Annotated in this window: 50 protein-coding genes and 1 pseudogene (1 of these 51 cut by a window edge); 32 read left to right on the top strand and 19 right to left on the bottom strand. The window is 72.5% G+C overall.

The annotated features are described in order from the left end of the window. Positions 1-533, top strand: partial view of an alpha/beta hydrolase gene (locus tag ACH4ZA_RS31445; RefSeq protein ID WP_398432653.1) — the 3' end only. It extends 595 nt beyond the left edge of the window; only the last 533 of its 1128 coding nucleotides appear in the window; the start codon falls outside the window, past its left edge; the stop codon is at positions 531-533. A gap of 308 nt (positions 534-841) precedes the next feature. After that, positions 842-2368 (top strand): hypothetical protein, encoded by a 1527-nt coding sequence (locus tag ACH4ZA_RS31440; protein WP_398432652.1) that lies wholly within the window; start codon positions 842-844, stop codon positions 2366-2368. Positions 2369-2422: 54 nt separating this feature from the next. Here ACH4ZA_RS31440 and ACH4ZA_RS31435 read toward each other — a convergent pair whose 3' ends face one another. Both ACH4ZA_RS31435 and ACH4ZA_RS31430 read right to left on the bottom strand, forming a co-directional pair. Then, a complete protein-coding gene (locus tag ACH4ZA_RS31435) occupies positions 2423-3796 on the bottom strand; it encodes a PH domain-containing protein (protein ID WP_398432651.1) in 1374 nt (457 codons plus the stop codon). Then, on the bottom strand, positions 3793-4215 hold the full coding sequence (locus ACH4ZA_RS31430; RefSeq protein WP_398432671.1) for a PH domain-containing protein: 423 nt from the start codon (positions 4213-4215) through the stop codon (positions 3793-3795). The genes ACH4ZA_RS31435 and ACH4ZA_RS31430 overlap by 4 nt, the downstream gene beginning before the upstream one ends. Before the next feature lie 202 nt (positions 4216-4417). Here ACH4ZA_RS31430 and ACH4ZA_RS31425 point away from each other — a divergent pair, with 202 nt between their 5' ends. After that, positions 4418-5569, top strand: coding sequence for an NADH-quinone oxidoreductase subunit D (locus ACH4ZA_RS31425; protein ID WP_319275424.1), 1152 nt, complete (start codon positions 4418-4420; stop codon positions 5567-5569). Positions 5570-5625: 56 nt separating this feature from the next. Here ACH4ZA_RS31425 and ACH4ZA_RS31420 read toward each other — a convergent pair whose 3' ends face one another. Beyond that, on the bottom strand, positions 5626-6984 hold the full coding sequence (locus tag ACH4ZA_RS31420) for an SAM-dependent methyltransferase (RefSeq protein WP_398432650.1): 1359 nt from the start codon (positions 6982-6984) through the stop codon (positions 5626-5628). Between the two features lie 145 nt (positions 6985-7129). Between ACH4ZA_RS31420 and ACH4ZA_RS31415 the strand changes: the two genes are divergently transcribed. The 3 genes from ACH4ZA_RS31415 (at position 7130) to ACH4ZA_RS31405 (ending at position 9829) form a co-directional block, all read left to right on the top strand. Continuing rightward, positions 7130-8335, top strand: a complete 1206-nt coding sequence (locus ACH4ZA_RS31415; protein ID WP_398432649.1) for a sensor histidine kinase — start codon at positions 7130-7132, stop codon at positions 8333-8335. 105 nt (positions 8336-8440) lie between these two features. Next, positions 8441-9109, top strand: coding sequence for a response regulator transcription factor (locus tag ACH4ZA_RS31410; protein WP_319275420.1), 669 nt, complete (start codon positions 8441-8443; stop codon positions 9107-9109). Between the two features lie 87 nt (positions 9110-9196). Next, positions 9197-9829: an AAA family ATPase gene (locus tag ACH4ZA_RS31405; RefSeq protein ID WP_319275418.1), complete on the top strand. Its 633-nt coding sequence runs from the start codon at positions 9197-9199 to the stop codon at positions 9827-9829. 15 nt (positions 9830-9844) lie between these two features. Here the strand turns inward: ACH4ZA_RS31405 and ACH4ZA_RS31400 are convergent, their stop codons facing one another. Both ACH4ZA_RS31400 and ACH4ZA_RS31395 read right to left on the bottom strand, forming a co-directional pair. Then, complete coding sequence (locus ACH4ZA_RS31400) at positions 9845-10951, bottom strand: DUF5937 family protein (protein ID WP_398432648.1); 1107 nt, start codon at positions 10949-10951, stop codon at positions 9845-9847. 176 nt (positions 10952-11127) lie between these two features. Further along, positions 11128-12324, bottom strand: coding sequence for a threonine aldolase family protein (locus ACH4ZA_RS31395; protein ID WP_398432647.1), 1197 nt, complete (start codon positions 12322-12324; stop codon positions 11128-11130). Positions 12325-12648: 324 nt separating this feature from the next. Here ACH4ZA_RS31395 and ACH4ZA_RS31390 point away from each other — a divergent pair, with 324 nt between their 5' ends. From ACH4ZA_RS31390 to ACH4ZA_RS31345, 10 genes are all read left to right on the top strand, one after another. After that, complete coding sequence (locus tag ACH4ZA_RS31390) at positions 12649-13614, top strand: DUF2520 domain-containing protein (RefSeq protein ID WP_319281010.1); 966 nt, start codon at positions 12649-12651, stop codon at positions 13612-13614. Continuing rightward, the gene (gene panC / locus ACH4ZA_RS31385; protein ID WP_319281012.1) at positions 13611-14603 is read left to right on the top strand and encodes a pantoate--beta-alanine ligase; all 993 of its coding nucleotides are present in this window, start codon (positions 13611-13613) and stop codon (positions 14601-14603) included. Before ACH4ZA_RS31390 ends, panC begins: the two co-directional genes overlap by 4 nt. Beyond that, on the top strand, positions 14600-16315 hold the full coding sequence (locus ACH4ZA_RS31380) for an L-aspartate oxidase (RefSeq protein ID WP_319281014.1): 1716 nt from the start codon (positions 14600-14602) through the stop codon (positions 16313-16315). Before panC ends, ACH4ZA_RS31380 begins: the two co-directional genes overlap by 4 nt. Positions 16316-16320: 5 nt before the next feature. Then, entirely contained in the window at positions 16321-17322 is a 1002-nt protein-coding gene (gene nadC / locus ACH4ZA_RS31375) for a carboxylating nicotinate-nucleotide diphosphorylase (RefSeq protein WP_319281016.1), read from the top strand. A 16-nt stretch (positions 17323-17338) separates the two neighbouring features. Next, positions 17339-18136, top strand: coding sequence for a type III pantothenate kinase (locus tag ACH4ZA_RS31370; RefSeq protein WP_266724744.1), 798 nt, complete (start codon positions 17339-17341; stop codon positions 18134-18136). A 253-nt stretch (positions 18137-18389) separates the two neighbouring features. Beyond that, positions 18390-19091 (top strand): hypothetical protein, encoded by a 702-nt coding sequence (locus ACH4ZA_RS31365; RefSeq protein WP_319281064.1) that lies wholly within the window; start codon positions 18390-18392, stop codon positions 19089-19091. Between the two features lie 71 nt (positions 19092-19162). Then, positions 19163-19342 (top strand): hypothetical protein, encoded by a 180-nt coding sequence (locus tag ACH4ZA_RS31360; RefSeq protein ID WP_351671504.1) that lies wholly within the window; start codon positions 19163-19165, stop codon positions 19340-19342. A 171-nt stretch (positions 19343-19513) separates the two neighbouring features. Continuing rightward, positions 19514-19957: a BlaI/MecI/CopY family transcriptional regulator gene (locus tag ACH4ZA_RS31355; RefSeq protein ID WP_398432670.1), complete on the top strand. Its 444-nt coding sequence runs from the start codon at positions 19514-19516 to the stop codon at positions 19955-19957. A 9-nt stretch (positions 19958-19966) separates the two neighbouring features. Then, positions 19967-20515, top strand: coding sequence for an amino-acid N-acetyltransferase (locus ACH4ZA_RS31350; RefSeq protein WP_306949956.1), 549 nt, complete (start codon positions 19967-19969; stop codon positions 20513-20515). A 225-nt stretch (positions 20516-20740) separates the two neighbouring features. Next, positions 20741-21076: an Lsr2 family protein gene (locus tag ACH4ZA_RS31345; RefSeq protein WP_319281024.1), complete on the top strand. Its 336-nt coding sequence runs from the start codon at positions 20741-20743 to the stop codon at positions 21074-21076. On the opposite strand, the gene ACH4ZA_RS31340 is transcribed toward ACH4ZA_RS31345, so the two are convergent. Continuing rightward, the gene (locus ACH4ZA_RS31340; RefSeq protein ID WP_398432646.1) at positions 21055-21693 is read right to left on the bottom strand and encodes an SCO3374 family protein; all 639 of its coding nucleotides are present in this window, start codon (positions 21691-21693) and stop codon (positions 21055-21057) included. The genes ACH4ZA_RS31345 and ACH4ZA_RS31340 overlap by 22 nt on opposite strands. A gap of 431 nt (positions 21694-22124) precedes the next feature. On the opposite strand from ACH4ZA_RS31340, the gene ACH4ZA_RS31335 reads away from it, so the two are divergent. After that, the gene (locus ACH4ZA_RS31335) at positions 22125-24653 is read left to right on the top strand and encodes an ATP-dependent Clp protease ATP-binding subunit (protein WP_107442612.1); all 2529 of its coding nucleotides are present in this window, start codon (positions 22125-22127) and stop codon (positions 24651-24653) included. Between the two features lie 67 nt (positions 24654-24720). Here the strand turns inward: ACH4ZA_RS31335 and ACH4ZA_RS31330 are convergent, their stop codons facing one another. Further along, the gene (locus ACH4ZA_RS31330) at positions 24721-25365 is read right to left on the bottom strand and encodes an HAD family acid phosphatase (protein WP_319281027.1); all 645 of its coding nucleotides are present in this window, start codon (positions 25363-25365) and stop codon (positions 24721-24723) included. Positions 25366-25898: 533 nt separating this feature from the next. Here ACH4ZA_RS31330 and ACH4ZA_RS31325 point away from each other — a divergent pair. Next, positions 25899-26480 carry a M23 family metallopeptidase gene (locus ACH4ZA_RS31325; protein WP_319281029.1) on the top strand — a complete coding sequence of 194 codons (582 nt, stop codon included), beginning with the start codon at positions 25899-25901 and terminating at the stop codon, positions 26478-26480. An 11-nt stretch (positions 26481-26491) separates the two neighbouring features. On the opposite strand, the gene ACH4ZA_RS31320 is transcribed toward ACH4ZA_RS31325, so the two are convergent. Continuing rightward, on the bottom strand, positions 26492-27079 hold the full coding sequence (locus ACH4ZA_RS31320; protein WP_398432645.1) for a TetR/AcrR family transcriptional regulator: 588 nt from the start codon (positions 27077-27079) through the stop codon (positions 26492-26494). Positions 27080-27251: 172 nt separating this feature from the next. On the opposite strand from ACH4ZA_RS31320, the gene ACH4ZA_RS31315 reads away from it, so the two are divergent. After that, on the top strand, positions 27252-28832 hold the full coding sequence (locus tag ACH4ZA_RS31315; protein WP_319281034.1) for an MDR family MFS transporter: 1581 nt from the start codon (positions 27252-27254) through the stop codon (positions 28830-28832). A 79-nt stretch (positions 28833-28911) separates the two neighbouring features. On the opposite strand, the gene cseC is transcribed toward ACH4ZA_RS31315, so the two are convergent. The 5 genes from cseC to ACH4ZA_RS31290 all read right to left on the bottom strand — a co-directional run bounded on the left by cseC (position 28912) and on the right by ACH4ZA_RS31290 (position 33743). Beyond that, positions 28912-30255, bottom strand: a complete 1344-nt coding sequence (cseC, locus tag ACH4ZA_RS31310; RefSeq protein ID WP_398432644.1) for a two-component system sensor histidine kinase CseC — start codon at positions 30253-30255, stop codon at positions 28912-28914. A 19-nt stretch (positions 30256-30274) separates the two neighbouring features. After that, positions 30275-30976, bottom strand: a complete 702-nt coding sequence (gene cseB, locus ACH4ZA_RS31305; RefSeq protein WP_319281038.1) for a two-component system response regulator CseB — start codon at positions 30974-30976, stop codon at positions 30275-30277. A gap of 199 nt (positions 30977-31175) precedes the next feature. Further along, complete coding sequence (locus ACH4ZA_RS31300) at positions 31176-31826, bottom strand: hypothetical protein (protein ID WP_319281039.1); 651 nt, start codon at positions 31824-31826, stop codon at positions 31176-31178. 74 nt (positions 31827-31900) lie between these two features. After that, complete coding sequence (locus tag ACH4ZA_RS31295) at positions 31901-32443, bottom strand: SigE family RNA polymerase sigma factor (RefSeq protein WP_057577696.1); 543 nt, start codon at positions 32441-32443, stop codon at positions 31901-31903. Between the two features lie 367 nt (positions 32444-32810). Beyond that, entirely contained in the window at positions 32811-33743 is a 933-nt protein-coding gene (locus ACH4ZA_RS31290) for an A/G-specific adenine glycosylase (protein ID WP_319281043.1), read from the bottom strand. A gap of 255 nt (positions 33744-33998) precedes the next feature. Between ACH4ZA_RS31290 and ACH4ZA_RS31285 the strand changes: the two genes are divergently transcribed. Then, complete coding sequence (locus ACH4ZA_RS31285; protein ID WP_319281045.1) at positions 33999-34850, top strand: hypothetical protein; 852 nt, start codon at positions 33999-34001, stop codon at positions 34848-34850. Between the two features lie 39 nt (positions 34851-34889). Here ACH4ZA_RS31285 and disA read toward each other — a convergent pair whose 3' ends face one another. Continuing rightward, the gene (disA, locus tag ACH4ZA_RS31280; protein WP_319281047.1) at positions 34890-36014 is read right to left on the bottom strand and encodes a DNA integrity scanning diadenylate cyclase DisA; all 1125 of its coding nucleotides are present in this window, start codon (positions 36012-36014) and stop codon (positions 34890-34892) included. An 81-nt stretch (positions 36015-36095) separates the two neighbouring features. Further along, the gene (gene radA / locus ACH4ZA_RS31275; RefSeq protein WP_319281049.1) at positions 36096-37505 is read right to left on the bottom strand and encodes a DNA repair protein RadA; all 1410 of its coding nucleotides are present in this window, start codon (positions 37503-37505) and stop codon (positions 36096-36098) included. Between the two features lie 219 nt (positions 37506-37724). Here radA and ACH4ZA_RS31270 point away from each other — a divergent pair, with 219 nt between their 5' ends. After that, on the top strand, positions 37725-39530 hold the full coding sequence (locus ACH4ZA_RS31270) for an RNA polymerase sigma factor (protein WP_398432642.1): 1806 nt from the start codon (positions 37725-37727) through the stop codon (positions 39528-39530). Between the two features lie 168 nt (positions 39531-39698). Here the strand turns inward: ACH4ZA_RS31270 and ACH4ZA_RS31265 are convergent, their stop codons facing one another. After that, a complete protein-coding gene (locus tag ACH4ZA_RS31265; RefSeq protein ID WP_398432641.1) occupies positions 39699-40577 on the bottom strand; it encodes a hypothetical protein in 879 nt (292 codons plus the stop codon). A 71-nt stretch (positions 40578-40648) separates the two neighbouring features. Here ACH4ZA_RS31265 and ACH4ZA_RS31260 point away from each other — a divergent pair, with 71 nt between their 5' ends. From ACH4ZA_RS31260 to ilvD, 4 genes are all read left to right on the top strand, one after another. Beyond that, positions 40649-41581 carry a Ppx/GppA phosphatase family protein gene (locus tag ACH4ZA_RS31260; RefSeq protein ID WP_319281052.1) on the top strand — a complete coding sequence of 311 codons (933 nt, stop codon included), beginning with the start codon at positions 40649-40651 and terminating at the stop codon, positions 41579-41581. A gap of 192 nt (positions 41582-41773) precedes the next feature. Further along, positions 41774-42838 (top strand): sugar phosphate isomerase/epimerase family protein, encoded by a 1065-nt coding sequence (locus tag ACH4ZA_RS31255; RefSeq protein ID WP_398432640.1) that lies wholly within the window; start codon positions 41774-41776, stop codon positions 42836-42838. Continuing rightward, positions 42835-43440 carry a TetR family transcriptional regulator gene (locus tag ACH4ZA_RS31250; RefSeq protein WP_319281056.1) on the top strand — a complete coding sequence of 202 codons (606 nt, stop codon included), beginning with the start codon at positions 42835-42837 and terminating at the stop codon, positions 43438-43440. Before ACH4ZA_RS31255 ends, ACH4ZA_RS31250 begins: the two co-directional genes overlap by 4 nt. Before the next feature lie 125 nt (positions 43441-43565). Beyond that, positions 43566-45419: a dihydroxy-acid dehydratase gene (gene ilvD / locus ACH4ZA_RS31245; protein ID WP_398432639.1), complete on the top strand. Its 1854-nt coding sequence runs from the start codon at positions 43566-43568 to the stop codon at positions 45417-45419. Positions 45420-45540: 121 nt separating this feature from the next. Here ilvD and ACH4ZA_RS31240 read toward each other — a convergent pair whose 3' ends face one another. Continuing rightward, positions 45541-47760, bottom strand: a complete 2220-nt coding sequence (locus ACH4ZA_RS31240; protein ID WP_398432638.1) for a PQQ-binding-like beta-propeller repeat protein — start codon at positions 47758-47760, stop codon at positions 45541-45543. 189 nt (positions 47761-47949) lie between these two features. Here ACH4ZA_RS31240 and ACH4ZA_RS31235 point away from each other — a divergent pair, with 189 nt between their 5' ends. The 6 genes from ACH4ZA_RS31235 to proC all read left to right on the top strand — a co-directional run bounded on the left by ACH4ZA_RS31235 (position 47950) and on the right by proC (position 52949). Then, a complete protein-coding gene (locus ACH4ZA_RS31235) occupies positions 47950-48273 on the top strand; it encodes an SH3 domain-containing protein (RefSeq protein WP_319282356.1) in 324 nt (107 codons plus the stop codon). 381 nt (positions 48274-48654) lie between these two features. After that, a complete protein-coding gene (locus ACH4ZA_RS31230; protein WP_319282353.1) occupies positions 48655-49227 on the top strand; it encodes an EamA/RhaT family transporter in 573 nt (190 codons plus the stop codon). Positions 49228-49290: 63 nt separating this feature from the next. Then, complete coding sequence (locus ACH4ZA_RS31225; protein WP_319282350.1) at positions 49291-50067, top strand: class I SAM-dependent methyltransferase; 777 nt, start codon at positions 49291-49293, stop codon at positions 50065-50067. 218 nt (positions 50068-50285) lie between these two features. Continuing rightward, positions 50286-51086 carry an ABC transporter ATP-binding protein gene (locus ACH4ZA_RS31220; RefSeq protein WP_398432637.1) on the top strand — a complete coding sequence of 267 codons (801 nt, stop codon included), beginning with the start codon at positions 50286-50288 and terminating at the stop codon, positions 51084-51086. Then, on the top strand, positions 51083-51901 hold the full coding sequence (locus ACH4ZA_RS31215) for an ABC transporter permease (RefSeq protein WP_319282346.1): 819 nt from the start codon (positions 51083-51085) through the stop codon (positions 51899-51901). The genes ACH4ZA_RS31220 and ACH4ZA_RS31215 overlap by 4 nt, the downstream gene beginning before the upstream one ends. A gap of 235 nt (positions 51902-52136) precedes the next feature. After that, positions 52137-52949 carry a pyrroline-5-carboxylate reductase gene (gene proC / locus ACH4ZA_RS31210; protein ID WP_319282345.1) on the top strand — a complete coding sequence of 271 codons (813 nt, stop codon included), beginning with the start codon at positions 52137-52139 and terminating at the stop codon, positions 52947-52949. Positions 52950-52998: 49 nt separating this feature from the next. On the opposite strand, the gene ACH4ZA_RS31205 is transcribed toward proC, so the two are convergent. Next, positions 52999-53586 (bottom strand): cysteine hydrolase family protein, encoded by a 588-nt coding sequence (locus tag ACH4ZA_RS31205; protein WP_319282343.1) that lies wholly within the window; start codon positions 53584-53586, stop codon positions 52999-53001. A 75-nt stretch (positions 53587-53661) separates the two neighbouring features. Here ACH4ZA_RS31205 and ACH4ZA_RS31200 point away from each other — a divergent pair. Beyond that, positions 53662-54648 (top strand): annotated as a pseudogene (locus ACH4ZA_RS31200) (GlxA family transcriptional regulator); the annotation flags it as partial. Here the strand turns inward: ACH4ZA_RS31200 and trpS are convergent. Beyond that, a complete protein-coding gene (gene trpS / locus ACH4ZA_RS31195) occupies positions 54603-55688 on the bottom strand; it encodes a tryptophan--tRNA ligase (protein WP_398432636.1) in 1086 nt (361 codons plus the stop codon). The pseudogene ACH4ZA_RS31200 and the gene trpS overlap by 46 nt on opposite strands. Positions 55689-56275 lie beyond the last annotated feature (587 nt).

Here is a 56275-nt window from a genome sequence, read left to right as displayed (position 1 = left end):
TGGCGCCCCCGCGGGACACGGAGTGCGTGGACATCCCGACGGGCCCGCAGACCGAGTCGTTCTTCGCCAAGGATCTGCCGGAGGCCGTGACGGCCCACTACCGGGTGAACAAGAAGCCCGGCGGCTGGGGCATCATCGGCGACTCCACGGGCGGGTACTGCGCGCTCAAGCTGGCGATGCACCACCCGGAGGTCTACGGGGCGGGCGCGGGCCTGTCGGCCTACTACAAGGCGCCGAGCGACCCGACCACGGGCGACCTCTTCCACGGGAACAAGAAGCTCCGCAATGAAGCCGATCTGCACTGGTTCCTGAAGAACCGTTCCGCTCCGGCCACCTCGCTGCTCGTCACCAGCAGCCGGACCGGCGAGTCCAACTACAAGCCGACGATGAAGTTCATAGAGCTGGCGAAGGCCACCCACAGGACCAGGATCTCGTCGATCATCCTGGACAGCGGCGGGCACAACTTCAACACCTGGCGCCGGGAGATCCCGCCGACCCTGGAGTGGATCAGCGCGCGCCTCACCGCGCGATGAGGGGCGACCGGCGGGGGCTGCGGTGTGACGCGTGCGGGGCGCGACGTGCGGTGTGAGGCGTGCGAGGCGTGCGGTGGCGGGTGACGGGAGTGTGGGGCCGGGCGGGCGTCCGGCCGGGCGCGGGCGGGCGCCGGTGAGGCCGCGGGAATCGGGTGAGGAGAAGCGGGAGCCCCGGACCGGAAATGATCTTGCCGTTTGTCGAATTCGGTGGCAGCCGGGATTCGTGATGTTCTGTGAAGGCTTCGGTATGGCTGAGTTTTTGTGGGGCGGGGCACCAACATTCGCCTACGCGCGGTAAGTTTCTGGCCATGCCACGTGGACGTCACCGTCATTCCCCGCCTCTGCACAGGCTGCTGCCCCCCTCGGTGATCGCAGGCGTCTCCCTTGTCTGCGCTCTCGGCCCCTGGGTGTTCACGCAGCAGGCGACTCTCCGCGGCCTGGCGGCGGCGGCCGCGATCACGGCGATCGTCGGCGCGGTCGTGATGCGCCGCTGGGACATGCAGGCCGGCAAGCACGTCGCCGACCTCACGCGCGCGCGTGCCAGTGACGAGTGGCGTTACGAGGAACGTGTCGCCGAACTGGAGAGCGACCTCGACGAGTCGCGTGAGCTGCGGGTCAAGCTGGAGCAGCGGCTGCGGGCCAAGCGCGCCGAACTCGCCGGCCTGCGCAACGAGCACGCGGCGCTGCTGCGCCGCTACGCCACCGCGGAGACCGAGCGGGCCAGCGCCCTGGAGGGCCGCCGGCTGCTCGAGATAGAGGCGGTGCCCGCGCTGCCCGGCGCGCCCGCGAGCGACGCCGGCGCTGACGCCGTCGACGCCGCGGACGCCGTCGAGGCTGGGGACGCCGTAGAAGGCGCGGAGGCGGCCGGGTCGGCGGCGGACCGGACGGACGAGGCGGCCGGGCCGGGCGAGCCCCGCGACGACGTGCCGCAGTTCTCGGCCGCCTTCTCGCCCGAGGGTTCGAAGCTGTTCCTGCGGGCGCAGGCCGCGCTGGCGCGGTTGGACACCGACGGCGTCGAGTCCACGAAGGGCCAGGACCTCGCCGGGGACCTCGCCGCGAACCCCTCCGGCCGGGAGCCCGCGCAGGCGGTCTCCGCGGAGGCCGAAGCCGTCGACGGCGACGCGAACGCCGCCCAGGAGGACGAGGCGCAGGGGAAGCCCGAGGCGGTCGACGAGCACGCGCGCGCGACCGCCCCCCACCCGGCAGCCGACGAGACCTCACAGGCCGAGGCGACTCCGGCGGGCGACGAGACCCCGCGGGCCGACGGGACTGCGAACGACGCGGCCCCGGGGCCCGTCGTCCCCGGGAACGAGCACCCGGTCGCCCTGTCCGACGCGCCGGAGGCCGTCGGGCCCCGTGCGCAGTCGGACGACGCGCGGACCGCGCAGCCCGAGCCGCCCCTGGACCCGGAGCCCGGCGCGGCCCCGGCGCCCGACGCCCACGCCGCCTTCGAGGCCGGCGTGTCGGACACGGCCGGCGCGCTCGTGCCGCGTCCCGCCGCTCCCGTGCGGTCGCCCTCCGGTCACTTCGCCGTGCCGACCGCCGTGGCCGTCGTCCCGGCCGCCCAGCCCGTGCGGCGCCCGACGGCCGAAGGCGGGTTCGACTTCTTCGGCACCAAGAGCGAGTCGGCGCCGGACGCCCTCGAAGCCGTCCAGAACGAGGACCTCGCGGACGTCGTCGGCCAGGAGGCCCTCGCGCTGCACAAGGCCGAGTCCGAGGCGGAGTTCAAGCCGGCGGACGAGGCGTCGCGCGGAGTGGGACAGGTGATCGACCTGACCGCCCACGACGAGACCGAGCAGATCGACCTCCAGCAGCTGCGCAGCGCGGTCTCCTGACGTCGTCGCCGCGCCGCCGCCCGGTCCGCACGGCGCGCGGCCGAGACGGCCGGGTCACGCCATCCACCGGTCGGGCCGGGCGTCACGGCGCCCGGTCCGCGACCGTTCGGCCTGACCGCCGAGCAGTCGCGCGGCCTCCTCCGCGTCCCGCAGCCGGGCTGTGACGGTTTTGCCGGCCCCCGTATCCACATGCACGTCCGCGAGGCCCCAGAGGCGCTGCCAGGGCCCCTGCGTCAACCGCACGCTCTGGACCTTGGCGTGCGGCACCAGCGAAAGACGGCGGCGCAGCAGCCCGTGGCGGGCGGCGAACACGGTGTCCGTGACCGTGATGCCGTAGCCCCGCCACCACACCGGCACACAGCGTCCGGCCCGGCGCGGCGGGCGCCGCAGCGACGCTTCGGCCGGCACGGCCGCCCCGGGCAGCACGCGCGCGACGACGATCGCCGCGGCCGCGTACGGGGCGACCGGCACGAGCACGGAGTTGGCGGAACCGGCCACGTCCAGCTCGACGCGCACCCAGCGGCGCCGCCGCCACAGCAGCGGCTGGACGATCCGCACGGTCTGCACCCGCCCGGGCGGCACCGTCTCGTGCGTGCGGTCCAGCAGGCCGTGGTCGATCCGCAGCCCGTCCGGCGACTCGCCCACCGTCCAGTCGAACTCGCCGACGAACCGCCCCACGCTGCTCGCTCCGGCCGCCCCGAGCAGCGGCACCCCGGCCGCCAGGACCGTCCACACGCTGTGGGTGGCCAGCCACAGCACGGGCGGTACGACGAGCGCGGCGGCCGGCGCACCCCAGGTGGCGCCCGTCAGCGCCAGCGCGATCGCGAGCTCGCGCGCCGGCACGCGCAGCACCTCGCGCGCGGGCGCCTCGCCCACCTCGCGCGCCGCCTCCGGGGCGAAGCCGGCCGCGTGCGCGAGGAGTTCGGCCCGCAGCGCACGGGCGTCCTCCTCGCCGAGGAAGGCGAGTTCGTCCTTCTTCTCGGCTCCGACGACGTCCAGCCGGAGTTTCGCCACGCCCGCGACGCGGGCCGGCAGCGGCCGACTGACGTCGATCGCCTGGATGCGTTCCAGCCGGATGTGCGCGGTGCGCCGGAACAGCAGCCCGGTCCGGATGCGCAGTTCGCCGTCGGTCACCGCGAAGTGGGTGAACCACCAGGTCAGAAAGCCGTAGAGGGAGGCCGCGGAGACGAGCACGGCGAGCGCGACGAGCAGGGTCGTCGTGGTCAGCCGGGTGAGCTGCTCCTGCGCCTGGTTCGGGTCGTGGACCGCCCAGCCGACGAGGACGGCGACGGGCGCCCACGCCCGCCGGAACGGCGTCACGGGATGCAGCCGGCGTTCGACGGCGAGCGGCGCAGGGCCGGCCCCGGACCCGCCGGGCGCCTGCGGCAGGCCGTCCTCGACGCCCTCCTCCGCGCCCGGTGCCGTCACAGCCCCGCCGATCGGGCTTCGCCGAGTTCGGTGAGCCGGTCGCGCAGCCGCTCCGCCTCGGCGGGGTCGAGACCCGGGATGACGGCGTCGGTCGCGGCGGCCGCGGTGTGCAGCTGGACGCCGGCCAGCCCGAAGCGGCGGCCCACGGGGCCGGAGGTGACCTCGACGAGCTGCATGCGCCCGTACGGCACGACCGTCTCCTCGTGCCACAGCACGCCCCGGCTGATCAGCAGGTCGTCGGCCCGCTCCGCGTATCGCCAGGAGCGCCAGTTGCGGCCGAGCAGCACCCAGCCCCAGCCGATGCCGGCCAGCGGCAGCAACGCGAACGCGGCCCACGCGGGGCCGACGAGAAGCCCGAGCAGCAGCCCGGTGCCGACGGCGGCCGGCGCCAGCCACACCACCAGCAGCAGCCGCCGCATCCGCAGCAGTCCGGACGGCAGCCCGGTCCACTCCGGTCCTGCCTCCGTCGTCCCTGCCTCCGTCGTCCCTGCCTCCGTCGTCCCTGCCTCCGTCGTCCCTGCCTCCGTCGTCCCTGCCTCCGTCGTCCCCGCGTCCGTCGTCGCCGCGTCCCCCGGGCTCCCCGTCTCCATGGCCCCAGCGTACGTAGGGGAGACTGGTGCCATGACTCCCACGACGGAGACCACGGTCGGGATCGGCGGCGCCGCGGAAAGCACCGACATGGTGCTCAACATCGGCCCTCAGCACCCCTCCACGCACGGTGTGCTGCGGCTGCGGCTCGTGCTGGACGGCGAGCGCATCCAGCACGCGGAGCCGGTGATCGGCTACATGCACCGCGGCGCGGAGAAGCTGTTCGAGGCCCGCGACTACCGGCAGATCGTTATGCTGGCCAACCGTCACGACTGGCTGTCGGCGTTCTCCAACGAGCTGGGCGTGGTCCTCGCGGTGGAGCGGATGCTCGGCATGGAGGTCCCCGAGCGCGCGGTGTGGACCCGCACGCTGCTCGCCGAGCTGAACCGGGTGCTCAACCACCTGATGTTCCTCGGGTCCTACCCGCTGGAGCTGGGCGGCATCACGCCGGTGTTCTACGCGTTCCGCGAGCGCGAGGTGCTGCAGAGCGTGATGGAGGAGGTCTCCGGCGGGCGCATGCATTACATGTTCAACCGCGTCGGCGGCCTCAAGGAGGACGTGCCGGCCGGCTGGACCTCCCGCGCGCGTGAAGCGGTCGCCGCCGTGCGCTCGCGTATGGACGTCTTCGACGACCTCGTGCTCGGCAACGAGATCTTCCGCGGGCGCACGCGGGACGTCGGCGTCCTCGCGCCGGAGCATGTGCACGCCTACGGCGTGAGCGGCCCGATCGCACGCGGCTCGGGCGTCGACTTCGACCTACGCAGGGACGAGCCCTATCTCGCCTACGGGGAGCTGCAGGACACGCTGAAGGTGGTCACCCGCACCGAGGGCGACTGCCTCGCGCGCTTCGAGTGCCTCCTGGAGCAGACGCACAACGCGCTCGCTCTCGCGGACGCCTGCCTGGACCGTCTCGCCGACCTGCCGCCCGGCCCGATCAACCAGCGGCTGCCGAAGGTCCTCAAGGCGCCCGAGGGGCACACGTACGCGTGGACCGAGAATCCCCTCGGCATCAACGGCTACTACCTCGTCAGCAAGGGTGAGAAGACGCCGTACCGGCTGAAGCTGCGCTCGGCGTCGTACAACAACATCCAGGCGCTCACCGAGCTGCTGCCGGGCACACTGGTCGCCGACATGGTGGCCATCCTCGGATCGATGTTCTTCGTGGTGGGAGACATCGACAAGTAGGTCCGCCGCGGGGTCGGCGGGCCGGCCGGTCGCCCGGGGGCAGCTCCGGGAGACGGTCAGCCGGCTCCGGGCGGCCCGCCTCCCCCCGGGGCCCAGCCTCCCTCCGGGGCCCAGTCGCCCTTCGGGTCCCGGCCGCTCGCCGCGTGCAGGCCTCCCTCCGGGGCTCGTACGGCGTTCGGGTCGCGTGTGGCGTCCGGGTCCCGTGCCGTCTCCGTGCCCGGCTGCGCGACCAGCGGGTCCGGGATGCCGACCGGCTGGACCAGCCAGCCGAAGCCGCCCAGTCCGCCCGGCGCGGTGAGCTCGCCGGCCGCTCCGGCGCTGACGAGGGCGCGCACATATGCGGCGGGGTCCGTGGAGGCGAGTGCGAGCGGGGGGCGTGCACCGGTGAGGCCCAGGGAGTGCAGTGCGGCGCGCTGGGTGAGCAGGCGTGCGCCGGGGCGCGTGTCAGGAACCGCAGCCGCATGGGAGCCGGGGTGCGCGCCGGTGGCGGGGCGCGCGGGCAAGCCGGAGGGCGGGTGCGGAGCGTGCGTCCGGGCCGCGCTTCTCGCTCCCGCCTCCGCGCATGAGTCCAGCGCCACGTGGGCCGTGATGTCGCAGGACCCGTCCGGGACGGGCGCCGTCTCCCGGCCGTCCCGGAACCCGGTCAGAGTCCCGTACGGGGGGCGCGCGTCCGCGCTGTGCGCGTAGTCCACCGCCACCGCGAGCCCCCGTCGGACGCATGCCACGGCCGACGCCCACGCCAGGTCCCTGGGCAGCCCGATCTCGGCCCGCAGCCCCTCCTGGCCCCCCGGCGGCCACCAGCGCGCCAGCCAGTCCGCCTCCGCTCCCGACACCGGTCCCCCGAGCCGCTCGGACCCGTCCTCCCGGACGAGGACCAGCCGCGCCACCCCCGCGGAGTCGACCTCGACGACCTCGACCGGGACGTTGTCCAGCCACTCGTTGGCGAACAGCAGCCCGGTGAGGGCCGACGGCGGCTCGCGGAGCCACTCGATCCGGTGAGCGAGGCCTTCGGGGCGGTCGGCGATCTCCACGGCGTACGCGCGGGTGCGGGAGAGCACATCGGCGGGGAGCGCCGTCAGCACGGCGGCGACCAGTTCGCCCCGGCCGGCGGCCATGTCGACGAAGTCGAGAGATTCGGGCCGGCCCAGCGCCTCGTCCACCCGGCACAGGAGCCGGGCCACGGCCTCGGCGAAGAGCGGCGAGGCGTGCACCGACGTGCGGAAGTGCCCGGCGGGACCCTCGGGCCGCCGGTAGAAGCCCTCTGTGGAGCCGCCCGGGCCCGGCGAGTCCGTCCCGTCAGGCGGGCCCGTCACGCCGGGTGCGGCCGGCGCGCCCTCTCCGTCGGTGCCGTACAGCGCGGCCTGCGTCGCCGCGCGCCAGCCGCGCCACTCGCCCGAGCCGGTCACCTCGTCCACCAGACCTCGTCCACCCGGACAGACTAGGCGGACGGAGTAGACGTACAGGTGATCACGGCATCCACCTTGCGGAGTACACGCGCCCGCACCGGATCGATCCTCCGGTTGACCCCGGCACGCATCGGGCTTCCCTACGCTGGGTTACGTGCAGCGCCTCTATGACTTCCTCCGCAGAAACCCGACCGGGGTCGACGGCTTCTGGGCCCTCGTCCTGTTCGGGATCTCTGTCGTGGCCGGAAACGCCGACCGCAACCAGCGCGGAGGCGCCGACTCCATGGCGCTGTACGTGCCCGTGGTGCTTCTGCTCTGCCTGGTCATCGCGCTGCGCAGGCAGCTGCCCGAGAAGATGCTGCTGCTGGCCGCCGCCCTGGGGCTGGGGCAGCTGGTGCTGGACGTCTCGACGACGGTCGCCGACTTCGCTCTGCTGGTGATCGTCTACACGGTCGCCGCGTACGGCGCCCGCTGGGCGTCCCGGCTGGCGCTCGTGATGGGCCTGAGCGCGGCCACCGTCGCCCAGCTGCGCTGGCCGAACGACCACTCGAGCGTGCCGGGCGACGTCGCGACCGTGGTGTTCCTGACGGTGCCGTTCGCGTTGGCCTGGGTGCTCGGCGACTCCATGCGCACCCGCCGCGCGTACTTCGCCCAGCTGGAGGAGCGCGCGGCCCGTCTGGAGAAGGAGCGCGAGGCGCAGGCGAAGGTCGCCGTGGCCGCCGAACGCGCACGCATCGCCCGCGAGCTGCACGACGTCGTCGCGCACAACGTGTCGGTGATGGTGGTGCAGGCCGACGGCGCCGCCTACGTCCTGGACGCCGCGCCCGACCAGGCGAAGGCAGCCCTGGAGACGATCTCCTCCACCGGCCGTCAGGCCCTCGCCGAGATGCGCCGGCTGCTGGGCGTGCTGCGCACCGGCGAGCACCGGGAGGGCGGCGAGTACGTGCCGCAGCCCGACGTCGAGCAGATCGAGGACCTGGTCGAGCAGTGCCGGGGGTCGGGCCTCCCCGTGGACTTCAAGGTCGAGGGCACGGCCCGGCCGCTGCCCAGCGGCGTCGAGCTGACGGCGTACCGCATCGTGCAGGAGGCGCTGACCAACACGCGCAAGCACGGCGGGCCGAACACGGGCGCGAGCGTCCGCCTGGTCTACTTCGACGACGGTCTGGGGCTGCTCGTGGAGGACGACGGCAAGGGCGCCCCGCACGAGCTGTACGAGGAGGGCGGGGCCGACGGCGCCGGGCACGGACTGATCGGCATGCGCGAGCGTGTCGGCATGGTGGGCGGCACCCTGGACGCGGGCCCGCGACCGGGCGGAGGATTCCGGATCAGCGCCCTGCTCCCGCTCAAACCGGCGCATTGACGCTGCCGCACGCCCCGCGTTGACACCTGTCACGCCGGCCCCCATGTGCCTCACCCGCCCCATCCGCTCCCCACGCCCCCCGACCGAAGAACGGAAGAGGACTCGATGACGATCCGCGTGATGCTGGTCGACGACCAGATGCTGCTGCGCACCGGGTTCCGGATGGTGCTCGCCGCCCAGCCGGACATGGAGGTCGTGGCGGAGGCGGGCGACGGCGTCGAGGCCCTCCAGCAGGTGCGTTCGACGCAGGTGGACGTCGTGCTGATGGACGTCCGGATGCCGAAGCTGGACGGCGTGGAGGCCACCCGGCGCATCTGCGAGCAGCCCGACCCTCCGAAGGTGCTGATCCTGACCACCTTCGACCTCGACGAGTACGCGTTCTCCGGGCTGAAGGCGGGAGCCTCCGGCTTCATGCTCAAGGACGTCCCGCCCGGCGAGCTGCTCGCCGCGATCCGCTCCGTGCACAGCGGCGACGCGGTGGTCGCGCCCTCCACCACGCGCCGGCTCCTGGACCGGTTCGCGCCGATGCTGCCCGCCACGGGAGGCGAACCCCGGCACAAGGAGCTGGAGCGGCTCACGGAGCGCGAACGCGAGGTGATGGTGCTGGTCGCCCAGGGGCTGTCCAACGGGGAGATCGCGGCCCGGCTGGTGCTCTCCGAGGCGACCGTCAAGACCCACGTGGGCCGCATCCTCACCAAGCTCGGTCTGCGCGACCGCGTCCAGGTGGTGGTGCTGGCCTACGAAACGGGCCTCGTCAGGGCCGGCGGCCACTAGGGCGTGCCCTGTCCCGAACGTCCCGTCCGCCTGGACCGGAGCGGGGCTGGAGCCGGGCCGGGGCGGGGGCCGTACTAGGGTCTGCGCATGCTTCTGTGGATCAACGGTCCCTTCGGCGGGGGCAAGACGCAGACCGCCCACGAGATCCGGCGCCGGCTGCCCGGCAGCGTGGTGTGCGACCCCGAGCACGCCGGGTTCGGCCTGCGCCGCATGCTGCCGCCGGACCTGCGCGGCGACTTCCAGGACCTGGTCTCCTGGCGGCAGGGCGTCGTCGAGGTCCTCGACCTGGCACTCCGGGAGCACGACGGGGCGGTCATCGCCCCGATGACCGTCACCGACCCGGTGTACTTCGCCGAGACCGTCGGCAGGCTGCGCGAACTCGGCCACGACGTACGCCACTTCACACTCCTCGCCGAGCGCGCGACGATCCTGCGGCGGCTGCGTGAGCGCGGCCCGGGACACCTCCTGGGATTCGCCCTCGGGAGGAACGCGGGGCTGCGCCGGGAGACGTGGGCCGTCAGGCGGCTCGACCACTGCCTGGAACGCCTGCGCGAGCCGGAGTTCGCGGAGCACCTGTGGACCGACCGCACGACCGTGCCGAAGACGGCCGACCGCATGGCCGTCCTGGCCGGTCTGACCCTCGAACCGCACACCGGTGGCGCCCTGCGGACGAGGCTGCGGCAGGCCGGCGTCGGCATCAGGCACATCCGGTTCGACTGAGGTCCGGGCAGCCCGCTAGCGGAGTATCCCCTCCAGGAAGTCGCTGCCCAGCCGGGCCACCACCGTGACGTCGAGCTGGTGCAGCAGGTACCGCCCGCGGCGGCGTGTGGTGACCAGGCCCGCCTTCTTCAGCAGCGTGAGGTGCCGGGATATCTCGGGCGCCGACACGCCGTGGACCTGGGCCAGTTCCGTCGTGGTGTACGCGCTGCGGGCCAGCATCCGGCAGATGCGCATCCGGGCGGGATGGGACAGCGCGGTCATCCGGAGCGCCAGCTGCTCCACCGACGGCGGTGCCGCCGGCTCCGGCGAGCCGACCGGGTAGTGCAGCACCGGCTGCCAACCGTACCGGTGCAGCACCATCAGGTGCGGCCAGCCGAGACTCGTCGGCACCAGCAGCAGGCCGCCGTCCCCCGTCGTGGTGTGGCCCACGACCAGCTTGTCGACGGTGATCCGCGCGCCCTCCTCATCGAGCGTCACGGCCGAGGACACGGCGGTGAGCGTCTCCGCCAGCCCCTTGTGACGCAGGAGGTCCGTCTTCAGGCGGGCGTCGGCGGCGAGGGGCTGCCGCACCCGCGCCCAGACGTCGGAGAAGAACGCCTCGTCGCAGTCCCGCAGGAACTGGCGCAGCCACGCACGCACGCGTGGCGGGTCGTCCAGCAGCCGCCGTGTGAACCGCACCTGCCGCGGGCCGCGGGCGGCGGCCAGGTCGAAGGCGCGTCGGCGCAGCTCGGTGTCGCACAGCACGTCGGCGCTCGGCAGGTCGTAGCCGGGCGCGCAGATGAATTCCAGCGCGCAGTCCACGAACTGTTCGTCCGTCAGCTTGTCCAGGAGGTCGAGTTCGTCGGTCAGGGTCGTGCCGGGCAGGGCGGTTCTGCCCGGGATGCCCGCACAGGGCAGGAAGAGGTCCGAGAACGTCGTCCGCCACAGGAAGTCGGCCTCGCACATCCGGTCGGCCAGATGCGGGTCGAGCCCGGCGGTGACCGCGGTGACCCAGCCCCGTAGGCCGGGATGGTGCCCGGGCTCGGCCAGCGCGTGCAGCGCCATGCCGAGCTCGGCCAGGGGCGAGGGCGCGACGGAGACCCTCTCCGGCCGCAGCCCTGCGACGTCGATGCTCAGGCTCATGCCCTCATGGTGCACTCCGGCACCGGCAACCCGCCCCGGCCGGCAACCCGCCCCGGCCGGCAACCCGCCCCGGCCGGCAACCCGCCCCGGCCGGCGTCCCGGGCCGGTCCGGGACGCCCGGGCGACGGGAAGAGTCCCGCCGCCCGGCCGCGCCCGCCGCTGGCGCTTCCGCCCGCCTACCCGCCGGCCCCCTCGGCGGTCCCGGCCGCGCGGGGGATTCGCGTGGTGAAGTCCGCGACCGCCGCCCGCACGTCGTCCGCCGTCCACGTCAGGCCCTCGGAGCGGACGCCGACCTCGGTGACGGACAGGCCCGGCCCGCCCCGCTCCCAGGCGCCGGCGAAGAGCATCGTCCCCGTCTCCTCGGCCTGCAGCACCGCCGCTTCGGCGAGGACGTCGGCCTCGTACGGCAGCCAGACCTGGAACTCGTGGGTGTGCGGCGGCTCCGGGTACACACGCGCCCACGGCACGTCCGTCGCGGCGAGGCCCTCGCGCAGCGCCTCGGCCACCACGCGCGCGTGGTCCACGTAGTCGGGGAGCCGGGGAAGCTCGCGCTCCAGGCCGATGAGCGCCGACAGCGCGGTGGGGAACTGCTGGAAGATCATGCCGCCGTACCGGTGCCGCCAGGTCTTCGCCTCCTCCACCAGCGACCGCGGGCCGGCGAGCGCGGCGCCGCCGAAGCCGTCGAGGGACTTGTAGAACGACACGTAGACGCTGTCCGCCAGGTCGGCGATCTCGTGCAGGGGACGTCCGAAACGACGGGTCGTCTCCCACAGCCGCGCGCCGTCGAAGTGGACCACGGCGTCGCGCTCGCGCGCCGCCGCCACGGTCGCGGTCAGCTCCTCCCAGGTGGGCAGCACGAAGCCGGCCTCCCTCAGGGGCAGCTCCAGCATCAGCGCGCCGAAGGGCTCCTCGAGGCCGCGCACCTCCTCGGCCGTGGGCATGCGGGGCTCCCCCGTCACCCGGACGGTGCGCAGCCCGCTGACGGCTGTGAACGCGCCCCGCTCCCACCTCTCGGGGTGACTCAGCGCGTGCAGGGCGACCGTCGGGTCGCCGGTGCGGCCCGCCCAGCAGCGCAGCGCGATCTGCTGGGCCATCGTGCCGGTCGGGAAGAACGCGGCGGCCTCCGTCCCGAGCAGCCCGGCGACCCGCTCCTCCAGGGCTCCCACGACCCCGTTGCCGTACATGTCGCCGGGTTCGTCCAGGTCGTGGACGTCCGGTGCGTGCTCGTGGAGGTGCGCGAGCCGTTCGCGCAGCGTGCCGCGGAATCCCGCGCGCGACAGGACGCGTTCCGTCTCCAGATGGGCGACCGCCCGCCGCTCCCGGAGGCGCTGCCGCGCCGTCTTCTCGTCTCCCTGGTCCGTCGTGTATGCCATGCCCCGGATGATGCCGTGCCGCCGCGCGCGCAGGCACGCGCATATCCCGCCTCCGGGCCCCGACCCCGCCCCCGTGTCCGGGCCGCCGCCCGGGACGCGGACCCCCGACCTGCACGCCGCCCCCGCACGGGCGCCTGACACACCGCCGGACACGCCGCCCCACACCACTCGCGCCCCGGCTCCCCCTCCCGCCCCGGCCGAGATCGCAGACGCGTGGGAAAGCCCACAGCCTGTGGACGAACGGACACCCCCCGAACGGATCGCGTTAACATGACGAGAAATCGTCCGGTACCCCGAGCGGACTGGAACGGAAGGCCGCGTCGCGTGAGTACAGCCCAACAACCAGACCCGAGGGACCGCCCCGCGCGGCTGGCCGTCGGCGTCGTCGGCGCGGGCCGGGTGGGTCCTGCCCTGGCCGCGTCCCTTCAGCTCGCAGGGCATCGTCCGGTCGCCGTCTCCGGCGTCTCCGACGCCTCCAGGCGACGAGCCGGGCTGCTGCTGCCCGACGTGCCGCTGGTGCCGCCCGCCGAGGTCCTGCGACGCTCCGACCTGGTGCTGCTGACGGTCCCCGACGACGCGCTGCCCGGCCTGGTGGAGGGCCTCGCCGAGACCGGCGCGGTACGCCCCGGCCAGCTCCTCGTGCACACCAGCGGGCGGTACGGCGCGAAAGTCCTCGACCCCGCCCTGCGCGCGGGCGCCCTGCCGCTCGCCCTGCACCCCGCGATGACCTTCACGGGCACCCCGGTGGACGTCCAGCGCCTGGCCGGCTGCTCCTTCGGCGTCACCGCGCCCGACGGACTGCGGACGGCGGCGGAAGCCCTCGTGATCGAGATGGGCGGCGAGCCGGAGTGGATCGCCGAGGACAGCCGCCCGCTCTATCACGCGGCCCTCGCCCTGGGCGCCAACCACCTGGTCACCCTGGTCGCCCAGTCCATGGAACTGCTGCGCGCGGCCGGCGTGGAGGCCCCCGACCGGATGCTCGGCCCGCTGCTCGGCGCCGCCCTCGACAACGCGCTGCGCTCGGGCGACGCCGCGCTCACCGGCCCCGTCGCACGCGGGGACGCGGGCACGGTCGCCGCGCACGTCGCGGAACTGCGCGAGCACGCCCCGCAGACCGTCGCCGGCTATCTGGCGATGGCCCGCGCGACCGCCGACCGCGCGCTCGCCCACGGGCTCCTCAAGCCCGAACTCGCCGAGGACCTCCTCGGGGTGCTCGCCGGCAACCCTGACGGCGCCCCGTCCGGCCCCGGCAGTCCCGGCCCGCACGGCGCCGAAGGAGATGCCGGATGACCGCCGCCCTGCTGCGCACCGCCGACGAGCTGCACGCACGCACGCGTGACGGCCGCCGGGCCGTCGTGATGACGATGGGAGCCCTGCACGAGGGGCACGCCACCCTGGTGCGCACCGCCCGCGAGCTCGCCGGGCCCGGCGGCGAGGTCGTCGTCACGGTCTTCGTCAACCCGCTGCAGTTCGGCGCGGGGGAGGACCTCGACCGCTACCCGCGCACCCTGGACGCCGACCTGGAGATCGCCGGCCGGGCCGGCGCGGACGTCGTGTTCGCCCCGTCCGTGGACGAGGTCTACCCGGGCGGCGAGCCCCAGGTCCGCGTCTCGGCGGGACCCATGGGCGAGCGCCTGGAGGGCGGCTCCCGGCCCGGGCACTTCGACGGCATGCTCACCGTCGTCGCCAAGCTGCTGCACCTCACCCGGCCCGACGTCGCGCTCTTCGGGCAGAAGGACGCCCAGCAGCTCGCCCTGATCCGCCGGATGACGCGGGACCTGAACTTCGGCGTGCAGATCGTCGCCGTGCCGACCGTGCGCGAGGAGGACGGGCTGGCGCTGTCGAGCCGAAACCGCTATCTGTCCGTCCGGGAGCGGCGCACCGCGCTCGCGCTCTCCCAGGCCCTCTTCGCCGGCCGCGACCGGCACGCGGCGCAGGAGGCACTGCGCGCCCGCGCGCGGGAGGTGCCCGCCACGCACGCGCGTGCCGAAGCGCTCAGCGCCATCGGCGAGTCCCGCGCGGCCGCCGACGCGCACGCCGTCGCCAAGGCCGCCCCCGGCAACCCCGCCGCGGTCCGCGCGGCCGCCCGCCAGGTCCTGGACGAGGCCCAGCGGCTCGACCCCCCGCTGCGGCTGGACTACCTCGCGCTCGTCGACCCGTCCGACTTCACCGAGATCGAGGACGACTTCACCGGCGAGGCCGTTCTCGCCGTCGCCGCCCGGGTCGGTACGACCCGGCTGATCGACAACCTCCCCCTCACCTTCGGAGCCGCCTCGTGACCAGCACAGGCATACGACTGCACGCACCCGCGCCCGGGTGGAACATCTCCGCGGACGTGGTGGTCGTCGGCTCCGGCGTCGCCGGACTGACCGCGGCCCTGCGGTGCGAGGCCGCCGGGCTGAGGACGGTCGTCGTCACCAAGGCGCGCCTCGACGACGGCTCCACCCGCTGGGCGCAGGGCGGCATAGCCGCGGCTCTGGGCGACGGCGACACGCCCGAACAGCACCTGGACGACACACTGGTGGCGGGCGCGGGCCTGTGCGACGAGGAGGCCGTGCGGATCCTCGTCACCGAGGGCCCCGACGCCGTGCGCCGGCTGATCGAGACCGGCGCGCACTTCGACGAGTCCGAGGAAGGCGGCCTGGAACTGACCCGCGAGGGCGGCCACCACCGCCGCCGTATCGCGCACGCGGGCGGCGACGCGACCGGCGCGGAGATCTCCCGCGCGCTCGTCGAGGCGGTACGCGCGCGTGGGCTGCGCACGGTCGAGAACGCACTCGTCCTGGACCTCCTCACGGACGCCGAAGGCCGCACCGCCGGCGTCACCCTGCACGTCATGGGCGAGGGCCAGCACGACGGAGTGGGGGCCGTGCACGCCCCGGCCGTCGTCCTCGCGACCGGCGGCATGGGTCAGGTGTTCTCCGCGACCACCAACCCGTCGGTGTCCACCGGCGACGGCGTGGCGCTCGCCCTGCGCGCGGGCGCGGAGGTCTCCGACCTGGAGTTCGTCCAGTTCCACCCGACGGTGCTGTTCCTGGGCGCGGACGCCGAGGGCCAGCAGCCCCTCGTCTCGGAGGCCGTGCGCGGCGAGGGCGCCCACCTGGTCGACGCGGACGGCGTGCGCTTCATGGTCGGACAGCACGAGCTCGCCGAGCTCGCGCCGCGGGACATCGTCGCCAAGGGCATCATGCGCCGTATGCAGGAGCAGGACGCCGAGCACATGTTCCTCGACGCCCGCCACTTCGGCGCCGAGATGTGGGAGCACCGCTTCCCGACGATCCTGGCCGCCTGCCGCGCCCACGGCATCGACCCGGTCACCGAGCCCGTGCCGGTCGCCCCGGCGGCCCACTACGCCTCCGGAGGCGTGCGCACCGACTCCCACGGCCGTACGACCGTGCCGGGCCTGTACGCGTGCGGCGAGGTCGCCTGCACCGGCGTGCACGGCGCGAACCGGCTGGCGTCCAACTCGCTCCTCGAAGGCCTCGTCTACGCCGAGCGCATCGTGGCCGACATCACCGCGAGCCGGAGGGACGACGCGCTCCACGCGCGGGTGCCCGTGCCCGTGGAGCGCCCCGAGCGGCCGGCGCACCCGCTGCTCGCCCCCGAGGCCCGGTTCGCGATCCAGCGGATCATGACCGACGGCGCGGGCGTGCTGCGCTCCGCCGCGTCGCTGGAGAGGGCCGCCGACCAGTTGCAGCGGCTGCACACCGAGGCCCGCGACGCCCTCGACGAGAACGGCAAGACGGCCGAACCAGGCGTCGACACCTGGGAGGCCACCAACCTCCTGTGCGTCGCGCGCGTCCTGGTCGCCGCCGCGCTCCTGCGCGAGGAGACCCGCGGCTGCCACTGGCGCGAGGACCACGCCGACCGCGACGACGCCGCATGGCGCCGCCACATCGTCGTAAGGCTGAATCCGGACCGCACCCTCGCCGTACACACCACCGATACCGCAGACTTCCCCCCTACCCGGCAGCACCACCAGGAGCAGTGACAGACGTGAGCACCCCCGACCTTCCCCTCGCCCCGAGCGGCGGCTGCGGCGACGGCTGTGCCTGCGGCGCCGACGCGGACGCCGGATTCACCGACGAGGGATACGCCGAATACGAGGAGTGCGGGCTCGACCCCGCGCTCGCCCAGCTGCTGGCCGACGCCGGGCTCGACCCCGTCGAGGTGGAGGACGTCGCCAACGTCGCCATCCAGGAGGACCTGGCGCACGGCGTCGACGTGACGACGGTCGCGACCATCCCCGAGGAGGCGGTCGCCACCGCCGACTTCACCGCGCGCGAGGCCGGCGTGGTCGCGGGACTGCGGATCGCCGAAGCAGTCGTCTCCGTCGTCTGCACGGACGAGTTCGAGGTCGAGCGGCACGTGGAGGACGGCGACCGGGTGGAGGCCGGGCAGAAGCTGCTGTCGGTCACCACGCGCACGCGTGACCTCCTCACCGCCGAGCGCAGCGCGCTGAACCTGCTGTGCCGTCTGTCCGGCGTCGCCACCGCCACCCGCGCGTGGGCGGACGCCCTGGAGGGCACCCGGGCACGCGTGCGCGACACCCGCAAGACGACGCCGGGCCTGCGCTCGCTGGAGAAGTTCGCCGTCCGCTGCGGCGGGGGCGTCAACCACCGCATGTCGCTGTCCGACGCCGCACTGGTGAAGGACAACCACGTGGTCGCCGCGGGCGGTGTCGCCGAGGCCTTCGAGGCGGTCCGGGCGACCTTCCCGGACGTGCCGATCGAGGTCGAGGTCGACACCCTGCACCAGCTGCGCGAGGTTCTCGACGCGGGCGCCGACCTCATCCTGCTGGACAACTTCACGCCCGGCGAGTGCGCCGAGGCCGTCGCCCTCGTGGACGGACGCGCTCTGCTGGAGGCCTCGGGCCGGCTCACCCTGGACAACGCCAAGGCCTACGCCGACACCGGCGTCGACTTCCTCGCCGTGGGCGCCCTGACGCACTCCTCGCCGATCCTGGACATCGGTCTGGATCTGCGGGCGGCGGAGTAGGGAACGGGGACCGGCCATGCTGCTGACGATCGACGTGGGCAACACGCACACCGTGCTCGGCCTCTTCGACGGTGAGGACATCGTCGAGCACTGGCGGATCTCCACCGACTCCCGCCGCACCGCGGACGAACTGGCCGTGCTCCTGCAGGGCCTGATGGGCATGCACCCCCTGCTCGGGGACGAGCTGGGCGACGGCATCGACGGCATCGCGATCTGCGCCACGGTGCCCTCCGTGCTGCACGAGCTGCGCGAGGTGACCCGGCGCTACTACGGCGACGTGCCCGCCGTTCTCGTCGAACCCGGCGTGAAGACGGGCGTGCCGATCCTGTTCGACAACCCCAAGGAGGTCGGCGCCGACCGCATCATCAACGCGGTCGCGGCGAACGAGCTGTACGGCGGTCCCGCGATCGTCGTCGACTTCGGCACCGCGACGACGTTCGACGCGGTCAGCGCGCGCGGGGAGTACGTCGGCGGGGTCATCGCGCCCGGCATCGAGATCTCCGTGGACGCACTGGGCGTCAAGGCCGCCCAGCTGCGCAAGATCGAGCTGGCCCGGCCACGGAGCGTCATCGGCAAGAACACGGTCGAGGCCATGCAGTCCGGGATCGTCTACGGCTTCGCCGGCCAGGTCGACGGCGTGGTGACCCGGATGGCCCGGGAACTCGCGGAGGACCCGGACGACGTGACGGTGATCGCGACCGGCGGCCTGGCGCCGACGGTGCTGGGCGAGTCCTCGGTGATCGACGAGCACGAACCGTGGCTGACGCTGATCGGGCTGCGCCTGGTGTACGAGCGGAACGTGTCGCGCATGTGAGCGCCGGCCGCCTCCCGGCTCCCGGTTCCGGGAGGCGGGAGGCGGGAGGCGGGAGGCGGCCCCTGCCGCGTGACTCCCGGGCCCGGTCCGGTACGCCCCGGCCGCACAGGCCGGCCGTGGGAACCGGCCGTGGGAACCGGCCGCAGGGCCGGGAGAGCGGATTCGGGCGCGCCACATCCGTCCTTTATGCCGAATTTGTCTGATTAGCGCGTATCGTCGCCGCATGCCCACGCCCTACGGATCCCGCGGCGGCCTGGCGTTCGGCGCGGAGGAGCTGCGCGTGCTCCGCCGCGCCCTCGCCCTCGCCCTTCACCCCGGCCCCGTCTCCGCCGAGGACATCCAGGACTGCCACCGCCTAGCCGAGTCCCTCGACGAGGCGATGCACGAGGCCGCCCGGCTCCGGGCTTTCCTCGTGGCCGACCTCGGCCGGTACCGCGCAGCCCTTCCCGGCACAGCCGCCGGCTACCTCGCACTCCTCGAGGAGGTGCTGGCCACCGGCTACCGGCCCGATTCCGACGATCTCGCCGCTCTGCGCGCCCTGCGCGGCAACCCGGTGGGCGCGGCCCTCCTGGAACGCTGCCAGAAGCTCGCCGAACAGGACGTACGCGCCCGGCTGGCCCGTCGTGCGGCCCGCAGGGCCCCGGCGGCCGCCGCGACCGTCCCGGCGTCCCGTACGCGCCTTCTGGCCCTCCCCGGAGGCCTGTCGGAGGAGGCGCCCGTCCGCGTCACCGCGGGCTCCGCGGCCGGCGCGGACCCCGGCGGCCGACCGCAGGAGGAACCGCGGAAGAAGCCCGCCGGGAAGCCGACCGCGCCGGGCCCCGGCCCCGTTCCCGCCGAGCCCGCCGCCCCGGAGCCCGCCCGCCGACCCGTCCCTACGCCGGGCGAGGTCTTCCCCCGCCGCAGACCGACCCCGCCGCCCGCCGACCCGGAGCAGCGGCGACTCGCCGCCGGCTGATCCCCGCACGTCCCGCCCCGCCCCGCCCACCCCGCCCCGATGTCCCGTTCCTCCCTGGCTACCCTGGTTCCATGGACTACGTCTCCGCGCTGCTGCCCCCCGTCGTCATGGCGGTGTTCTTCATCGGTCTGATCAGGGTGATCGTGAAAACCCAGGGCGGCGCCAACAAGGCCAAGGAGGACGCGGCCGTCGACGCCGCCCTCGCGCGCGCGGAGGGGACCCGTCAGGCCTCCGCGAGTCCGGAGGCCTGACCGCCCCTCCGGCGCTCCGCCGCCCCCGAGGCGCGCGGCTCCTTTCGGAGCCGCGCGCCCTTTTTGTTGCTGTTCGACAGTGAATGCGCACGTCCGGCACGCGATCGGCGTGATCTCCCACTATTGTTCTGAGCTGTGCCTCGCCCATTGGGAGAACTCGAAGACGCGGTCATGACGCGGGTGTGGAAGTGGAACCGCCCCGTCACCGTTCGAGAAGTCCTGGAAGACCTTCAGCAGGAACGGTCCATCGCGTACACCACCGTGATGACCGTTTTGGACAATCTCCATCAGAAGGGCTGGGTGCGCCGTGAAGCGGAAGGCCGGGCCTATCGATATGAGGCGGTCTCCACCCGGGCCGCCTACGCCGCCGCCCTGATGAACGACGCCTGGGCGCAGAGCGACAACCCCGCCGCCGCTCTCGTCGCCTTCTTCGGGATGATGAGCGACGAACAGCGCCACGCGCTGCGCGACGCAGTGCGCATGGTCCAAGGCCCGGAAACCGCAGAACCCGCAACAACGTCGAGTGCGCAGACCGCGCCGAGTGTGCAGACCGGGGCCGGTAACGGCGGCGCCGTGGAGAACCCCGCCTCGGCGAGGGAGCGCGACGGGCGATAGCGTCCGTACATGTCAGCAGAGAGTCCTTCGGCCGAGAACCCCGAAGTCACCGCTAAAGCCATCACCGTCCGGCGGGCCCGGACCGGCGATGTCCCCGTCGTGCGCCGTCTCCTCGACGCCTACGTCCGCGGCGGGATCCTGCTCGACAAAGCGACGGTCACGCTTTACGAGGACATCCAGGAGTTCTGGGTCGCCGAACGCGACGACAACGCCGAGGTGGTCGGCTGCGGCGCCCTCCACGTCATGTGGGAAGACCTGGCGGAAGTGCGGACTCTCGCGGTGAAGCCGGGGCTGAAGGGCGCCGGCGTCGGGCACCGGTTGTTGGAGAAGTTGCTCCACACCGCACGCTGGCTCGGTGTTCGCCGGGTTTTCTGCCTCACCTTCGAAGTGGACTTCTTCGCGAAGCACGGGTTCGTGGAGATCGGTGAGACGCCGGTCGACACCGATGTCTACGCGGAGCTCCTGCGTTCCTATGACGAGGGTGTCGCGGAGTTCCTCGGACTCGAACGAGTGAAACCGAACACCTTGGGCAACAGCCGGATGCTTCTGCATCTGTGATCGTCGCCCCCATTCACGCCGACCCGCCTTGACCCGGTTCCCTATGTCCGAAACGCGCACGTTTCCGGTCGGCGGGCGGGTCGTCAGCCTTGGCCGAGGGTTTGTGTTTTCTCAGCAAAAGCGGTTTGCTTTCCGACGTACTGCAGTACTGCATATAACAGGGCGCGGCTAAACGGCGGACGCCGCGGACCCCCGACCCTCACGTTTTCGATGAAAGGAAATCCGGTGGCACAGAAGGTTCAGGTCCTTCTTGTCGACGACCTCGACGGCGGCGAGGCGGACGAGACCGTGACGTTCGCGTTGGACGGCAAGACCTACGAGATCGATCTCACGACCACCAATGCGGACAAGCTGCGTGGACTTCTCGAGCCCTACGTGAAGGGCGGCCGGCGCACGGGCGGTCGTGCTGCGGGCGGTCGGGCGAAGACGCGCGCCGCTTCCGGCGGAAGCCAGGACACCGCCCAGATCCGCGCGTGGGCCAAGGAGAACGGTTTCGAGGTCAATGACCGCGGCCGTGTTCCCGCGACCATTCGCGAGGCCTACGAGAAGGCCAACGGCTGAGCGCACGCGCCCAGCAGCCGGACACGGTGGCAATGCGTCGCCAGCGTGTCCACCAGCCGTACGAGATCGGGGGCGTTCCCCACTCCCCCCAGCGCCGACATCGTCGGCAGCGAGGCCTCGACCTCGCACCCTGCAACGGGGGGCCGCAACCACACGGCGGCCCCCTGCACCGGCCCGCGGTCCGGCCCGGTGGCGCTGTCGGGGGCCCGGCCCGCGGGCCACGGGGCCTCGATGAGGCCGCCCGCCCCGAGCGCCGTCAGGCCCAGGGGCAGCGCCCCCCACTCCAGCCACTCCAGGATCCCCGGCACCTCCTCCGCGCAGCCGGCCGCCATCAGGAGCAGCATCCGGTCGCCCCGTACGGCCACCGGCGAGGCCGGCGTCAGCCGCCGGAGCCCGGCGCGACCCGCCTCCGCCGGGACGTCCAGGACGTCGAAGCGCTCGCCGGTCGCGAGCCGGAGCGGTTCCCCGGGCACGGTCCGCCAGCCCAGTTCGTTCTCGTACCAGCCGCGGATCCGGTCGGCCGGATCGCCCGGGCGCCGAGGGAGGGGAACGATGGGATGCGGGAAGGAGGCCGAGCGGGCCGCAGGGCGGTTCGACGAGGGAATGGGGCCGACCATGCCGAGTGCAACCGTCCGAAAGGCCCCCGAGTTACGCTGGGTGCCCTCGCGACTGCGTACCGTTCCGTCGATCGGGGCGGGGTGGGGTGTCGCGCGGCGCAAGGTTGTTCGCCCGTAGCGGAGGGAACCGGCGCCCACGGCATGGAGTGTCAGTCCCGGCGGGTAAGACATCCCTAGTGGGAGGGGGCGACACGCGGGCAAGGCACGTCTCACGTTCGCCATCGGCGTACTGGCGACTGGGGTAACTGCCTGGCCTGCGGGAACATCGTCTCGCACCATCGGGTTGGAGCAGATGTCGGCGTTCGGGGTCAGGAGGCCATCGACGGTGTCGGCAGTTGGAATGAGCGGTCCCCGCTTGCGGGACTAAGCTGCGGAAGGACAGGGAGGGGAAGTTCCCCCCACTGCCTGACCGCTCTGAGGAGCGATTAACGATGTTCGAGAGGTTCACCGACCGCGCGCGGCGGGTTGTCGTCCTGGCTCAGGAAGAAGCCCGGATGCTCAACCACAACTACATCGGCACCGAGCACATCCTCCTGGGCCTGATCCACGAGGGTGAGGGTGTCGCCGCCAAGGCCCTTGAGAGCCTCGGGATTTCGCTCGAGGCGGTCCGCCAGCAGGTGGAGGAGATCATCGGGCAGGGGCAGCAGGCCCCGTCCGGGCACATCCCCTTCACCCCCCGTGCCAAGAAGGTCCTGGAGCTCTCGCTCCGCGAGGCGCTTCAGCTGGGCCACAACTACATCGGCACGGAACACATCCTGCTCGGCCTGATCCGTGAGGGCGAGGGCGTCGCCGCCCAGGTCCTGGTCAAGCTGGGCGCCGACCTCAACCGGGTGCGGCAGCAGGTCATCCAGCTGCTCTCCGGCTACCAGGGCAAGGAGACCGCCGGCGCCAGTGGCGGTCCTGCCGAGGGCACCCCCTCGACGTCCCTGGTCCTCGACCAGTTCGGCCGGAACCTCACCCAGGCCGCTCGTGAGTCCAAGCTCGACCCGGTCATCGGGCGCGAGAAGGAGATCGAGCGGGTCATGCAGGTGCTGTCCCGCCGCACCAAGAACAACCCGGTGCTCATCGGCGAGCCCGGCGTCGGCAAGACCGCCGTCGTCGAGGGCCTCGCCCAGGCCATCGTCAAGGGCGAGGTGCCCGAGACCCTCAAGGACAAGCACCTCTACACCCTGGACCTCGGCGCGCTGGTCGCCGGCTCCCGCTACCGCGGTGACTTCGAGGAGCGCCTGAAGAAGGTCCTCAAGGAGATCCGCACCCGCGGCGACATCATCCTGTTCATCGACGAGCTGCACACGCTGGTCGGTGCGGGCGCCGCCGAGGGCGCCATCGACGCCGCTTCGATCCTGAAGCCGATGCTGGCCCGCGGTGAGCTGCAGACCATCGGCGCCACCACGCTGGACGAGTACCGCAAGCACCTGGAGAAGGACGCGGCCCTCGAGCGCCGCTTCCAGCCCATCCAGGTCGCCGAGCCGTCCCTGCCGCACACGATCGAGATCCTCAAGGGCCTGCGGGACCGGTACGAGGCGCATCACCGCGTCTCGATCACCGACGAGGCGCTGGTCCAGGCCGCCACTCTGGCCGACCGGTACATCTCGGACCGCTTCCTTCCGGACAAGGCGATCGACCTGATCGACGAGGCCGGCTCCCGGATGCGCATCCGTCGGATGACGGCTCCGCCGGACCTCCGCGAGTTCGACGAGAAGATCGCCGGCGTCCGCCGCGACAAGGAGTCCGCGATCGACTCGCAGGACTTCGAGAAGGCCGCCTCCCTGCGCGACAAGGAGAAGCAGCTCCTGGCCGCCAAGGCCAAGCGGGAGAAGGAGTGGAAGGCCGGCGACATGGACGTCGTGGCCGAGGTCGACGGCGAGCTGATCGCCGAGGTCCTCGCGACCGCCACCGGCATCCCGGTCTTCAAGCTGACCGAGGAGGAGTCCTCGCGTCTGCTGCGCATGGAGGACGAGCTCCACAAGCGGGTCATCGGCCAGGTCGACGCCGTCAAGGCGCTGTCGAAGGCGATCCGCCGTACGCGTGCCGGTCTGAAGGACCCGAAGCGTCCCGGTGGTTCGTTCATCTTCGCCGGCCCGTCCGGCGTCGGTAAGACCGAGCTGTCCAAGGCGCTCGCCGAGTTCCTCTTCGGTGACGAGGACGCGCTGATCTCCCTCGACATGTCGGAGTTCAGCGAGAAGCACACGGTCTCGCGGCTCTTCGGCTCCCCGCCCGGATACGTGGGCTACGAAGAGGGCGGTCAGCTCACCGAGAAGGTCCGTCGCAAGCCGTTCTCCGTCGTCCTCTTCGACGAGGTGGAGAAGGCCCACCCGGACATCTTCAACTCGCTGCTGCAGATCCTGGAGGACGGTCGCCTGACCGACTCCCAGGGCCGGGTCGTGGACTTCAAGAACACGGTCATCATCATGACGACCAACCTCGGCACCCGGGACATCTCCAAGGGCTTCAACCTGGGCTTCGCCGCCTCCGGCGACTCGAAGACCAACTACGAGCGCATGAAGAACAAGGTGTCGGACGAGCTCAAGCAGCACTTCCGCCCCGAGTTCCTCAACCGCGTCGACGACGTGGTCGTCTTCCCGCAGCTCACGCAGGAGGACATCCTCAAGATCGTCGACCTGATGGTCGGCAAGGTCGACGAGCGCCTCAAGGACCGGGACATGGGCATCGAGCTCTCCCAGTCCGCCAAGGAGCTGCTGTCCAAGAAGGGTTACGACCCGGTGCTGGGCGCGCGGCCGCTGCGTCGCACGATCCAGCGCGAGATCGAGGACACGCTGTCGGAGAAGATCCTCTTCGGCGAGCTGCGCCCCGGTCACATCGTGGTCGTGGACACCGAGGGCGAGGGTGACACCAAGACCTTCACCTTCCGCGGCGAGGAGAAGTCGGCGCTGCCCGACGTCCCGCCGATCGAGCAGGCGGCCGGCGGCGCCGGACCGAACCTGAGCAAGGACGCCTGACCCGCCAGGGGTCGAGCCCGCGAAAGGGGCCGGTGCTGCACAGCACCGGCCCCTTTCGCATGCGCCCCTACGACAGCTGGCCGTCGTAGTCGGGAAGCTTGTACGTCGTCTCGGCGTGACCGCCCGAGAGGTCGGTGGCGCTGTTGCCGATGTTCGCGATGATCGTGTAGCCCTTGGACTCGATGGTGACGCGCTGGGCGGTCTTGTAGGCGGCGACGTCCTTGAAGAGGTCGAGGAAGCCGCGTACGTACAGGCCGGAGACCTTGTAGCCGACGGTCTTGAGGTTGTAGTCGGTCACCCCGGAGATGATGCCCGGGCGGGCGGTGACGAAGAACAGGGAGACGCCGTGCTCCTGGGCGTACTTGGCCACCTCGAGGACGGGCTTGTTGGCCGGCGACGGGTAGCTGAAGCCGTAGTCGGTCTCCAGGGTGGTGTTGTCGATGTCGAAGACGATCGCCTGCTTCTCGCCGGGCTTGGCAGCGGCGATCCGCTGCTTCAGCGCCGGCAGGGCCTGGTTCATCACCGTCTGGCAGTCCCGCTGCCAGGTCGCGTAGTCGACGTCCGCCGCGGCGGAGGCCGAGGCGGTGGCAGTGGCGGCGGAGGCGCCGACGGCCGTCGCGGCCTGGGCTCCGACCGGGACGGCCAGAGCCGTGGCGGCGGCCGTGGCGACGGCGGTCATGGCGATGCGGCGCTTCCAGATGCCTCTGGTCATGTGCGGGGTCCTCTCGCGTCCTTGCTGCCGGTGTCGTGGGCATGCTGATCGGTGGGGATGACTTGCGGGGAACCAAGGGGTTACCGGGGGAAACCAGCGGGTTACTGGACGGTAGAGCCCAGTGAGAGGCCTGTCACAGACCCGTGCATGCGATGTGAACGGGGTCACAAGTGCCCTGTGCGGCGCGGGAGTAGCCGCCGTCACATTCCGAAGTCCCTTGAGGCGGGCGGCCGGTGACAAGCCGCACAGGGGATTTGAGCCCTACTAGGGCGGATAGTCACACCGCAGTACGGGGCAAATCAGACACGTGATCCACGGTTCGGGGCGTCGCGACAGCCCCTGAGGTGGGCGATGTCGAAAGTGTCCGGAACGGGCGATCTGTCAATGAGTGGGAAGTTTTGGTACGACGTACTACCTTACGTCGTAGATCACACGTTTGAGCACTCGTGGGCCTCGGGGTTACCAAGGGATGGCCACCGCGGCGGGCGTTCCCGCCGGGTGGTTTCCTCTGTCCCCTTCCCCATGAGGTCTTCATGTTCCAGCGCGTCACGTTCCGTTCTTCCCGTACGTCCCTGCTCCGCACCCGCGTGGCCGTCGGGGCCGCCGCAGTGGGCGCCTCGGTCGTGCTGGGGACCGGAGTGGCGTCCGCCGCCGCCCCCGCTGCGGCGCCCGCGGCCGCCAAGAAGGCCGTGTCGGCCTCCTGGATCGACCCGGTGAAGAAGTACACGCTGTCCGCCGGGTTCGCCCAGGCCGGCAAGATGTGGCAGTCCACCCACAGCGGTCAGGACTTCGCCGTGCCGAGCGGCACCAAGGTCATGGCGGCCCACGGCGGCACCGTGGTGAAGGCCGGCGGCAACGGCGCCGGTGACGGCCCGGCCTACGGCAACGCCATCGTGATCAAGCACGCCAACGGCGTCTACTCGCAGTACGCCCACCTGTCGCGCATCGACGTCAAGATAGGCCAGGTCGTGAAGACCGGCCAGAAGATCGCCCTGTCCGGCAACACCGGCAACTCCAGCGGTCCGCACCTGCACTTCGAGATCCGTACGACCGCCAACTACGGTTCGGCGATCAACCCGGTCACCTTCCTGCACTCCAAGGGCGTGAAGGTCTGACGCCCGCATGATCAGGCGCCCTGGTGCGCCTGGGTCACCAGATCGACGGCGACTTCGAGGACGGCCTGCCGCTTCTCCTCGGGGTCGCCGTCGAGGTCGTGCAGGAAGAACATGCCGGCGTGCAGCGTGAAGATGGCGCTCACACAGCGCACCTGGTCGGTCAGCGGGGCCTCCGGGTCGATGATGATGTCGCGCAGACTCCGCATGCGGTCCTTGAAGGAGTCGCCGATCTGGAGCTCGCGCACGGTCGCCTGGTTCTCCTGCATGAAGCGGAAGAGGGGGGCCGCCTCGGAGAGGGCCTGGCTGTAGCGGCGCACGAGTTCGTGCTTGGTCTCCAGGGTGTGCGGCTGGCTCCTGCCCCACTCGATCAGGTCTTCGATCGGCTTCGTCAGATCCGTGAAGATGCTGACGGTGATCTCTTCCTTGGTCTTGAAGTGGTAGTACAGGGCCGCCTTGGTGACCTCCAGGCGCTCCGCGATCTCGCGCAGCGAGGTCTTCTCGTAGCCCTGCTCGGCGAAGAGTTCGAGTGCCACGTCCTGGATGCGCTGGCGGGTGTTGCCGCGACGCTGCTGCTTGGTGCCGTCCATGGTGACGTCCATCCTCGTACGTCTCGGGCTCCCGCGAAAAGCAAGGCGCCGTCCGGCCGGCCCGTCACAGAAAAACTTACTTGACGCCCGGCTAGTTACAGGTCTACCTTCCCCAGTGTAGTGAACTAGCCGGGCGGCAAGTAAGTGGCCGGCGGCGGTGAGTGGCCCAGGGGAGTGGGGAACGATGGCGGACACGCAGACGACCGAGACGGAAGCCGAGAAACAGCCCAGAAGCGTGCGGGTCGTCCTGCTCGCACTCATGATCACGATGATGCTCGCGATGCTCGACAACATGATCGTGGGCACGGCGATGCCGACGATCGTCGGCGAACTGGGAGGCCTCGAACACCTCTCCTGGGTCGTGACCTCGTACACCCTCGCCACCGCCGCCTCCACCCCGATCTGGGGCAAGATCGGCGACATGTACGGGCGCAAGGGCGCCTTCATGTCGTCGATCGTCATCTTCCTGATCGGGTCCGCGCTGAGCGGCATGGCCCAGAACATGGGCGAACTGATCGGCTTCCGCGCGGTCCAGGGCCTCGGCGCGGGCGGTCTGATGGTCGGCGTCATGGCGATCATCGGCGACCTGATCCCGCCCCGGGAACGCGGCAAGTACCAGGGCATGATGGCCGGCGTCATGGCACTCGCGATGATCGGCGGTCCGCTGGTCGGCGGCACCATCACCGACAACTGGGGCTGGCGCTGGTCCTTCTACATCAATCTGCCGCTCGGCGTGGTCTCGCTGTCCCTCATCAGCGCCGTACTGCACCTGCCGAAGAAGCGCTCGCAGTCGAGGATCGACTACCTGGGCGCGATGCTGCTGACCGTCGGCATCACCTCCATCGTCCTCGTCACCACCTGGGGCGGCACGGAGTACGCGTGGTCGTCCGCGCGGATCATGGAACTCATCGGGATCGGCGTCGCCTCGCTCATCGGGTTCGTGTTCTGGCAGACCAGGGCCGCCGAGCCGATCGTCCCGCTGCACATCTTCCGCAGCCGCAACTTCACCCTGATGTCGCTCATCGGCTTCATCACCGGCTTCGTGATGTTCGGCGCCACGCTCTTCCTGCCGCTGTACCAGCAGTCGGTGCAGGGCGCCTCCGCCACCAACTCCGGCCTGCTGCTCCTGCCGATGCTCGGTGCGATGCTCGTCACCTCGATGGTCGCGGGCCGGGTGACCACGAACTCGGGCAGGTACTACGTCTTCCCGGTCGTCGGCAGCGCCCTGATGGTGATCGGCCTGTACCTGCTGTCGACGATGGACACCGGGACCAGCCGATTCACCTCCGGGGTCTTCATGGCCGTCGTCGGACTCGGCATGGGCTGCCTGATGCAGATCACGATGCTGGTCGCCCAGAACAGCGTCGAGATGAAGGACATGGGTGTCGCGTCCTCGTCGACCACCCTTTTCCGCACGCTCGGCTCGTCGTTCGGCGTCGCGATCATGGGCGCCCTGTTCAACCACCGGGTCCAGGACGTCATGGCCGAGCGGGCCGGCGCACTGGGCTCGAAGGTCACCGAACAGTCCGCTCAGCTGGACGCCGCGAGCCTGGCGAAGCTTCCCGCTGCGGCCCGTGAGGCCTATCAGCACGCGGTGTCGGCCGGCACGCACTCGGCGTTCCTGCTGGGCGCTCTCGTGGCGGTGGGCGCGCTGGTGGCGGCGCTGTTCGTCAAGGAAGTCCCGCTGAAGGGCGCCGGGCCGCAGAAGGACGAGGCCCCGGCCGGTGCGACGGCCCCGCAGCCGCCCGTGGTCGAGGCCGTCTGACCCCGGCCACGACGACCGAGGGCCTCCCGGCGGTGTCCGCCCCGGGGGGCCTTCTCCGTGCGCCGCGGACCGCCGTGGCCTACGGCATCTGCGGGTAGCTTCCCGTGTTCGTCGGGGCGTGCTCGGGCAGCCACAGGACGGCGACGGCGCCCTCGGCGGGTATGTGCTCCGCGGCGCCGGCGGGCCGTACGTTGCGGAACGTCAGCCGGGCGCCCAGGACGCGGGCCTGGCCGGCCGCGATGGTGAGACCGAGCCCGTGCCCGTGCCCGGCACGGTCGATGCTTCCGGTGCGGAAACGGCTCGGCCCCTCGGCGAGCAGGTCCTCGGGGAAACCCGGACCGTGGTCGCGGACCCGGATGACCCGCCCCTCGACGGTGACCTGGATCGGCGGCTTGCCGTGCCGGGCGGCGTTGGCCAGCAGGTTGAACAGGACCCGCTCCAGGCGGCGGGGGTCGGTCGTGACCACCGACTCGTGCACGACCCGTACCTCTACCTCCGGATCCTTGGCCGCCACCCGCCGGGCCACGAACTCGCCCAGGATGATGTCCTGCAGCTCGGCCCGTTCCGAGGCGCCGTCGAGTCGGGCCACCTCCAGCACGTCCTCCACCAGGGTGCGCATGGCCTTCGCCCGGTCCAGGACCAGCTCCGTGGGCCGGCCGGGCGGCAGCAGCTCGGCGGCCGTCAGCAGTCCCGTCACCGGCGTGCGCAGCTCGTGCGCGATGTCCGCGGTGACCCGCCGCTCGGCTTCCAGCCGCTCCTGCAGCGTGTCCGCCATGGCGTCCACGGCTCGCGCCAGGTCGTCGGTCTCGTCCCGTACGACCCCGCCGATGGCGTCCCGGACGCGGACGTCCGACTCGCCGCGGGCGACCTGGTTGGCCGCGGCGGCCGCCTTGCGCAGCCGGCGCGAGAGCTGCCCGCCGATGAGCACCCCGAGCGCGCTGCCGCCGAGGACGACCGCGATGGAACCGATCACCAGAGCCTGGTCGAGGTCGTTCAGGATGTCCGTGCTGCGGTCGGTGAACCCGGTGTGCAGGGACAGCACGTGCCCGTCCTTGACCGGCACCGCGGCCCAGATGTCGGGCACTCCGCCGGGGCGGTCGGAGACGAACGTGGCCCGGCGCCCCTCCTGCATCTTGTGCCGGAGCGACGTCGGCAGACCGGGGTCGTCGATCTTGATGTTGGGGAAGTTCAGCCGCCCGGACTGCTCGTAGTTGCGTTGGGCGATCCGCACCCGCTCGTCGGCGAGGTCCCGGGCGTTGTCCAGCATGGACACGCGTGCGGCGTTGTGCACGACGAGGCTGAGCGCGACCGCCACCAGCGCCCCGACCAGCGCGATCGCCGCACTCAGCTTCCATCGCAGCCCTGTGCGGATGCCCGCGCCCGCCGCGCGCGCCGGTACCAGACGCTCGATCATCCCCCGCATATCCCTGTCCCCGCCCCGCTCAGGCCTTCAGCTTGTAGCCGAAGCCGCGGACCGTCTCGATGCGGTCCTGACCGATTTTCGTCCGCAGCCGCTGCACATGGACGTCGACGACCCGGGTGTCGCCGCCCCAGCCGTAGTCCCACACCCGCTCCAGCAACTTGTCGCGGGAGAGGACCGTGCCCGGAGCGGAGGAGAACTCCAGCAGCAGCCGCATCTCGGTGGGCGTGAGCGCCACCGGCAGTCCGGCCCGGCGCACCTCCATGCCCTCGGTGTCGATCTCCAGGTCGCCGAAGGCCAGCACACCCCCCTCGGCGGCGGCCTCGGGCTCGGTGCGGTCGCCGCCGCCCGCGTGACCGAAGCGGCGCAGAACCGCGCGGATCCGCGCGACCAGCACCGCTCCGTCGAACGGCTTGGTCACGTAGTCGTCGGCGCCGGCCTCCAGGCCGAGGACGACGTCGATGGAGTCGGCGCGCGCCGACAGCATGATCACCGGCACCGTGGACTCGTCGCGGATGCGCCGGCACAGGCTCACGCCGTCCAGGCCGGGCACCATCACGTCCAGCAGGGCGATGTCGGGCCGGTCGGCCCGGAACGCCTCCAGGCCGGAGAGGCCGTCGGGCATCGCGGTGACCGCGAAGCCGTCCCGCTCCAGGGCGAGCTGGGTGGCTTCGCGGATGACGTCGTCGTCCTCGACGAACAGGACGTGGGTCTGGTCTGCCATCCCGGTGCTCTCAGTTCTCGTATGCGGTCTCGTGCTGCTGTCGGGTTCCTGTCGGAGCGCCCCTTGGAGGGACGCGCGAAGCGCGGCGAGCGTTCATTTGCCGTCCCGCCGCCTTGCCCGTCCACTCATTGATCGCACCGAGCACCCCGATCGGTTCACGCCGGCCGAAGTTTTTTGCGATCGCCCGCTTCCGGGCGGGTCAGCCGGTCTCCGGCACCGGCGTCGGCGTCGGCGCCCCGCCGCCGACGCTGCTGTAGTCGTTGTGCCAGCTGTACTCCTTCATGAAGCGGCCCGAGGCCCAGCGGTACGTGATCACGTTCTCGCCGGACGGACTGGAGACCGGGTCGCCCTTCTCGTACACCTGTTTGGTCACCACGAGGTCGCCCCGGTCTATCTCCGCGTAGACGGGAGGCTCCTCGGCCTTGAACACGTTCTGGTAGCCGTCGTCGCTCTCGCGGTACACGTAGGAGCCCACACCGACCGCGTCACCGCAGGTCAGCACGTTGACGATGACGTCGTCGCCGGTACTGCCGGTCAGGTTGCCGTAGGAGACGTCCACCGGGTACTCGTCGCCGACGCAGGGCTTGAGCCCGCCCTTGACCTCGGCCGAGACCGCCGGGTCGTCCTTGACGAGCTGGACCGCGTCCGACTGGTCGAGGCTCTCGGAGGCGGCGGCCTGGGGCATGGGGTTCGCGCCCGCCACCGCGTCGCCGTGCGCCGGCCCCTCGTCGCGTGCGCCGGTGCCCCCGGTCGCACAGGCCGAGGCGAAAAGGGCAAGGGCGGCGAGCACGGCCATCGCCGTGGTCGCCGCCTGGATGGCGCCTCGGGCCGGTGTCGGCCCATGGTTCATGTCGAAGGATCCCCCGGCGCCTCGCCGCCCGCCCCCGGGGCGCACGACGGGGCCATCGACACCGCCCTTGTCGGTCAGGCCGCCGTGCAACGCTCCCGCTCCTCACGCTCCAGCGCGCGTGCGTCCAGGTCGCGGGCCTCCAGCTCCTCGCGGAGCCGGGCGAGCGCCCGGTGCAGCGTGCTCTTCACCGTCCCCGCCGACATGCCGAGGGCAGCGGCGGTCTCCTCCGTGGACATCTGCTCCCAGTGTCGCAGCACTACGACGCTGCGCTGCTTCGGAGCCAGCACTTTCATCGCATCCATCAGCAGGGCGCGGTCGGCGTGCTGCTCGGTGGAGTCGTCCACGCGGGCGTCGGGGAGCTGCTCGGTCGGCACCTCGTCGAGCTTGCGGGCCCGCCACCACTCGGTACGCGTGTTGATCATGACCCGGCGCAGGTAGGCGTCCGCGAGGCGCTTGTCCGCGATGCCGTCCCAGCGGCCGTACGTACGGGCCAGCGCGGTCTGCAGGAGGTCCTGTGCGTCGACCGGGTCCGGGACCAGACGTCGGGCGCTGCGCAGCAGTGCGTCCTGCCGCGTGCGGACGTATTCCTCGAACTCGAGCACCTCGCCCTGCGCCATGGTGAACCCCTCCGTCTTTTCCCCGTTTCCGGCGGGCTGTCGCCTGCCGGTTCCTGCTGTGGTCGGTGGCCCGGTGTTCTCGGTGGGCACGCAAACGAAGCTACGGAGGTGTTGTCACGGGGCTGTCCGAAGCAGCCTTCGGCTAGCGCTCGGCTGTCCGTCGGTTGTGTAACGGAATCGAGTTCGGGGTAGGGGGGCCGGGGCGATGGCCCCGCTATGGGGCGTTTTGCCCCCTCGGTTGTGTGACACAGGCACGGTCACGGCTCGACGAAGTCTGTGAAAGAGGCCGTTGTCTGTGAAGTGACCATGCGTCAGCTCAGTGGCCGTCACCGGTGGCCGTCACCGGTGGCCGTCAGCTCGGCGGCCGTCAGGTCAGCGGCAGTCGGTACAGCCCACCGGGCAGCGGCTCCACCAGTCCGTCGGCTACGAGCCCGTCCAGCGCGCGCGCACGTTGCACCGGCTCCTGCCAGACGCGGTCGAGCGCGGTCTGCGGCACGGGTGCGTGCGCGTCCCGCAGGACGGCGAGCAGCCTGCCCCGGACCTGCCGGTCGGTGCCGGCGTACGTCTGACCGCGGCGCGGCGGCCCGTCGTGCTCCGGCTTGCCCGCGAGCCGCCAGGCGCACTGCGCGGCGATCGGGCAGCGCACGCACGTCTCGTTCCTGGCCGTGCACACGAGGGCGCCGAGCTCCATGGAGGCGGCGGCCCAGCGCGCCGCCGTCGGCTCGTCCTCGGGCAGCAGGGCGCGGGCCAGTTTGCGCTCGGCGGCCGTCGTGGCGTTCGGCGGGTACTGCACGCCTGTGACGGCGCGCGCGAAGACCCGGCGGACGTTGGTGTCCAGAACGGCGTGACGCTGCCCGTACGCGAAGGAGGCGACGGCTGCCGCCGTGTACTCCCCGATGCCGGGCAGCGCGAGCAGTTGGGAGTGGTCGGACGGCACGTCGCCGCCGTGCCTCTCCGTTATCGCCACCGCGGCGCCGTGCAGCCGCAGGGCGCGGCGCGGGTAGCCGAGCCGCCCCCACGCGCGTACCGCCTCACCCGGGGCCTCGGCGGCCAGGTCGGCGGGGCGCGGCCAGCGGGCGAGCCACTGCTCGTAGACCGGCAGGACCCGGCTGACCGGTGTCTGCTGGAGCATGAACTCGCTGACCATCACGCCCCACGCGCCGGCTTCGGGGCGTCGCCAGGGCAGGTCACGGGCGTTGTCGTCGAACCAGTCGATCACGGGGGAGTGCAGGTCCGCTCCGCGGGCTTCGGCGTCGGCCCGGGCGGGGCTGCTGTGCGGGGGCTTCGTGGGCGCAGTCATGGCCCTTCCGATCCTGCCATGTCCACCGGCGCCCGCGCGTGCACCGCCACTCGGCCGGGACGGCGCGGGGGCGCCTCACGCGCGCGTGCCGGGGGCGAGGCCTGGGGTGCGACGGGGCGGGCGTCAAGGTGCGATGACCTCGCGGGCCGAAGTCGGGCGCGCGGAAACGGTTTCCGGAATGATGATCCGGAAAAGTTGTGTTCCCAGCGGCGGGTGAGGCCGGTGAACACGACGATCTCTCGTACAGTTTGCGCCGTGGGATCTCTGCGCAATCCGGTCGGGCCGCTTCCCTCCTCCATCTACTGGCGACGGAGGGTCGTACTGCTGTCCGTGTTCGCCCTGTTGGCGTTGCTGACCCTGTGGGTCGTGACCTCGGGCGGTGGCGGCGGCAGGAACGGCGCCGCCAAGGGCAACGGCAAGAACCCCGCCTCGTCCATCACGCCCGGACCCTCCGGATCCGGTCCTGCGATCAGCCAGAACCCGGGCGGACGCGACGAGTCGAGCCCGGGCTCTTCCAGCGGATCGGGTGCGGACGCGGGCGCCGGTTCGGGCGGTTCGGACGGCGGCTCGTCCGGCGCCGACGACACCGACGACGGCGCCAACGGCAGCGGTGACGGCAACGCGGCGGGCGCAGACGCCGGTGGCGTCGGCGGTGGTGCCGGTGGCGGCGGTACGGCCGCCACGCTGCCCGTGGGCACCACTCTCCCCAACTGCGCCGCGGGCGCGGTCACCTGGACACTGCGCAGCGTCCGCAACGACTACTCGCCCGACCAGACGCCGACCTTCCAGCTGATCGCGAAGAACGGCTCGGCGAGCGACTGCAAGGTCGATCTCGGTCCTAAGCGGGCGGTGTTGACGATCACTCAGGCGGCGGACGACAAGGACTACTGGTCCTCCGCGGACTGCCCCAAGGTCTCCGGGAGCCTGCTGTACCGGGTGCCGGCCGGGCAGAGCTTCACCTACACCGTGAAGTGGGACCGCAAGCCGAGCGCCCCCCAGTGCGCGACTCCGCCGGCCGGGACGGCCAAGGCCGGCACGTATCTCCTCGAGGCGCAGGCCCCGGGCTTCGCGAAGGCGCAGACGTCGTTCGTGCTCAAGGACGACTGAGCGCCCCGCGTGCACCGGCTCACCGCCGACGGGCACGGTTCAGACGTACCGCTCCAGGATCGAGGACTCGGCCAGTCGGGACAGGCCCTCGCGGACGCTGCGGGCCCGCGCCTCGCCCACGCCGTCCACCGTCTGGAGGTCGTCGACGCTCGCGGCCAGCAGCTTCTGCAGGCTGCTGAAGTGCTCCACGAGACGGTCGATGATCGCCCCCGGGAGGCGCGGCACCTTCGCCAGCAGGCGGAAGCCGCGCGGGGAGACAGCGGAGTCCAGTGCCTCGGGGGAGCCGGTGTAGCCGAGGGCGCGGGCGACCGTGGACAGCTCCAGGAGCTCGGCGTGGGTGAGCGCGTCCAGTTCGTGCAGCGCCTCGTCGACCGTGCGGGAACGCTTGGCCGTCGGCTCGGGGACGTAGTCACGGACCACCAGTTCGCGCTCCGGCTCCACGCCCGCGATCAACTCGTCGAGCTGGAGGGCGAGCAGTCGCCCGTCCGTGCCCAGTTCGACCACGTATTCGGCGATTTCGGTGGCGATGCGGCGCACCATCTCCAGTCGCTGGGCGACCGCGGAGACGTCCCGGACCGTCACCAGGTCCTCGATCTCCAGCGCTGACAACGTTCCCGCGACCTCGTCGAGGCGGAGTTTGTAGCGCTCCAGGGTGGCCAGCGCCTGGTTCGCGCGGGACAGGATCGCCGCCGAGTCCTCCAGGACCCGGCGCTGACCGTCGACGTACAGGGCGATCAGGCGCATGGACTGCGAGACCGAGACGACCGGGAAGCCGACCTGCTTGCTGACCCGGTCCGCAGTGCGGTGGCGGGTGCCGGTCTCCTCCGTGGGGATCATGGGGTCGGGCACCAGCTGGACGCCGGCCCGGAGGATCTTCGACAGGTCGGAGGAGACCACGATGCCGCCGTCGAGCTTGCACAGCTCACGCAGACGCGTGGCCGCGAACTCCACGTTCAGGACGAACCCGCCCGTACACATCGCCTCGACCGTCTTGTCGGAGCCCAGCACGATCAGCCCGCCGGTGTTGCCGCGGAGGATCCTCTCCAGGCCGTCGCGCAGGGCCGTGCCGGGGGCCACCGCGCTCAGCGCGGCGCGCATCAGGCCGTCGGCACCGGAACTCCCACCGGACTTTCCGGGAGCTGCCGCCCGGTCGTTGGCTGCCACTGCACTCCTCCGGTCACTGGGGTCTGAGGCGTCCCCGTTTCGCGCACTCGTTCGTACGGACGGGCGAGACCAGGGCAAAGTCTACCGGCGGTCCTCCGCGTCCTGTGGGGCCTCTCGGCGACGGGAGCGCGGCAGGACCCGCAGGGCGTCCCCCATGTCCGCCACTTCCAGGACCTTCATGCCCGCCGGGATCTTGCCGGGATCGCCCGGTACGAGCGCGTGCGTGAAGCCCAGACGGTGGGCCTCGGCGAGCCTGCGCTGCACGCCCGTGACCCGTCTGACCTCGCCCGCGAGGCCCACCTCGCCGATCGCGACCAGGTTCTTGGGCAGCGGGGTGTCACTGGCGGCGGACGCCAGGGCGAGGGCGATGGCCAGGTCCGCGGCGGGCTCCGAGAGCTTCACGCCGCCGACCGTCGCCGAGTAGATGTCCCGCTTGCCGAGTGCGCTGATCCGGCCGCGCTGCTCGAGGACGGCCAGCATCATCGAGACGCGCGAGGTCTCCAGGCCGGACGTCGTGCGGCGGGGGGAGGGGATCTGGGAGTCGACGGTGAGCGCCTGCACCTCGGCGACCAGCGGCCGGCGGCCCTCCAGGGTGACCGTCAGGCAGGTGCCCGGGACCGGTTCGTCACGACGGGTCAGGAAAAGTCCGCTCGGGTCGGCAAGGCCCGTGATGCCCTCGTCGTGCAGTTCGAAGCAGCCGACCTCGTCGGTCGCGCCGTAGCGGTTCTTGACGCCGCGCACCAGGCGCAGCCGCGCGTGCCGGTCGCCCTCGAAGCTCAGGACGACGTCGACCAGGTGCTCCAGAAGACGCGGACCCGCGATGGCGCCGTCCTTGGTGACGTGTCCCACCAGCAGCGTGGACATGCCGCGTTCCTTCGAGGCGCGGATCAGGGCGCCCGCGACCTCGCGGACCTGGGCCATGCCGCCGGGCGCACCGTCGATCTCCGGGGAGGCCACGGTCTGCACCGAGTCCACGATCAGCAGGGACGGCTTGACGGCGTCCAAGTGACCGAGGACGGCCGCCAGATCGGTCTCCGCCGCGAGGTAGAGGTGGTCGTCGATGGCGCCGATGCGGTCGGCGCGCATCCGGACCTGTGACGCCGACTCCTCACCGGTGACGTACAGGGTGCGGTGCTCGTCGCTCGCCGACTTGGCGGCCACGTCCAGCAGCAGCGTCGACTTGCCGACGCCCGGCTCGCCCGCGAGGAGCACGACCGCGCCGGGCACGAGCCCGCCGCCGAGGACGCGGTCCAGCTCGGGCACGCCGGTGGGGCGGGCGGTGGCCTGCCGCCCGTCGACCTGCCCGATGGGCACGGCGGAGGTGGTGACGCGCCCCGGCGCCGTGGTGCGGACCGCGGGCGCGCCGTACTCCTCGACCGTGCCCCAGGCCTGGCACTCGGGGCAGCGGCCGAGCCACTTGGCCGTCTGCCAGCCGCACTCCGTGCAGCGGTAGGACGGACGGTCCTTGGTGGTCTTCGTACGGGCAGCCATGGGGAAACCGTATCCGCCCGCACCGACAGCCGGACGTGCCTGTGGACGAAGGGGGCGCGAAACACCGGCGCCCCCTGTGAATCAGCCACGTCCCCTCACGAACGAGCCACGCGACCCCCCGGGGCGGTCCCCTTTTGAGGGATCGTTTCACCCGTACGAATTAAAAGGGCTCAAGGGGCGGGAAGACCTGGTTCCGTGCCGCCTACGGTCGCACGGGTGATGAGCAGCAGCCCGGAAACCCCGACCCGCACGACCGGCGCGCACCGGGCGCGCCGGGAGGCGCGCGACGGCGCTGCGGCGCGCACGCTCGCGCAGCGGCCGCCCACGCCCTACGAGCCCTACCTGGACGGCCTGTTCACCTACTGCCTGTCCGTTCTGTGCGACCACGAGGTGGCCGTCGCGGCCCTCGCCGACGCGCTGGCGTTCGCCGAGCGGCGCGGTCAGCGCGGACCGCACGCCGAGGGCGACCGCCGGGCATGGCTCTACGCGCTGGCCCGCTGGGCCTGTCTGCGCAGGCTCGCCGAGGCCAGGCAGCATCACCGGAGCGCCCACGCGGCGCACCGTGAGGGCCGCCGGCGGCAACCGGGACCGCAACCGGCGACCGCCGCCCCGTCCGGGCCGACACCGTCCGGCCGTTCCGCCACGGCCGCCGCCGCGCAGGACCCCGACCAGGAGCGGCAAAGCCGCGAGCTGTCCCGGCTGGCCTGGCCGGAGGCCGCCGGCACCACCCCGGAACAGCGCGAGGCGCTCGAACTCGCCGTGCGCCACCAGCTCGCCGTCCACGAGGTCGCAGCCGTCCTCGGCAAGGACCTCGCCGCCGCCCGCGAACTGCTCGCCACGGCCGCCTGCGAGGTGGAACGCACGCGTGCGGCCCTCGCCGTGGTCGAGACCGGCGGCTGCCCCGGCGTCGCGCGACTGACCGGCGGGAACCAGTTCGTGCTCAACGCCGCGCTGCGCCGTGAACTCGTCCGGCACGTCGACGACTGCCCGCACTGCCGCAGGGACGCCGGACGCGCCGTCCCCGGTCGCTGGCCCGGCGCCGGCGTCACCCCCGCCGAGCTGCCCGTCCTGGAAGCGCCCCGCGCGCGGCTGCACGGCGCCATGAACCACCTTCCGCGCGCACGGCGGACCACAGCGCCGCGCTACGACCGGCGCGGCTTCCCGATGGACCCCAAGGACCACGCCGCCCGCCGGGAGCGGCTGCGCGCGCGTGCCGTCACGACGACCGTCGTCGCCACCGTCGTCGCCGCTCCCGTGCTCGCCCTGTGGGCGGCCTACCGGGGAACGCCCACGGGGGAGGGCGCCGAAGGGCGCTCGGTCGGCGTCAGCGAGGCGCACGACTCCGACACCCTGGACGGTGGGGCGGGAGGTTACGAGAACGCCGGGAACGTCAGCACCAGCCCCCGCAGCGACCGCGCGAAGGGCGACGACCCGGACGTGTCCGTGGAGGTCGTCAGCGTCACGGGACGGGGGGAGAGCACCGCCGGGCGGATCTCCGTGACGGCCGTCACCCACGGCGGCACCACCCTCGTCACTCTGACCGCGGACGCCGCCGCGGACGGTCCCGTCCGGTGGTCGGCCGTCACCGCGGCGCCCTGGCTGTACCTGAGCCGGTCCGCGGGCGTCCTGCGGCCCGGGGAGTCGGTGACGGTGAAGGTGTTCGTGGATCACCTGCGCGAGCCGGCCGGGCCGTGGCACGCACGCGTGGCCGTCGCCCCGGCGGGCGCCGTCGTCTCGATCGAGGGCTACGGCACCGCCCCCGGCCCGTCCGGCCCCGGGAAGGGTCCGGGTCACGGCCACGGCCACGGTCCGGGAAACGGCCCCGGTCCCGGCCACGGCGACCCGCCCCCGGCCACGGACCCCGACCCCACGCCGACGACGCCGGCCGAGCCGGATCCGACGCCCACCGACCCGCCCTCCGGCTCCAACCCGGACCCCGCCCCCGACGACCCGACCCCGACCGATCCGGAGAGCCCGCCGCCGGCGACCGGCGACGGCGAACCGCCGGGCCCGGCGACGTCCTGAGCCGCGCCCGTCATGCCTTCGCCCCTGCGTTCCCCGCCGCCCGCGTCGTCGCCCACCGTGCCGCCCACGGTCTCGGTCGCCCCGCGGCACGTCCCCGACGCGTCGAGGGCGCCCGGCCCGGCGGAGAAGCGCCGCGGGCGCCCTGCCCGTCCTGCGCGTGCGGGACGCTCAGCCCGTCCGGCGTGCCGGGTCCACCGGGTCAGCCGGGTGCGGGGCGAGGAGCGGGAGCTGCCCGGCGAGGCGTTCCTCGCACAGTTCGACCAGGCGGTCGTAGCCGGCCTTGCCCATCAGCTCGGTCAGCTCCGGCCGGTAGGAGACGTACACCGGGTCGCCCGCCCCGTGCGCCGAGGTCGCCGACGTGCACCACCAGTGCAGGTCGTGGCCGCCGGGGCCCCAGCCCCGCCGGTCGTACTCGCCGATCGACACCTGCAGCACGCGCGTGTCGTCGGGCAGGTCGATCCAGTCGTACGTCCGCCGCACCGGAAGCTGCCAGCAGACGTCCGGCTTGGTCTCCAGCGGTTCGCGGCCCTCCTTGAGGGCCAGGATGTGCAGCGAGCAGCCCGCGCCGCCCGCGAAGCCCGGACGGTTCTGGAAGATGCACGAGCCGTTGAACGGACGGGTCTGGCGCGAGCCCTCGTCGTCCTCCGCGACCCAGCCGTCCCGAGTGCCCTCGGCGTGGTGCTGCCAGATGTCGGGAGTGAGCCTCGCCACATGTCCGGCGACGCGCTTCTCGTCGTCCTCGTCGGAGAAGTGGGCGCCCAGCGTGCAGCACCCGTCGTCCGCGCGGCCCGCCTGGATGCCCTGGCAGCCGCTGCCGAAGACGCAGTTCCAACGAGAGGTCAGCCATGTCAGATCGCAGCGGAACACCTGCTCGTCGTCCGCCGGATCCGGAAACTCCACCCACGCGCGCGCGAAGTCGAGCCCCTTCTCGTCCGCTGCCAGGGTCGTTTCCAGGGCCTTCTTCGCCTTCTTGGGCGCCGTCACCGCGTCAGCCCGCGAAGACCCGCCGGTTGATTTGTCGGTCTTCGCCTTTTTCGTCTTTGGCACGCGTCCAGGGTAAGTCGCCGGAAGCCGCTTCGGGGACGGCCGACGGCCTCACGGGCAGTAGCGTGCCCTACATGAGACTCGGTGTCCTCGACGTGGGATCGAACACGGTGCATCTGCTGGTGGTGGACGCCCACCCCGGCGCGCGGCCGCTTCCCGCGCACTCGCACAAGGCGGAACTGCGCCTCGCCCAACTCCTCGACGGGGACGGGGCGATCGGCGACGACGGCATAGACCGGCTGATCACGGTCGTCCACGAGGCCCTGCAGGCCGCCGAGGACAAGGGCGTCGAGGACCTGCTGCCGTTCGCGACCTCCGCGGTGCGCGAGGCCACCAACGCCGACGACGTCCTCGCGCGCGTGCATGCCGAGACCGGCGTGGAGCTCCAGGTCCTCACCGGTGCCGAGGAGGCCCGGCTCACCTTCCTCGCCGCCCGCCGCTGGTTCGGCTGGTCGGCGGGTAAACTGCTCGTCCTGGACATCGGGGGCGGCTCCCTGGAGATCGCGTACGGCATGGACGAGGAGCCCGACGCGGCCGCGTCCCTGCCCCTGGGCGCCGGCCGCCTCACCGCGGGCTGGCTTCCCGGCGACCTGCCCGACCCCGAGGACATACGCGCCCTGCGCCGTCACGCCCGGGCGCAGATCGCCCGCACGGTCGGCGAGTTCAGCCGGTTCGGCGCCCCCGACCGCGTCGTCGGCACGTCGAAGACGTTCAAGCAGCTCGCCCGTATCGCGGGGGCCGCCCGCTCCACCGACGGCCTCTACACGCAGCGTGAGCTCAAGCGGGAGTCCCTGGAGTCCTGGGTGCCCCGCCTCGCCGGCATGACGACGGCCCAGCGCGCCGAGCTCCCGGGCGTGTCCGAGGGCCGGGCCAACCAGCTTCTCGCCGGCGCGCTGGTGGCCGAGGGCGCGATGGACCTCTTCGGCGTGGAGACGCTGGAGATCTGCCCCTGGGCGCTCCGGGAGGGCGTGATCCTCCGCAAGCTGGATCACATGGTGTCCACCTGACGCAGGAGCGGGGCCTCCCTCACGCGGGGCCCCGGCACGGAGCGCACGCCCCCTTCCTCACGTGGGGGTGCGCGACCGCCGGCGCGCACCCCCCGCGCGCACGGCCCCGGCGCCCGTGCCCGCCCGTGGGGAACACCACAACGGCGATCGGGCGCGCGGTCCCACCCGACCGCACCCCGTAACCTGTCCCCCATGGCAGAGCCAGTCGTACGGATCCCGGATGCGAAGGTCGCCCTGTCGACGGCCTCGGTGTACCCGGAGTCGACGGCGACGGCCTTCGAGATCGCCGCGCGCCTCGGGTACGACGGCGTCGAGGTCATGGTCTGGAACGACCCCGTCAGCCAGGACATCGACGCGCTGCGCAGGCTCAGCGACCACCACCGCATCCCGATTCTCGCCGTTCACGCCCCCTGCCTGCTGATCACGCAGCGGGTGTGGTCGACCGACCCGTGGACGAAGCTCCAGCGGGCCCGCGCGGCGGCGGAGAGGCTCGGCGCGAGCACCGTCGTCGTCCATCCGCCGTTCCGCTGGCAGCGTCAGTACGCGCGCGACTTCGTCACCGGCATCTGGCGGATGGCCGACGAGACGGACGTGCGGTTCGCCGTCGAGAACATGTACCCGTGGCGCTACCGCGACCGCGAGATGCTCGCCTACGCGCCCGACTGGGACGTCACGAAGGACGACTACCGGCACTTCACCATCGACCTCAGCCACGCCTCGACGGCCCGCGCGGACGCGATGCAGATGGTCGACCGCATGGCCGACCGGCTGGGCCATGTCCACCTCGCCGACGGAAACGGTTCGGCGAAGGACGAGCACCTCGTTCCCGGGCGCGGCTCCCAGCCCTGCGCCGAGCTGCTGGAACGGCTCGCGCAGCGCGGCTTCGACGGGCACGTCGTCATCGAGGTCAACACTCGGCGCGCGATGTCCGGCGCCGAACGGGAGGCCGACCTGGCGGAGGCCCTCGCCTTCACCCGCCTGCACCTGGCCTCGGCCTCCTCGCCGGGCGCGCTCTCCGCGCCCGTGTCGCCCTCGGCGCCCCGCAGGCCGTCCCCGGCCGCCTCCCCGGCCGCCTCGTCCCCGCCGGACCCGCCGGACCCGCCGGGGCCGACGGGGCCGACGGGGCCGTCCTCGGCGGAGTCGTCGTCCGACGACGGCTCCCGGGGGCCCGCGATGCCGTCCTCGAGGTCCTCCTCGAGGTCCTCATCGCCGAAGTCCCCGGCCGGGTTCCGGCGTCCGAAGGCCCGCCGCCGATGACCGGCGTCACGGCCCGCCGACGGGGCCGCCCCCCGCGCGCGGAGTCGGCGGACACCCGGGACCGCATCCTGGCGGCCGCCCGTGAGGAGTTCTCCGAGCGGGGCTACGAGAAGACGTCCGTGCGCGGCATCGCGAAGGCGGCCGGCGTCGACCCGGCCCTCGTGCACCACTACTTCGGCACCAAGGAGCAGGTCTTCGAGGCCTCGATCGAGGTGGCCTTCGCGCCCGCGCTCAACGCGCCGGAGGCGATCGCCGACGGGCCCCTGGACCAGGTCGGCGAGCGGCTCGCCCGCTTCGTCCTCGGCGTCTGGGAGAACCCGGCCACCCGCAAGCCCCTGCTGGCGATCGTGCGCTCGGCCGTGAACAACGACACCGCGGCCGCCGTCTTCCGGCGCCTCGTCTCCTCGCAGCTGCTGCGCCGGGTCGCCGCCCAGCTCGACCTGCCGGACGCCGAGCTGCGCGCCGAACTCGCGGCGGCACAACTGGTCGGCTGCGCGATGCTGCGCTACGTCATCAAGGTGGAGCCGCTGGCCTCGGCGGATCTGGAGCAGATCGTCGCGCGCGTGGCGCCGGTCGTGCAGGGCCATCTGACCGGACCGTGAGCCACGCCCGGCGGGTGAGACATTCGTCCCGGTATACGGACACATTGTCCGCCCTCTGGATGACCGGCGTACGCTCGTCTGCAGTCAGAAGTCTCTGATCGCAGTCTCTGAAGGAGCGAGCGACGATGCCCGAGCTGAGGTCCCGCACAGTCACCCACGGCCGCAACATGGCGGGCGCCCGCGCCCTTATGCGCGCCTCCGGTGTACCCGGTGCGGACATCGGCCGGAAGCCGATCATCGCGGTGGCCAACAGCTTCACCGAGTTCGTGCCCGGCCACACCCACCTGCAGCCGGTCGGCCGGATCGTCAGCGACGCCGTCCGCGAGGCCGGCGGCATCCCGCGCGAGTTCAACACGATCGCCGTCGACGACGGCATCGCGATGGGCCACGGCGGCATGCTCTACAGCCTGCCCTCCCGCGACCTGATCGCGGACAGCGTGGAGTACATGGTCGAGGCGCACTGCGCCGACGCCCTGATCTGCATCTCCAACTGCGACAAGATCACCCCGGGCATGCTGAACGCGGCCCTGCGCCTGAACATCCCGACGGTCTTCGTCTCCGGCGGCCCCATGGAGTCCGGCCGCGCCACGCTCGTCGACGGCACGGTCCGCACGCTCGACCTGGTCGACGCGATCTCCGACGCCGTCAACGACAAGATCTCGGACGAGGACATCCTCCGCATCGAGGAGAACGCCTGTCCGACCTGCGGCAGCTGTTCCGGCATGTTCACCGCCAACTCGATGAACTGCCTGACCGAGGCCATCGGTCTCTCCCTCCCGGGCAACGGCTCGGTCCTCGCCACGCACACCGCCCGCAGGGCGCTGTACGAGGACGCGGGCCGCACGGTCATGGACATCACCCGCCGCTACTACGAGCAGGACGACGAGACGGTCCTGCCCCGCAACATCGCCACCATCGCGGCCTTCGAGAACGCGATGGCCCTCGACATCGCGATGGGCGGCTCGACCAACACGATCCTGCACCTCCTCGCCGCCGCCCAGGAGGCGGGCGTCCCGTTCGGCCTGGAGGAGATCAACGAGGTCTCGCGGCGCGTGCCCTGCCTGGCCAAGGTCGCGCCGAACGTCGCGAAGAACCGCACGTACTACATGGAGGACGTGCACCGGGCCGGCGGCATCCCCGCCCTGCTCGGCGAACTGCACCGCGCCGGCCTGCTCAACGAGGACGTGCACTCGGTCCACAGCCCGTCCCTGGCGGACTGGCTGAAGACCTGGGACGTCCGGGGCGGATCCCCCTCGCCCGAGGCCGTCGAACTGTGGCACGCGGCTCCCGGCTGCGTCCGCTCCGCCGAGGCCTTCTCCCAGTCCGAGCGCTGGGAGGCGCTGGACGAGGACGCCGAGGGCGGCTGCATCCGCTCCGCCGAGCACGCCTACAGCAAGGACGGCGGCCTCGCCGTGCTGCGCGGCAACCTCGCCGTCGACGGCTGCGTGGTCAAGACGGCCGGCGTCGACGAGTCGATCTGGACCTTCGAGGGCCCGGCGGTCGTCTGCGAGTCGCAGGAGGAGGCCGTCGAGAAGATCCTCAACAAGCAGGTGACGGACGGCGACGTCGTCGTCATCCGCTACGAGGGCCCCAAGGGCGGCCCGGGCATGCAGGAGATGCTCTACCCGACGTCCTTCCTCAAGGGCCGCGGCCTCGGCAAGACCTGCGCCCTGATCACCGACGGCCGCTTCTCCGGCGGCACCTCCGGCCTGTCCATCGGCCACGCGTCCCCCGAGGCGGCCTCCGGCGGCGCCATCGCGCTCGTCGAGGACGGCGACCGCATCCGCATCGACATCCCGAACCGCACCATCGAGCTCCTCGTGGACGACGCCGAGCTCGCCCGGCGCGAGGCGGCCCTCGGGGGCGTCTACGCCCCGAAGAACCGTGAGCGCAAGGTGTCCGCCGCGCTGCGGGCCTACGCCGCGATGGCGACGAGCGCCGACAAGGGCGCAGTGCGGGACGTGTCGAAGCTGGGCTGAGGCCCTGAGGCCCTGAGGCCCTGAGGCCCTGAAGCACCGACGCCCTGAAGCACCGACGCCCTGAGGGCCGTCTCCGCCGGTATTCCGTGCGGGGGCGGCCCTCGGCGCGTGCCGGCCGCGGCTACCAGTCCTGCGGCGCCCGCCCGTCGACCGTGAAGACGGTTCCGTCGGGCGCGCCGGCGTAGACGCGGCCGTCGACCGCCACGGGCGCGGGCAGCGAGGCCACCACCTTGTCCGACTCGGCCCCGAGCCGCAGTCGCGTCTGCCCGACGAGCCTGCCCCGGTCGGCGTCCACCGCGAGGAGACGTCCGTCGGCGGCGCCGAAGTACACGTGCTCGCCGTCGGCGGAGGGCGCCGACCCCCGGCTGACCGCCGTCTGCAGGGACCACAGCTCCTTCCCCGCGACCGTGTCGACGGCCGTCAGCGTCCCGTCGAAGGCCAGCAGGTAGACCCGGTCGGCGTGCACGGTGGCGCGCACCCCCTGGAGGGCGACGCCCAGGCCGGTCCGCCGCGGTGCGGCGTCCCCCGGGCGGTAGCGGAGCACGGCGTCCACGTCGCCGTACGCACTGCCCTCGGACAGCAGGACGAGACCGTCGCCGGCGGCGCCCGCGGGGGCGACCTTCCCGTCGAACCGCTTTTCCCAGCGCACCTTCCCGGTCGCCGGGTCCACGGCCGTGACCCGGGTGTGCCGCCCGTCGTCCGACGTGCTCGACGCGTACGCCAGCGGGTGCGCGTCCTGCGCGAACGACTCGAAGTACGGTTCGCTCAGTCCCGGGATCCGCCGGTTCCACGCCGTCCTGCCCGTCGCCGCGTCCACGCCGGTGACCGTGGCGTCGGTCGCCGTCAGCAGCAGCATGCCGCCGACGGTGCGGACGCCCGGGTACGGCGTCAGGTCCCGCTGCCAGCGCGGCACGCCCGACGCCGGGTCGAGCGCCTCCATCCGCCGGCCCGCGTGCGTGACCACCAGCGCCAGTCCGCCGGCGAGCGTCGGCGCCTCGACCGATCCGTCACCCTCGGGAACCGCCCGCCGCCACAGCACGCGCCCGTCGGACGCGTCCAGCGCGGACACCTGCCCGGACTGCGCGCACACCAGCAGTCGCGTGCCGTACACGCACTGCGGCAGTCCGCCCGCGCCGCCGTGCGCGACCTCGCCGCCGCCCTTCACGGGCCGCACGCTCCAGTCGGCGAGGGCGGGCGACGAGGGATGCGCGCCGCCCGTGGCACCTCGTCCGTCCCGGCCGGCGTCGCCGTCCCCGAGCATCCGCGCCGCCCCGAGCGCGCCGCCGCAGAGGACGACGGCCAGCGCGCCGGCCGCGAGCGCCCTGCGCCTGCGCCGCCCCCGCGGCTTCCCGCCCTCGCCCGCCCCGGGCTCCCGGTCGCCGGCGGCAGCGCCTTCCGTTGCGACATCGCTTTCCGTTGCGCTACCGGCTTCCGCCGCGGGCCCGGCGGCCGGCCCGGGCTCCGGCTCCTCGAGAGCCCGCTGCGGCGGTGTGAACACCTGCGTGTCGTAGGAGGCGGCCACCGTCCGCAGTTCGCGCATGAGTTCGTCGGGGGTGGGCCGGTCCTCCGGCTCCTTCGCGAGGCAACGCGTCACCAGCGGCGCGAGGTTGTCCGGCACGCCGGTCAGGTCCGGCTCGTCGTGGACGACCTGGTAGGCGACGACGTACGGGCTGTCGGAGTCGAACGGCCCGCGTCCCGTCGCCGCGTGCACCATCACGGAGCCGAGCGCGAAGACGTCGGCGGCGGACCCGACCTCCCGCGGACGCCGGAACTGCTCCGGCGCCATGAACGGCGGCGTGCCGATCAACTTGCCCGTCTCGGTGCGAAGTTCGCTGTCCTTCGGGCGGGAGATGCCGAAGTCGATCACCTTCGGACCGTCCTCGGCGAGCAGCACGTTGCTCGGCTTCAGATCCCGGTGCACGACGCCCACCCGGTGGATGTCCCGCAGCGCCTCCGCGAGGCCGGCCATCAGCCGCCGCAACTCACCGGCGTTCATGGGCCCGTTCCGCTTCACCTGCTCGGCGATGGTCGAGCCGGGGATGAACAGGGTTGCCATCCAAGGCCGTTCGGCCTCCGGGTCCGCGTCGACGACGGGCGCGGTGAACGCCCCGCTCACCCGGCGGGCGGCCGCCACCTCCTGCCGGAACCGCCCCCTGAACTCGGGATCGCGGGCGAACCGGGCGTGCACGACCTTGACCGCGACCTTCATGCCGGAGGTGCTGCGGGCCAGATGCACCACGCCCATGCCGCCGGAACCCAGGCACTCCTCGAGACGGTAGTGACCTGCGTACTCCGGAAGTTCCGCTTCCGCGCCCGCTCCGGTGTTGCGCTGTGGCGTCATGGACCACCCCCGTGCTGTTCATCCGCTCATCCGCGCGCGCGCCGCACGGAGCCTAGTCGATGACTCGTACGGCGCAGAGGCGGCTTGCTAGCCTCCGCGTACGAATTCCGTACGTGTGTTTCATGAGCGGTTTCGGGGGAATCAACGGGACCCCATGGCAGTCATGGGGTGCAACGGGGGAGGTTTCACATGTCTGTCGAACGCGTGGAAGAGACCGGGAACAGCGAAGCGGCGCAAGCCGTCACCGCGACCGCGACCGCCGCGCTCACCTACTATCCGGTCGCGCCGGGCGTCCGGCTGAACGTACGCAGCGGCCCCGGCACCGGCTACTCGGTCGTGCGGGTGCTGGCCGAGGGCGTGAAGGTCCCCGTGTTCTGCCAGAGCCCGGGCACGTCGGTCTCCGGCCCGTACGGCACCACGAACATCTGGGACAACATCGCCGACGGCCAGTTCGTCTCGGACGCGTACGTGCGGACCGGCAGCGACGGCTACATCGCACCGCGCTGCTCCTGATCGAGGAGGCGGACTCCGGGCGGGGTCAGCGGTCGGGGGCCGAGGGTCGGGAGCCGGTGATCGCGGGCGGGGTCGCGATCCGCGACGGCTCACCGACCCTCGGCCCCCGCGTCTCCGGCCCCCGCGTCTCCGGCCCCCGGGTCTCCGGCCCCCGGGTCTCCGGTCCCCGGGTCTCCGGTCCCCGGGTCTCCGGTCCCCGGGTCTCCGGTCCCCGGGTCCCCGGGTCTCCGGTCCCCGGGTGTCTCCGGCCCCTGGGCGCCGCGCCCCCGGGCTGGCGGCCCACGAGCACTCCCCGGCCGGACGAACCGCGAACACCCGCCCGGCCGGCCCTGCGCGGGCCCCACCCGTAGGACCGTCCGCACGCGGAGCCATAATCGTGCCGTGAGCGACGAAAACGGCACCCCGGACAGCCCGGCGCAATCCCCGCGCGCCGCCGAGGTCTCCCCGGGCGCCCCGACCGGCCCGGCGGGAGACCCTGCCGGCACCGGCCCCCGCCCCGAGCCCCTCCGGTTCTTCGGCACCACCTGGCTCAACCACGACGGCGGCCCGCGGGGCTACGCGGTCCGGCGCGGCGCGGTCGCCCTCGGCTCACTGCTCGCCGTCGTGGTCTCGTGCCTCGTCCTGCGCTTCGCCTACCAGGGCATCGCGATCGCCGGCCTGGGCGGCTTCGTGACCGTCCTGGTCGTCGTGATGTTCGCGGTGTGCAGCGCGCTCGCCTTCCGGCACACCTGGGACGGCTTCGCCAAGCGTCCCGACCCCGACCGTCAGGCGTCCCTGCGCGGACTGCTGGCGGTGGGCTTCGTCGGCTCGCTGCTCGCGTACTTCTTCCGCGCCCTCACCGAGGCGCCCGGCGAGAGGCTCCACCGCGAGGAGTACGAGGCGGCCCGTCTGCGGCACGAAAGCCGCACGAAGCGCCGCACCGGCAACCCCTCGAAGAAGCGCCGCCGCCGCTGAGCCGCCCCGAGCAGGGCCAGGGGTCCTGTTCCGCTCCCCGCCCGCCCCGGCCACCATGGCCCCATGACGGCTTCCACTCCCGCCCCCTCCCACGCGGCCCGAGCCCGGTCCTTCGATGCCGCCGCGGCCCAGTACGCCGCGAACCGGCCCTCCTACCCGGACGCCCTCTTCGACGTGATCGAGGACCTCGCCGGCCGCCGCCTCACCGGCGCGCGGACAGCGGACGTCGGGGCCGGCACCGGCCTGTCGACCGCGCGCCTGCACGCCCGCGGCGCTGACGTCCTCGCCGTCGAACCCGGGGACGGCATGGCCGCGCAGCTGCGCCTGGCGCTTCCCGGCGTGCCGGTCGTCCGCGGCGACGGCAACCGCCTCCCGCTGGCCCGCTCCTGCGTCGACTTCCTCACCTACGCCCAGTCCTGGCACTGGACCGACCCGGCGCGCTCGGTCCCGGAAGCGCTGCGGGTGCTGCGTCCGGGCGGCGCGCTGGCGCTGTGGTGGAACACCGACGCCCTCGACGTGCCCTGGCTCGCGGAGGCGGCGGAACGCCTGGGACGCCACTTCGGGCAGAACACCGGCGCCGGCAACAAGAACGTGGACGTCCGTGTCGTCGACCCCGAGGGCCGCCTCGACCTGGTCCATCGCACGGTCCGCTGGAGCCGCCGGGTCCCCGTGGACACCCATCTGGCCAACATCGGCAGCCATTCGATCTTCCTGGTCCACGGCGCGGAGGCAGCCGCCGCCTACCTCGCCGAGGAACGCGACCACCTGATACGGACCTTCCCCGACGGCATCGTCGAAGAGGTCTACGACGTCGTCCTGCTGCTCGCGATCAAGCCCTGACCCGAGCCGTCCTCCCCTCCACCCTTCGCCCCTCCGTTCCTCTCCTCTCCTCTCCTCTCCTGCTCCCCGCCCGACCGTGCGCGGCGGCCCCACCTGCGGGGCCGCCGCGCACGCATGTGCAGCCCCGGCATCCGCTCCGAGGCCCTGCCTCCGCTCCGCCCCGTCCGCTCCCGCACCGCACCTTGACGGCGCCCTGCTCCGCGAGCATTATTCATCACATGATGAATTCCAAGGGATCCGGCGCCCGTCCGCCCGACGCACCCGCCGTACGCGCCGAAGGCCTGACCGTGGTCCGGGGGCCGCGCACCGTCCTGCGCGCCCTCGACTTCACCGTCCCCCGCGGCCAGATCACCGGTCTGCTCGGGCCCTCCGGATGCGGCAAGTCGACTCTGATGCGCTCGATCGTCGGCACCCAGGCCAAGGTCGCCGGGACCCTCGACGTGCTGGGCCGCCCCGCAGGCCACGCCAACCTGCGCACCCGCATCGGCTACGTCACCCAGGCGCCGTCGGTCTACGACGACCTGACGATCCGCCAGAACCTGGACTACTTCGCCGCGATCCTCGACCCGGGCCGAGCGGCAGCGGACCGCCGCTGGGAGAACGTCACCCGCGCTATCGCGGACGTGGACCTCACCACCCACGCCGACGCCCTCGCCGGCAACCTCTCCGGCGGTCAGCGCAACCGCGTCTCCCTGGCCGTCGCCCTGCTGGGCGCCCCGGAACTCCTGGTCCTCGACGAACCGACCGTCGGCCTGGACCCGGTCCTGCGCCGCGACCTGTGGAACCTCTTCCACGACATCGCCGCGACCCGCGGCGCGACCCTCCTCATCTCCTCCCACGTCATGGACGAGGCCGAGCGCTGCCACCGCCTGCTCCTGATGCGCGAGGGCGAGATCCTCGCCGACGCGACCCCCGACGACCTGCGCACCCGCACCGGGGCGGACACGGTCGAGTCGGCTTTCCTGCACCTCGTGGACGCAGCGACGGAAGCGGCCCGCACCAAGGAGACCACCCGATGACCACCACGACGACCCCCGACATCCCCGGCACCCCCGACGCCCCGACGCCCGTCCGTGCGCCCGCCCCGACCGGCGCCCTGAACGCCTCCCGGACCACCGCCACCGCCGCCCGCGTCCTGCGCCAGCTGCGCCACGACCCCCGCACCATCGCGCTGATGATCCTCATCCCCTGCGTGATGCTGTTCCTGCTCCGGTACGTCTTCGACGGCAGCCCCCGCACCTTCGACAACGTCGGCGCGTCCCTGCTGGGCATCTTCCCGCTGATCACGATGTTCCTGGTCACGTCCATCGCCACCCTGCGCGAACGCACCTCGGGCACCCTCGAACGCCTCCTCGCGATGCCCCTCGGCAAGGGCGACCTCATCGCCGGCTACGCCCTGGCCTTCGGAGCCCTCGCGATCGTCCAGTCGGCCCTCGCCACCGGCCTGGCCGTCTGGTTCCTCGACCTGGACGTCACCGGCAGCCCCTGGCTGCTCCTCCTGGTCGCGCTGCTCGACGCCCTCCTCGGCACCGCCCTCGGCCTCTTCGTCTCGGCCTTCGCGGCCTCCGAGTTCCAGGCCGTCCAGTTCATGCCCGCGGTGATCTTCCCCCAGCTGCTCCTCTGCGGCCTCTTCGCCCCCCGCGACACCATGCACCCGGCCCTGGAGACCCTCTCGGACGTCCTCCCCATGTCGTACGCGGTCGACGGCATGAACGAGGTCCTCACCCACACCGACATGACGGCCACCTTCGTACGGGACGTCGTCATCGTCGGCGGCTGCGCCCTCCTGGTCCTCTGCCTGGGCGCAGCGACCCTCCGCCGCCGCACGCCATGACCCCCCTGCCAGCCCGTCGGGCGCTCGAGGACGAGGCCCGTCCAGGGCCGAACCGGGGTCTGGGGGCAGCTCCCCAGGGACGGGACGGGAAGGGGCGGCGGGGGCGAAAACCCCCGTCCGCCCACCGGACGCGCCGACCGCCCCACCACCCCCGATGCGAGGATGACCCCGGACGAAGACGGCATCACCGCGGCGCGCACGCCCACGACGCACCCCTCCGGAGGACCCCCCAGCCATGACCCAGAAAGTCGCAGTCCTCGGCACCGGCAAGATCGGCGAAGCCCTCCTCAGCGGCATGATCCGCGGCGGCTGGCCCCCCGCCGACCTCCTCGTCACCGCCCGCCGTCCCGAGCGCGCCGAAGAACTCCGCACCCGCTACGGAGTCACCCCGGTCACCAACGCCGAGGCCGCCAAGAGCGCCGACACCCTCATCCTCACGGTGAAGCCGCAGGACATGGGCGCCCTCCTGGCCGAACTCGCCGACCACGTCCCGGCCGACCGCCTGGTCATCAGCGGAGCGGCCGGCATCCCCACCTCCTTCTTCGAGGAGCGCCTCGCCCCCGGAACGCCCGTCGTCCGCGTCATGACGAACACGCCCGCCCTCGTCGACGAGGCCATGTCCGTCATCTCGGCCGGCACCCACGCCACCGCCGGCCACCTCGCCCACACCGAGGAGATCTTCGGCGCCGTCGGCAAGACGCTCCGCGTCCCGGAGTCCCAGCAGGACGCCTGCACCGCGCTCTCCGGCTCCGGCCCGGCCTACTTCTTCTACCTGGTCGAAGCCATGACGGACGCCGGCATCCTGCTCGGCCTGCCTCGCGACAAGGCCCACGACCTGATCGTCCAGTCCGCGATCGGCGCCGCCACGATGCTCCGCGACAGCGGCGAACACCCCGTCAAGCTCCGCGAGAACGTCACCTCCCCCGCCGGCACCACCATCAACGCGATCCGCGAACTCGAGAACCACGGCGTACGGGCCGCGCTCATCGCCGCCCTGGAAGCCGCCCGCGACCGCAGCCGCGCACTGGCCTCCGGCAAGAAGGACTGACTCCCCGAGAACGGCCGCCCAGGGGGAGGGCGAAGCGGCGGCCCGGCGTTCACCCGCCGGCCGCCCCCACGATCTCCTTCGTGGTCACCACGCGCGCGAACCCGCCCCCGTGCAGCGACACCGCCGAGGCCTGCGCCAGCTCCTCGGCGCTCCGCCGCCAGCCGAACGGCCCCTCCAGACCGAACGTGTACGTCGCGTCGTACGCGAACAGCACGTCGTACCCGAGGTTCCCGCCCATCCGCGCCGTCGTCTCCGCGCACATGTTGGTCTGGATCCCGGCGACCACGATCTGCTCGATCCCCTGAGCCGTCAGCCAGGCCCCCAGATCAGGCGTCCCGAGGAACGCCGAGTTCACGGTCTTCGTGACGAGCAGCTCGGGTCCCGCACCCCGCCCCCTTCTCTCCTCCACGTACTCCTTGAAGTCGTTGCCCTGATATCCCGCCCGCAACGGCGACCGCGGCCCCGACGAGTCGTGCCGCACGAACACGACCGGCCGCCCCGAGGCCTGCCAGACGTCGATGAGGGCGGCGATGTTGTCGTCCGCCCCCGGATTGTTGCGCTCGCCCCAGAACCCGAGCTCCTCGAAGCCCTTCTGCACGTCCACGACCACCAGCGCTGCGTTCTCTGCGATGTCCATGCCCACGATCCTGCCGCCGCCCCGGGACACGCCCCAGAGGCACAGAAGTCATCGATCGATGGTTTACTGCCAGCCATGAAGAAGCCCGCCCACCGGGTCGCCCTCGTCGCGTTCCCCGGCATCCGCGCCTTCGACGTCTCCGTCATCAACGAGGTCTGGGGAACCGACCGCACCGACCGCGGCGCCCCGGCCTTCGAACTCCGCCGCGTCGCCGTCGACCCCACGACGCCCGTCCCGATGCGCGGCGGGCTGGCTCTCTTCCCGGACCGCCCCCTGTCCTGGCTCTCCCGCGCCGATCTGGTCCTCGTCCCCGGTCTGGACGACCACCTCACCCCGGCGCCCGCACCCGTTCTCGACGCCCTCCAGCGCGCCCACGCGCGCGGCACCACCCTCGCGGCCCTCTGCGGCGGCGCCTTCACCCTCGCCCAGGCCGGCCTCCTGGACGGCCGCCGAGCGATCACCCACTGGAACCTCGTCGACCTCCTCCGCACCCACCACCCCCGGGTCGACGTCGTCCCCGACGCCCTCTTCATCGAGGACGACAACATCTGGACCGCCGCCGGCACGGCAGCCGGAATCGACCTCTGCCTCCATCTGGTCCGCCGCTCCCACGGCGCGGAAGCGGCCGCCACCATCGCCCGCTCGATGGTCACCGCCCCCTTCCGCACCGGCACCCAGGCCCAGTTCATCGAGCACCCCACGCCCCGTGCGGACCGGGACGCCGACGCCCTCGCCACCGTGCGCGAACACGCCCTGCGCCGGCTGCACGAACCACTCACCGTCGCCGAGCTCGCCGCGCACGCGGGCATGTCCCCGCGCAGCTTCGCCCGTCACTTCACCGCCGAGACCGGGGCAACCCCGCTGCGCTGGCTCCTCGACCAGCGGATCGCCGCCGCCCAACGACTGCTCGAGCGCACGGACCTCGCCATGCCCGAGGTCGCCCGGCGCGCCGGCTTCGGCAGCGAGGTCACGATGCGCCAGCACTTCGCATCACGCCTCGCCACCAGCCCCCGTGCCTACCGGGCCGCGTTCAACGCCGCCTCCGCCGCGGACGCCGTCGCCGACTCCGCCGTGATCCCGGACCGCGCATCCGCCGCCGGTTCCGTCAGCGGCGCAAGCAGCCCGATCGCGCGATAGGCGCGGTCCACGACCGGCCGGGCCATGTCCCGCGCCTTCTCGGCCCCGTCCCGCAGCACTCTCTCCACGTACACCGGGTCGGCGCACAGCTCCCGGTGCCTGGCCTGCAGCGGTTCCAGGACCGCCACCACCGCGTCGGCGGCGTCCTTCTTCAGAGCGCCGTACGACGTGTACCCGGCGCTCATCGCCTCCGGATCACCGCCGGTGCACGCGGCGAGGATCTCCAGCAGGTTCGCGACCCCGGGCCGCCCCGCCCGGTCGTACACGACCTCCCGCCCGCTGTCGGTGACGGCCCGCGTCATCTTCCTGCGCACCACCTCCGGCTCGTCCAGCAGATAGACGATGCCGGGCCCGAAGTCGTCGCTCTTGCCCATCTTGGACGCAGGCTCCTGCAGGTTCATCACCCGCGCCGCGACCGCGGGCAGCGTCGCCTTCGGCACCACGAAGGTGTGCCCGTACCGCTGGTTGAACCGCACCGCCAGGTCCCGCGCCAGCTCCACATGCTGCGCCTGGTCGTCCCCGACCGGCACCTCATGAGTCCCGTAGGCCAGGATGTCCGCCGCCATCAGTACGGGATACGTCAGCAGCGACAGCCGCACACTGCCCCCGCGCTCCCGCTCCCGCGCGGCCTTCTCCTTGTACTGGATCATCCGCCGCATCTCGCCGTCGGTGGCCACGCACTCCAGCAGGTACGACAGCCGTGCATGCTCGTCCACATGACTCTGGACGAAGACGGTGCACAGCTGCGGATCGAGTCCCGAGGCCAGCAGCAGCGTGGCCGCCTGCCGGCTCAGCCGTCGCACCCGCGCCGGATCATGGTCGACGGTCAGCGCGTGCAGGTCGACGACGCAGAACAGGGAGTCGGCCCGGTGCTGATCGACCTCGGCCCACTGCCGCAGCGCGCCCAGGTAGTTCCCCAGCGTCAGATGCCCGGTCGGCTTGACTCCGCTGAAGACCCGCTCCATCTCTCCACCTCCTGGTCGAGACCGCCGTCCCGGCCGGCCCCCGGGTTCTGGTGGGAGAAACGAGAACGGCCGCCGGAGCGGCGGCCGTTGAGTGCATACGTGAACACGGCCGCCTGTCAGGCGGCCCACCACAGCTGGGTGCACGTACGCGTAGTCATGGGAGCCAGACTACGCCTCCGGGGTGTTCCCGGGACATCAGTTGACACACCCCGACGTGAAACGTAGTGTTCTCCGAGTTGTCCGACGTGAGCGCCGACCCCGGTCGGTCCCCGGACAGCCATTCCGCAGGTACCAACCAACCACTCGACAACAGTCGACTCGTCTGCTGTCGCGTTCATTGGCGTGCGTATTCGCGAAATGAGGAATCCGCGTTCGAAAGGACGCAGGCCCCGATTGGCTTCGGAGGCAGGGAATCCGCTAAAGTCTCACTCGTCGGAACGGCCCAACAGCCGGGAAGGCAACTCCCGCTGACCGGGAATCAGAACCGAAAGGGTCTGGTAGAGTCGGAACCGCCGGAAAGGGAAACCGCGAGATAAGCGGGGAACCTGGAAAGCACCGAGGAAATCGGATCGGGAAACGGTCTGATA

The organism is Streptomyces sp. NPDC020597 (assembly GCF_044335095.1).
GTDB lineage: Bacteria > Actinomycetota > Actinomycetes > Streptomycetales > Streptomycetaceae > Streptomyces.
The sequence above is the reverse complement of the archived record's forward strand: the minus strand, read 5'-3'. Positions and strand labels throughout refer to the sequence as shown.

Bases quoted from the DNA above. Each gene is read 5' to 3' on its own strand.
- ACH4ZA_RS31440 (WP_398432652.1), top strand. From the start codon at position 842: ATGCCACGTGGACGTCACCGTCATTCCCCGCCTCTGCACAGGCTGCTG.
- ACH4ZA_RS31430 (WP_398432671.1), bottom strand. From the start codon at position 4,215: ATGCGGCGGCTGCTGCTGGTGGTGTGGCTGGCGCCGGCCGCCGTCGGC.
- ACH4ZA_RS31425 (WP_319275424.1), top strand. From the start codon at position 4,418: ATGACTCCCACGACGGAGACCACGGTCGGGATCGGCGGCGCCGCGGAA.
- ACH4ZA_RS31410 (WP_319275420.1), top strand. From the start codon at position 8,441: ATGACGATCCGCGTGATGCTGGTCGACGACCAGATGCTGCTGCGCACC.
- ACH4ZA_RS31405 (WP_319275418.1), top strand. From the start codon at position 9,197: ATGCTTCTGTGGATCAACGGTCCCTTCGGCGGGGGCAAGACGCAGACC.
- ACH4ZA_RS31400 (WP_398432648.1), bottom strand. From the start codon at position 10,951: ATGAGCCTGAGCATCGACGTCGCAGGGCTGCGGCCGGAGAGGGTCTCC.
- ACH4ZA_RS31395 (WP_398432647.1), bottom strand. From the start codon at position 12,324: ATGGCATACACGACGGACCAGGGAGACGAGAAGACGGCGCGGCAGCGC.
- panC (WP_319281012.1), top strand. From the start codon at position 13,611: ATGACCGCCGCCCTGCTGCGCACCGCCGACGAGCTGCACGCACGCACG.
- ACH4ZA_RS31370 (WP_266724744.1), top strand. From the start codon at position 17,339: ATGCTGCTGACGATCGACGTGGGCAACACGCACACCGTGCTCGGCCTC.
- ACH4ZA_RS31360 (WP_351671504.1), top strand. From the start codon at position 19,163: ATGGACTACGTCTCCGCGCTGCTGCCCCCCGTCGTCATGGCGGTGTTC.
- ACH4ZA_RS31355 (WP_398432670.1), top strand. From the start codon at position 19,514: ATGACGCGGGTGTGGAAGTGGAACCGCCCCGTCACCGTTCGAGAAGTC.
- ACH4ZA_RS31350 (WP_306949956.1), top strand. From the start codon at position 19,967: ATGTCAGCAGAGAGTCCTTCGGCCGAGAACCCCGAAGTCACCGCTAAA.
- ACH4ZA_RS31340 (WP_398432646.1), bottom strand. From the start codon at position 21,693: ATGGTCGGCCCCATTCCCTCGTCGAACCGCCCTGCGGCCCGCTCGGCC.
- ACH4ZA_RS31335 (WP_107442612.1), top strand. From the start codon at position 22,125: ATGTTCGAGAGGTTCACCGACCGCGCGCGGCGGGTTGTCGTCCTGGCT.
- ACH4ZA_RS31330 (WP_319281027.1), bottom strand. From the start codon at position 25,365: ATGACCAGAGGCATCTGGAAGCGCCGCATCGCCATGACCGCCGTCGCC.
- ACH4ZA_RS31325 (WP_319281029.1), top strand. From the start codon at position 25,899: ATGTTCCAGCGCGTCACGTTCCGTTCTTCCCGTACGTCCCTGCTCCGC.
- ACH4ZA_RS31320 (WP_398432645.1), bottom strand. From the start codon at position 27,079: ATGGACGTCACCATGGACGGCACCAAGCAGCAGCGTCGCGGCAACACC.
- ACH4ZA_RS31315 (WP_319281034.1), top strand. From the start codon at position 27,252: ATGGCGGACACGCAGACGACCGAGACGGAAGCCGAGAAACAGCCCAGA.
- cseC (WP_398432644.1), bottom strand. From the start codon at position 30,255: ATGCGGGGGATGATCGAGCGTCTGGTACCGGCGCGCGCGGCGGGCGCG.
- cseB (WP_319281038.1), bottom strand. From the start codon at position 30,976: ATGGCAGACCAGACCCACGTCCTGTTCGTCGAGGACGACGACGTCATC.
- ACH4ZA_RS31300 (WP_319281039.1), bottom strand. From the start codon at position 31,826: ATGAACCATGGGCCGACACCGGCCCGAGGCGCCATCCAGGCGGCGACC.
- ACH4ZA_RS31295 (WP_057577696.1), bottom strand. From the start codon at position 32,443: ATGGCGCAGGGCGAGGTGCTCGAGTTCGAGGAATACGTCCGCACGCGG.
- ACH4ZA_RS31290 (WP_319281043.1), bottom strand. From the start codon at position 33,743: ATGACTGCGCCCACGAAGCCCCCGCACAGCAGCCCCGCCCGGGCCGAC.
- radA (WP_319281049.1), bottom strand. From the start codon at position 37,505: ATGGCTGCCCGTACGAAGACCACCAAGGACCGTCCGTCCTACCGCTGC.
- ACH4ZA_RS31270 (WP_398432642.1), top strand. From the start codon at position 37,725: ATGAGCAGCAGCCCGGAAACCCCGACCCGCACGACCGGCGCGCACCGG.
- ACH4ZA_RS31260 (WP_319281052.1), top strand. From the start codon at position 40,649: ATGAGACTCGGTGTCCTCGACGTGGGATCGAACACGGTGCATCTGCTG.
- ACH4ZA_RS31255 (WP_398432640.1), top strand. From the start codon at position 41,774: ATGGCAGAGCCAGTCGTACGGATCCCGGATGCGAAGGTCGCCCTGTCG.
- ACH4ZA_RS31250 (WP_319281056.1), top strand. From the start codon at position 42,835: ATGACCGGCGTCACGGCCCGCCGACGGGGCCGCCCCCCGCGCGCGGAG.
- ilvD (WP_398432639.1), top strand. From the start codon at position 43,566: ATGCCCGAGCTGAGGTCCCGCACAGTCACCCACGGCCGCAACATGGCG.
- ACH4ZA_RS31240 (WP_398432638.1), bottom strand. From the start codon at position 47,760: ATGACGCCACAGCGCAACACCGGAGCGGGCGCGGAAGCGGAACTTCCG.
- ACH4ZA_RS31235 (WP_319282356.1), top strand. From the start codon at position 47,950: ATGTCTGTCGAACGCGTGGAAGAGACCGGGAACAGCGAAGCGGCGCAA.
- ACH4ZA_RS31225 (WP_319282350.1), top strand. From the start codon at position 49,291: ATGACGGCTTCCACTCCCGCCCCCTCCCACGCGGCCCGAGCCCGGTCC.
- ACH4ZA_RS31220 (WP_398432637.1), top strand. From the start codon at position 50,286: ATGATGAATTCCAAGGGATCCGGCGCCCGTCCGCCCGACGCACCCGCC.
- ACH4ZA_RS31215 (WP_319282346.1), top strand. From the start codon at position 51,083: ATGACCACCACGACGACCCCCGACATCCCCGGCACCCCCGACGCCCCG.
- proC (WP_319282345.1), top strand. From the start codon at position 52,137: ATGACCCAGAAAGTCGCAGTCCTCGGCACCGGCAAGATCGGCGAAGCC.
- ACH4ZA_RS31205 (WP_319282343.1), bottom strand. From the start codon at position 53,586: ATGGACATCGCAGAGAACGCAGCGCTGGTGGTCGTGGACGTGCAGAAG.
- trpS (WP_398432636.1), bottom strand. From the start codon at position 55,688: ATGGAGCGGGTCTTCAGCGGAGTCAAGCCGACCGGGCATCTGACGCTG.